The sequence below is a fragment of the Klebsiella sp. GG_Kp146 genome (assembly GCF_040061975.1).
Classification (GTDB): Bacteria; Pseudomonadota; Gammaproteobacteria; order Enterobacterales; family Enterobacteriaceae; genus Klebsiella; species Klebsiella quasipneumoniae.
This window is the reverse complement of the sequence record NZ_JBEAHA010000018.1, coordinates 1-56552: the sequence shown is the minus strand read 5'-3', so window position 1 is coordinate 56552 and position 56552 is coordinate 1. Positions and strand designations below refer to the sequence as shown.

At 59.7% G+C, this 56552-nt stretch carries 52 protein-coding genes and 2 pseudogenes (1 of these 54 running past the window's edge); 29 read left to right on the top strand and 25 right to left on the bottom strand.

What is annotated here, in order from left to right; genetic code table 11:
- From mqo to ABLU95_RS19145, 3 genes are all read right to left on the bottom strand, one after another.
- Positions 1-1232, bottom strand: partial view of a malate dehydrogenase (quinone) gene (mqo, locus tag ABLU95_RS19155; protein WP_236947715.1) — the 5' portion only. It extends 379 nt beyond the left edge of the window; only the first 1232 of its 1611 coding nucleotides appear in the window; the start codon lies at positions 1230-1232; its stop codon lies beyond the left edge, outside the window.
- Positions 1233-1538: 306 nt separating this feature from the next.
- A complete protein-coding gene (locus ABLU95_RS19150) occupies positions 1539-2459 on the bottom strand; it encodes an N-acetylmuramic acid 6-phosphate etherase (protein WP_218810113.1) in 921 nt (306 codons plus the stop codon).
- Between the two features lie 199 nt (positions 2460-2658).
- Positions 2659-2979 carry a hypothetical protein gene (locus ABLU95_RS19145; RefSeq protein WP_218810114.1) on the bottom strand — a complete coding sequence of 107 codons (321 nt, stop codon included), beginning with the start codon at positions 2977-2979 and terminating at the stop codon, positions 2659-2661.
- 155 nt (positions 2980-3134) lie between these two features.
- Here ABLU95_RS19145 and ABLU95_RS19140 point away from each other — a divergent pair, with 155 nt between their 5' ends.
- Entirely contained in the window at positions 3135-4751 is a 1617-nt protein-coding gene (locus ABLU95_RS19140; protein ID WP_243805652.1) for a sensor histidine kinase, read from the top strand.
- Positions 4748-5467 carry a two-component system response regulator DcuR gene (gene dcuR / locus ABLU95_RS19135; RefSeq protein WP_023289524.1) on the top strand — a complete coding sequence of 240 codons (720 nt, stop codon included), beginning with the start codon at positions 4748-4750 and terminating at the stop codon, positions 5465-5467. Before ABLU95_RS19140 ends, dcuR begins: the two co-directional genes overlap by 4 nt.
- Here dcuR and ABLU95_RS19130 read toward each other — a convergent pair.
- Both ABLU95_RS19130 and ABLU95_RS19125 read right to left on the bottom strand, forming a co-directional pair.
- Positions 5448-6398 (bottom strand): FAD:protein FMN transferase, encoded by a 951-nt coding sequence (locus tag ABLU95_RS19130; RefSeq protein WP_023289523.1) that lies wholly within the window; start codon positions 6396-6398, stop codon positions 5448-5450. The two genes, dcuR and ABLU95_RS19130, sit on opposite strands and share 20 nt — an antisense overlap.
- Before the next feature lie 65 nt (positions 6399-6463).
- A complete protein-coding gene (locus tag ABLU95_RS19125; RefSeq protein WP_218810115.1) occupies positions 6464-9241 on the bottom strand; it encodes a flavocytochrome c in 2778 nt (925 codons plus the stop codon).
- Positions 9242-9882: 641 nt separating this feature from the next.
- Between ABLU95_RS19125 and ABLU95_RS19120 the strand changes: the two genes are divergently transcribed.
- Together ABLU95_RS19120 and fumA (ABLU95_RS19115) are read left to right on the top strand one after the other, a co-directional pair.
- Positions 9883-11394: an anion permease gene (locus ABLU95_RS19120; RefSeq protein WP_049092623.1), complete on the top strand. Its 1512-nt coding sequence runs from the start codon at positions 9883-9885 to the stop codon at positions 11392-11394.
- A gap of 53 nt (positions 11395-11447) precedes the next feature.
- A complete protein-coding gene (fumA, locus tag ABLU95_RS19115; RefSeq protein ID WP_023289520.1) occupies positions 11448-13100 on the top strand; it encodes a class I fumarate hydratase FumA in 1653 nt (550 codons plus the stop codon).
- Between the two features lie 313 nt (positions 13101-13413).
- On the opposite strand, the gene pcaC is transcribed toward fumA (ABLU95_RS19115), so the two are convergent.
- From pcaC to ABLU95_RS19085, 6 genes are read right to left on the bottom strand one after another with little or no spacing between them, the layout of a single operon-like run.
- Positions 13414-13803 carry a 4-carboxymuconolactone decarboxylase gene (gene pcaC / locus ABLU95_RS19110; protein WP_023289519.1) on the bottom strand — a complete coding sequence of 130 codons (390 nt, stop codon included), beginning with the start codon at positions 13801-13803 and terminating at the stop codon, positions 13414-13416.
- Positions 13793-14560, bottom strand: coding sequence for a 3-oxoadipate enol-lactonase (pcaD, locus tag ABLU95_RS19105; RefSeq protein ID WP_080901503.1), 768 nt, complete (start codon positions 14558-14560; stop codon positions 13793-13795). The genes pcaC and pcaD overlap by 11 nt, the downstream gene beginning before the upstream one ends.
- Positions 14550-15902, bottom strand: coding sequence for a 3-carboxy-cis,cis-muconate cycloisomerase (locus ABLU95_RS19100; protein WP_065882276.1), 1353 nt, complete (start codon positions 15900-15902; stop codon positions 14550-14552). Before ABLU95_RS19100 ends, pcaD begins: the two co-directional genes overlap by 11 nt.
- Positions 15903-15911: 9 nt before the next feature.
- Positions 15912-17114, bottom strand: a complete 1203-nt coding sequence (gene pcaF, locus ABLU95_RS19095) for a 3-oxoadipyl-CoA thiolase (RefSeq protein ID WP_348880205.1) — start codon at positions 17112-17114, stop codon at positions 15912-15914.
- A gap of 10 nt (positions 17115-17124) precedes the next feature.
- Positions 17125-17781 (bottom strand): 3-oxoacid CoA-transferase subunit B, encoded by a 657-nt coding sequence (locus ABLU95_RS19090; protein WP_023289515.1) that lies wholly within the window; start codon positions 17779-17781, stop codon positions 17125-17127.
- Positions 17782-17791: 10 nt separating this feature from the next.
- On the bottom strand, positions 17792-18478 hold the full coding sequence (locus tag ABLU95_RS19085) for a 3-oxoacid CoA-transferase subunit A (RefSeq protein ID WP_023289514.1): 687 nt from the start codon (positions 18476-18478) through the stop codon (positions 17792-17794).
- 169 nt (positions 18479-18647) lie between these two features.
- Here ABLU95_RS19085 and ABLU95_RS19080 point away from each other — a divergent pair, with 169 nt between their 5' ends.
- Positions 18648-19454, top strand: a complete 807-nt coding sequence (locus ABLU95_RS19080) for an IclR family transcriptional regulator C-terminal domain-containing protein (RefSeq protein WP_023289513.1) — start codon at positions 18648-18650, stop codon at positions 19452-19454.
- Here ABLU95_RS19080 and smrA read toward each other — a convergent pair.
- Positions 19451-20014, bottom strand: a complete 564-nt coding sequence (gene smrA, locus ABLU95_RS19075; RefSeq protein ID WP_032452707.1) for a DNA endonuclease SmrA — start codon at positions 20012-20014, stop codon at positions 19451-19453. The genes ABLU95_RS19080 and smrA overlap by 4 nt on opposite strands.
- Positions 20015-20115: 101 nt before the next feature.
- Positions 20116-21024 (bottom strand): LysR family transcriptional regulator, encoded by a 909-nt coding sequence (locus ABLU95_RS19070; RefSeq protein WP_044522727.1) that lies wholly within the window; start codon positions 21022-21024, stop codon positions 20116-20118.
- A 166-nt stretch (positions 21025-21190) separates the two neighbouring features.
- Here ABLU95_RS19070 and ABLU95_RS19065 point away from each other — a divergent pair, with 166 nt between their 5' ends.
- The 3 genes from ABLU95_RS19065 to abgT all read left to right on the top strand — a co-directional run bounded on the left by ABLU95_RS19065 (position 21191) and on the right by abgT (position 25596).
- Complete coding sequence (locus tag ABLU95_RS19065) at positions 21191-22501, top strand: M20 family metallo-hydrolase (RefSeq protein ID WP_348880195.1); 1311 nt, start codon at positions 21191-21193, stop codon at positions 22499-22501.
- Positions 22501-23946, top strand: coding sequence for a M20 family metallopeptidase (locus ABLU95_RS19060; protein WP_087849873.1), 1446 nt, complete (start codon positions 22501-22503; stop codon positions 23944-23946). Before ABLU95_RS19065 ends, ABLU95_RS19060 begins: the two co-directional genes overlap by 1 nt.
- A gap of 123 nt (positions 23947-24069) precedes the next feature.
- Positions 24070-25596 (top strand): p-aminobenzoyl-glutamate transporter, encoded by a 1527-nt coding sequence (abgT, locus tag ABLU95_RS19055; protein ID WP_049013443.1) that lies wholly within the window; start codon positions 24070-24072, stop codon positions 25594-25596.
- A gap of 32 nt (positions 25597-25628) precedes the next feature.
- On the opposite strand, the gene ABLU95_RS19050 is transcribed toward abgT, so the two are convergent.
- Entirely contained in the window at positions 25629-25787 is a 159-nt protein-coding gene (locus ABLU95_RS19050; protein WP_023289507.1) for a hypothetical protein, read from the bottom strand.
- Between the two features lie 262 nt (positions 25788-26049).
- On the opposite strand from ABLU95_RS19050, the gene ogt reads away from it, so the two are divergent.
- From ogt to uspE, 3 genes are all read left to right on the top strand, one after another.
- On the top strand, positions 26050-26565 hold the full coding sequence (ogt, locus tag ABLU95_RS19045) for a methylated-DNA--[protein]-cysteine S-methyltransferase (protein WP_023289506.1): 516 nt from the start codon (positions 26050-26052) through the stop codon (positions 26563-26565).
- Between the two features lie 193 nt (positions 26566-26758).
- The gene (gene fnr, locus ABLU95_RS19040) at positions 26759-27511 is read left to right on the top strand and encodes a fumarate/nitrate reduction transcriptional regulator Fnr (protein ID WP_004887031.1); all 753 of its coding nucleotides are present in this window, start codon (positions 26759-26761) and stop codon (positions 27509-27511) included.
- 138 nt (positions 27512-27649) lie between these two features.
- Positions 27650-28600, top strand: a complete 951-nt coding sequence (uspE, locus tag ABLU95_RS19035; RefSeq protein ID WP_348880193.1) for a universal stress protein UspE — start codon at positions 27650-27652, stop codon at positions 28598-28600.
- A 119-nt stretch (positions 28601-28719) separates the two neighbouring features.
- On the opposite strand, the gene ABLU95_RS19030 is transcribed toward uspE, so the two are convergent.
- The 3 genes from ABLU95_RS19030 to pntA all read right to left on the bottom strand — a co-directional run bounded on the left by ABLU95_RS19030 (position 28720) and on the right by pntA (position 31985).
- A complete protein-coding gene (locus ABLU95_RS19030; protein WP_004887037.1) occupies positions 28720-28908 on the bottom strand; it encodes a YdiH family protein in 189 nt (62 codons plus the stop codon).
- 148 nt (positions 28909-29056) lie between these two features.
- Positions 29057-30445 (bottom strand): Re/Si-specific NAD(P)(+) transhydrogenase subunit beta, encoded by a 1389-nt coding sequence (gene pntB, locus ABLU95_RS19025; RefSeq protein ID WP_023289505.1) that lies wholly within the window; start codon positions 30443-30445, stop codon positions 29057-29059.
- 10 nt (positions 30446-30455) lie between these two features.
- Entirely contained in the window at positions 30456-31985 is a 1530-nt protein-coding gene (pntA, locus tag ABLU95_RS19020) for a Re/Si-specific NAD(P)(+) transhydrogenase subunit alpha (protein WP_048297428.1), read from the bottom strand.
- Positions 31986-32506: 521 nt separating this feature from the next.
- On the opposite strand from pntA, the gene ydgH reads away from it, so the two are divergent.
- The 3 genes from ydgH (at position 32507) to folM (ending at position 35776) form a co-directional block, all read left to right on the top strand.
- Positions 32507-33457: a DUF1471 family protein YdgH gene (gene ydgH, locus ABLU95_RS19015; RefSeq protein WP_004887044.1), complete on the top strand. Its 951-nt coding sequence runs from the start codon at positions 32507-32509 to the stop codon at positions 33455-33457.
- Between the two features lie 177 nt (positions 33458-33634).
- Entirely contained in the window at positions 33635-35017 is a 1383-nt protein-coding gene (locus ABLU95_RS19010) for an amino acid permease (RefSeq protein WP_065882261.1), read from the top strand.
- A gap of 36 nt (positions 35018-35053) precedes the next feature.
- On the top strand, positions 35054-35776 hold the full coding sequence (gene folM, locus ABLU95_RS19005; RefSeq protein ID WP_032452696.1) for a dihydromonapterin reductase: 723 nt from the start codon (positions 35054-35056) through the stop codon (positions 35774-35776).
- Here folM and ABLU95_RS19000 read toward each other — a convergent pair.
- Positions 35773-36108: a GlpM family protein gene (locus tag ABLU95_RS19000; RefSeq protein ID WP_023289501.1), complete on the bottom strand. Its 336-nt coding sequence runs from the start codon at positions 36106-36108 to the stop codon at positions 35773-35775. The two genes, folM and ABLU95_RS19000, sit on opposite strands and share 4 nt — an antisense overlap.
- A gap of 128 nt (positions 36109-36236) precedes the next feature.
- On the opposite strand from ABLU95_RS19000, the gene rstA reads away from it, so the two are divergent.
- The 4 genes from rstA (at position 36237) to tus (ending at position 40120) form a co-directional block, all read left to right on the top strand.
- Positions 36237-36953, top strand: coding sequence for a two-component system response regulator RstA (rstA, locus tag ABLU95_RS18995; protein ID WP_023289500.1), 717 nt, complete (start codon positions 36237-36239; stop codon positions 36951-36953).
- Between the two features lie 230 nt (positions 36954-37183).
- Positions 37184-37546 (top strand): hypothetical protein, encoded by a 363-nt coding sequence (locus ABLU95_RS18990; RefSeq protein WP_023289499.1) that lies wholly within the window; start codon positions 37184-37186, stop codon positions 37544-37546.
- A 264-nt stretch (positions 37547-37810) separates the two neighbouring features.
- The gene (gene rstB, locus ABLU95_RS18985; protein ID WP_065882260.1) at positions 37811-39112 is read left to right on the top strand and encodes a two-component system sensor histidine kinase RstB; all 1302 of its coding nucleotides are present in this window, start codon (positions 37811-37813) and stop codon (positions 39110-39112) included.
- A 75-nt stretch (positions 39113-39187) separates the two neighbouring features.
- Positions 39188-40120, top strand: a complete 933-nt coding sequence (gene tus, locus ABLU95_RS18980) for a DNA replication terminus site-binding protein (RefSeq protein ID WP_065812462.1) — start codon at positions 39188-39190, stop codon at positions 40118-40120.
- Here tus and fumC read toward each other — a convergent pair.
- Together fumC and fumA (ABLU95_RS18970) are read right to left on the bottom strand one after the other, a co-directional pair.
- Positions 40110-41510, bottom strand: a complete 1401-nt coding sequence (gene fumC, locus ABLU95_RS18975; RefSeq protein WP_023289496.1) for a class II fumarate hydratase — start codon at positions 41508-41510, stop codon at positions 40110-40112. The genes tus and fumC overlap by 11 nt on opposite strands.
- A 337-nt stretch (positions 41511-41847) precedes the next feature.
- Complete coding sequence (gene fumA / locus ABLU95_RS18970) at positions 41848-43494, bottom strand: class I fumarate hydratase FumA (protein ID WP_348880188.1); 1647 nt, start codon at positions 43492-43494, stop codon at positions 41848-41850.
- 201 nt (positions 43495-43695) lie between these two features.
- Between fumA (ABLU95_RS18970) and manA the strand changes: the two genes are divergently transcribed.
- Positions 43696-44874 (top strand): mannose-6-phosphate isomerase, encoded by a 1179-nt coding sequence (gene manA / locus ABLU95_RS18965; protein ID WP_348880186.1) that lies wholly within the window; start codon positions 43696-43698, stop codon positions 44872-44874.
- Between the two features lie 86 nt (positions 44875-44960).
- Positions 44961-46520, top strand: a complete 1560-nt coding sequence (locus tag ABLU95_RS18960; protein ID WP_348880184.1) for a YdgA family protein — start codon at positions 44961-44963, stop codon at positions 46518-46520.
- 39 nt (positions 46521-46559) lie between these two features.
- On the opposite strand, the pseudogene ABLU95_RS18955 reads toward ABLU95_RS18960, so the two are convergent.
- Positions 46560-46826: pseudogene (locus tag ABLU95_RS18955) on the bottom strand (substrate-binding domain-containing protein); the annotation flags it as partial.
- Between ABLU95_RS18955 and ABLU95_RS18950 the strand changes: the two are divergent.
- Positions 46816-46968: pseudogene (locus tag ABLU95_RS18950) on the top strand (transcriptional regulator); the annotation flags it as partial. The pseudogenes ABLU95_RS18955 and ABLU95_RS18950 overlap by 11 nt on opposite strands.
- A 244-nt stretch (positions 46969-47212) precedes the next feature.
- Positions 47213-47416, top strand: a complete 204-nt coding sequence (gene ydfZ / locus ABLU95_RS18945; protein WP_004151566.1) for a putative selenium delivery protein YdfZ — start codon at positions 47213-47215, stop codon at positions 47414-47416.
- A 70-nt stretch (positions 47417-47486) separates the two neighbouring features.
- Here ydfZ and ABLU95_RS18940 read toward each other — a convergent pair whose 3' ends face one another.
- Positions 47487-47966, bottom strand: coding sequence for a hypothetical protein (locus tag ABLU95_RS18940; protein ID WP_162823501.1), 480 nt, complete (start codon positions 47964-47966; stop codon positions 47487-47489).
- 239 nt (positions 47967-48205) lie between these two features.
- Here ABLU95_RS18940 and ABLU95_RS18935 point away from each other — a divergent pair, with 239 nt between their 5' ends.
- The 4 genes from ABLU95_RS18935 to ABLU95_RS18920 all read left to right on the top strand — a co-directional run bounded on the left by ABLU95_RS18935 (position 48206) and on the right by ABLU95_RS18920 (position 50749).
- On the top strand, positions 48206-48559 hold the full coding sequence (locus ABLU95_RS18935; protein ID WP_048297423.1) for a DUF1304 domain-containing protein: 354 nt from the start codon (positions 48206-48208) through the stop codon (positions 48557-48559).
- 103 nt (positions 48560-48662) lie between these two features.
- Entirely contained in the window at positions 48663-49874 is a 1212-nt protein-coding gene (yedE, locus tag ABLU95_RS18930; RefSeq protein WP_348880182.1) for a selenium metabolism membrane protein YedE/FdhT, read from the top strand.
- Positions 49871-50104 carry a sulfurtransferase-like selenium metabolism protein YedF gene (yedF, locus tag ABLU95_RS18925; protein WP_004204092.1) on the top strand — a complete coding sequence of 78 codons (234 nt, stop codon included), beginning with the start codon at positions 49871-49873 and terminating at the stop codon, positions 50102-50104. Before yedE ends, yedF begins: the two co-directional genes overlap by 4 nt.
- Positions 50105-50356: 252 nt before the next feature.
- On the top strand, positions 50357-50749 hold the full coding sequence (locus ABLU95_RS18920) for a DUF1398 domain-containing protein (RefSeq protein ID WP_023289488.1): 393 nt from the start codon (positions 50357-50359) through the stop codon (positions 50747-50749).
- Positions 50750-50788: 39 nt separating this feature from the next.
- On the opposite strand, the gene ABLU95_RS18915 is transcribed toward ABLU95_RS18920, so the two are convergent.
- Positions 50789-50947: a YqaE/Pmp3 family membrane protein gene (locus tag ABLU95_RS18915; protein ID WP_002903230.1), complete on the bottom strand. Its 159-nt coding sequence runs from the start codon at positions 50945-50947 to the stop codon at positions 50789-50791.
- 282 nt (positions 50948-51229) lie between these two features.
- Between ABLU95_RS18915 and gap the strand changes: the two genes are divergently transcribed.
- A complete protein-coding gene (gene gap / locus ABLU95_RS18910) occupies positions 51230-52228 on the top strand; it encodes a type I glyceraldehyde-3-phosphate dehydrogenase (protein ID WP_016160929.1) in 999 nt (332 codons plus the stop codon).
- A gap of 48 nt (positions 52229-52276) precedes the next feature.
- Here the strand turns inward: gap and aldA are convergent, their stop codons facing one another.
- Positions 52277-53716, bottom strand: a complete 1440-nt coding sequence (gene aldA / locus ABLU95_RS18905; protein WP_087827642.1) for an aldehyde dehydrogenase — start codon at positions 53714-53716, stop codon at positions 52277-52279.
- On the opposite strand from aldA, the gene ABLU95_RS18900 reads away from it, so the two are divergent.
- On the top strand, positions 53715-53852 hold the full coding sequence (locus ABLU95_RS18900; protein ID WP_180264989.1) for a hypothetical protein: 138 nt from the start codon (positions 53715-53717) through the stop codon (positions 53850-53852). The two genes, aldA and ABLU95_RS18900, sit on opposite strands and share 2 nt — an antisense overlap.
- A 61-nt stretch (positions 53853-53913) precedes the next feature.
- Here the strand turns inward: ABLU95_RS18900 and ABLU95_RS18895 are convergent, their stop codons facing one another.
- Positions 53914-54714 carry a YdcF family protein gene (locus ABLU95_RS18895; RefSeq protein ID WP_348880178.1) on the bottom strand — a complete coding sequence of 267 codons (801 nt, stop codon included), beginning with the start codon at positions 54712-54714 and terminating at the stop codon, positions 53914-53916.
- 381 nt (positions 54715-55095) lie between these two features.
- Here ABLU95_RS18895 and ABLU95_RS18890 point away from each other — a divergent pair, with 381 nt between their 5' ends.
- Positions 55096-56421 (top strand): MFS transporter, encoded by a 1326-nt coding sequence (locus ABLU95_RS18890; RefSeq protein WP_023289485.1) that lies wholly within the window; start codon positions 55096-55098, stop codon positions 56419-56421.
- Positions 56422-56552: the final 131 nt, after the last annotated feature.

Genomic DNA, 56552 nt, shown 5'->3' with positions numbered 1-56552 from the left:
TTCTTAATGATCTGCACGCGCTGGCCGGCCTGGATCAGCTTCCAGTCCTCTTTACGCGCGTCCGGGTAGTACTCTTTCAGCGCGGCGAAGCGGTCATCATCGCTGAGCATCACCTGGCTGACGAGATATTTCACCAGGTCGAAGTTATCGAGTCCGACGTGGGTCATCGGCAGCACGTTGTCAGTGGTGGTGGTGCTCAACAGGTCGAAGAAGGAACCGTTTTTCAGGAACTTGGTCGAGAAGGTGGCGAACGGCCCAAACAGCACCACGCGCTTGCCATCCAGGTAGCGGGCGTCAAGGTGCGGTACCGACATCGGCGGCGCGCCGACCGAAGCCTGGCCATACACTTTCTCGAGGTGCTGCGCGGTGACCGCCGGGTTCTCGGTCATCAGGAACGAACCGCCCACCGGGAAGCCAGCATAGTTGTCCGCTTCCGGAATACCGGTTTTCTGCAGCAGCTTCAGCGCGCCGCCGCCGGCGCCGATAAAGACGTATTTCGCGTCAATAGTCTGCGCTTCCCCGCTCTGCACGTTCTTAATGGTCACGTGCCAGGAGTTATCGGCATTGCGTTTGAAATCGGTGACCTCAGAGGAGGTTTGCAGGGTGAAATGGCTGTTTTTCTTCAGGCTGCCGATCAGCTGCCGGGTAATTTCGCCGTAGTTCACGTCGGTACCGACCGGCGTCCAGGTGGCAGCCACTTTTTGCTGCGGATCGCGGCCTTCCATCACCAACGGCGCCCACTGTTTAATTTGCGCGTGATCGGTGGAGAATTTCATTCCCTGGAATAAGGTGGTCTGCTGCAGCGCGTTATAACGCTTTTGCAGATAATCAACATTATCGCCCCAGACGAAACTCATATGCGGCGTGGAATTAATAAAGGAGTGCGGATCGTGCAAAATACCGCGCTTCACCTGTGCCGACCAGAACTGACGGGAGATCATAAACTGTTCGTTAATATCCAGCGCTTTGCTGACGTCAATCGATCCGTCGGCCCGCTCCGGCGTATAGTTCAGCTCCATATTCGCCGAGTGGCCGGTACCGGCGTTATTCCAGCCGTTGGAAGATTCCAGGGCCACGCCGTCCAGTTTCTCCACCATCGTCAGGTCCCAGTCCGGCTGCAGCGCCTGCAGCCAGGTGCCAAGCGAGGCGCTCATGATCCCGCCGCCAATCAGCAGGAAGTCAGTTTTTTTAGAGGTATCCGCTTCAGCATGCGTCGCCGCGCTGACGAACATCGCTAATGCGGTAAAGGAAATAATCGTTTTTTTCATTGCAGGCATAATAGAATTATCACGTAGCACACGGTAATAAGAGGCAGCATATTAACGCACTTTTACTTTATTTTAAAATATCATTTACACTCTCGCATTTTTAATCAAATAATTATTTAACTTAAAAAATCAGAACGACGCAAAAATAAAAGTCGCCGTAAAATTATCGCTGAAAATTCAGCGCGATTGCCGGGGAAAATAGAAAAGAGGGGTTTCTTTAGTTAATAAAGTCCAGACGCGCACACCGTTGGTGCGCGCCTGGCGACAGGCTTAATGGGCGGGAGTGACAGCGCTGCGCTGGGCTTCGCGCAGGGCAAGACGCAGATGATCGTGATGTTTGGTCAGCAGCTCCCGCGCGTGCCAGGCGTCCAGCCCGCTAAGCAGCATCAGGATCGCGGTGCGGCATTGGTGGTGGCAGCTGGTCAGCGCGGCTTTTGCTTCGCTGCGCGTGCAGTCGGTGGCCGCCATGACAATCGCCACCTGCCGCTCCGCCCAGTGCGGAGTGTCAGCCTGCAGATCCACCCGCAGGTTGCTGTACACCCGGCCGTCACGGATAGCGAGGCCCGTCGACACCATGTTAAGGATCTGCCGCTGGGCCAGCCGGGCCTTCGGATTGGTCAAGCCCGCCACCGCTTCCGGCCCGGTCTGCGGAGCAATAACAATATCCGCCAGCTGCGCCGCCTCGCTGGCCGCCTGCTGGGTCACCACCGCGATCGGGGCCCCCAGCGACCAGGCGTGGCGCATCGCCCCCCAGACCCACGGGGTCTTGCCGCTAACGGTCAGCGCCAGCAGCATATCGTGGCTGGAAAAGTCCAGCGACTGCAGCTCGAAGGCGCCAAGATCGTAATTATTCGCTGCCGTCTCCCGCTCGGCCATCGCCGCCGTCTGGCCACCGGCAATCAGCCCCACCAGCGCGTGTTTGCCTTCCGGAGAGTAGTCGCTGACCGCCTGGACTGCCGTGCGGCCTGATTCCCCGGCGCCGATAATGACCAGACGCCCTCCCCGGCTCATTGTCGCGGTGGCGATATCAATCAACCGGGCGATATCCGGCAGACAGGCGCCGACCGCCTCCGATATCTGCTTATCATCCTGATGCAGCATCGCCAGCATGTCGGCGGTGGCGAGGCGATCGATGTGGGTGGTATCCGGGTGACGACGTGCCTGCATTGACGCGGTTAGCGAACTGCTCATAACAACCTCCATTTACGACAGAAAAAGCGCATCTCGGCGAAATCAGCGGCCTGATGCATATCCTTATATTCATCAGGACTATTTAACCTCTGTCGCCACTATAAGGGGAATCTTCCGCGCTTTACCGCCGTCGGGGTCACAGTTTACCGTCCCGATCGCCCGTTCACGGACAATTGCCGATTATCTGAGCAATCCTGTCTCAGGTCTTATCTTCGCCTTCCGCCTGCATGGCCAGCCAGAAGGATTGCTGACAGAGGTTATAAAATTGTTTGCGCATTGGCTTCACCTCCAGGCCGGCGCTGTCGATAACCTGCCAGTCGATCCAGCACTCCGGGCAGGAGGCGGCATCCTGTTGCGGAAGCTCGAGCTCGTAGCGGTGCTGGATCACCACCCCGCTGCGATGCCGCCAGCGCGCGATCTCCCACTCTGCTTCCGCTTCACGGTCCTGTTGACGATGCTGCGCCAGTCGTTCAACGTGCTGTTGCCGGAGGATATCCCGGACCAGAGATGCCAGTTCCATCATGTCTGCCTTAAGCCTGTGGCGAAAAGCGACAGTTTATCGTGGACGGGCCGAGGCTACCGTAGCAAAAGCGGCCTTTTGCTTTGATTACACGGCTTTATGAATGCCGCGCTATCAGCGATAATAATCGTTCACTGAATCTATCCGGGATCGTCATGAAGGCATCAGAGCACCCGCCTCGCGTTCGTCAACGCGCCTTACCGCTAAAGCTGAGCACCGCCGTCTCCTTGATGATTGGCAGCGTGATCGGCGCCGTGCTGCTGCTGGTCTATGCCCTGTGGTATATGCAGATCAGCAATGCCACCCGCGACGGCCTGAAAGAGACCGCGCTGGCGGTGGCGCGTACCATGGCTGATATGCCGCAGGTGAAGCGCGGACTGGCGGCGCCGCCGCAGCAGCAGATTATTCAGCCGCTGGCGCAGGCCATCACCCGGCGCAACGACCTGCTGTACGCTATCGTCACCGATATGCACGGTATTCGCTATTCGCATCCGGACAGCTCAATTATTGGCAAACCCTTCATCGGCCACGATATCCAGCCGACGCTGCAGGGAAAAGAGAACGTGGCCATTAACCACGGGGTGCTGGCCCCGGCGCTGCGGGTGTTTACCCCGGTGTTCAACGACCAGCATCAGCAGATTGGCGTGGTGGTGGTCGGCATTTCGCTGAGTAAAGTGGACGAGCAGATCGCCAACAGCCGCTGGGACGTGCTGCTGACCATCCTGTTCAGCGCGCTGGTCTGCGCCATCGGCACCTGGAGCCTGGTGCGCGGCCTGAAGCGCGTCCTGCTGGGGCTGGAGCCGCACGAAATCTCCACTCAGTTTCAGCAACGTCAGGCCATGCTTCACGCCCTCAAGGAGGGTGTGGTGGCCGTCGATGCCCATGGTGAGGTTAACCTGATCAACCCGGCGGCGCGCGAGATACTCTTTTCCGGGCCGGACAAGACCCTCGCGCATACCCCGCTGCTCGCCGACCTGCAGACGGTTTTGCACAGCGGCGAGCCGATGTACGACCGCGAGCTGGGGTGCAATGGCCTGTTGCTCATCAGCAACACGGTGCCTATCCGCAGCCAGGAGGCGGTGGTCGGCGCCATCTGTACCTTCCGCGATAAGACCGAAGTCAGCCAGCTGCTGCAGCGGCTGGACGGCATGATGAGCTATGTGGATGCCCTGCGCACCACCTCTCATGAGTTCATGAACAAACTGCACGTGATCCTCGGCCTGCTGAATATGAAAAGCTATGGCAAACTCGAGGAGTACGTGCTGCAGACCGCCCACCGCTACCAGGGGGACATCGGCGATATTCAGCACCGCATAAAATCCCCGGTGGTGGCCGGCTTTCTGATAAGTAAAATGCAGCGCGCCACCGAGTGCGGCTTTACCCTTAAGCTGGCGGAAGAGAGCCTGGTGCCGGATTGCCCGAATGAAAAGCAGGTCACCGTGCTGGTGACGGTGCTGGGCAACCTTATCGAGAACGCGCTGGACGCCATGAGCGGTCAGGCGGAGGGCGAAATCGGCCTGCTGCTGCACTATCAGGACGGCTGGCTAAGCGGTGAAGTGAGCGACGACGGGCCGGGGATCCCGGAAAACAACATCGACGCTATCTTTAACAAAGGCTTCTCCACCAAAGGCGAGAATCGCGGCGTCGGGCTGTTTCTCGCCAACCAGCAATTACGCGAGCTGGGCGGCACCCTCGCCGTCGAGTCGGAACCCGGCGTATTTACCCAATTTTTTGTTCATCTCCCCTGGGATAGTAAAAGGAAACGTGCGTGATAAATGTGTTGATTGTTGACGATGATGCCATGGTGGCCGAACTGAATCGCCTGTACGTGGCAAGGGTTCCCGGCTTTCGTTGCAGCGGGAGCGCCTCGACGCTCAGTCAAGCCCGGGAGATGATTAACGATCCGCAGCTGGAGATCGATCTGGTGCTGCTGGATGTCTATATGCAGCAGGACAGCGGGCTCGATCTGCTGCCGACTATCCGTAAATCGGGGCGCGCCATCGATGTCATCATGATCACCTCGGCGGCGGATGCCGCCACGGTGCAGACCGCCATGCATTACGGAGTGGTCGATTACCTGATTAAACCTTTCCAGTTTCCCCGTTTTGAAGAGGCGCTCACCACCTGGCGGGAGAAGCGCAAGCTGATAACCGGTCAACCCTATTACGAGCAGGCCGACGTTGACCGCCTGCTGCACGGCGGCGCGCCGGAGGCCAGCGACGCGCGCAAGCTGCCCAAGGGGCTTACCGCGCAAACCCTGCGCACCCTGTGCCAGTGGATTGACGCCCACCCGGACGTTGAATTCTCTACCGATGAGCTGGCGGCGGCGGTGAATATCTCCCGCGTTTCCTGCCGTAAGTATCTGATCTGGCTGGCGCAGATCAATATTCTCTATACCACTATCCACTACGGCGCCACCGGGCGGCCGGTCTATCGCTACCGCCTGGTGGCCGAACAGTACAGTTTGCTTAAGCAGTACAGTCAGTAACGCGGTAGCCGCTGTCCAGCGACGCAAAGCGCAAGCGCTGCGGCGATGACAGTATAATGTCGCGATTTTTGGTGACGAAAATCGCGTCGATATCCTGCCGTTGACGCAGCGCTGCGCAGCCTTTCTCGACGCCGAGGCCGAACAGCAGCGTGGTCCAGATATCGCCGTCTAAAGAATCGCTGGAAATCACCGTGACGCTGTCGAGTTCGTTGTCCAGCGGGTAACCGCTGCGCGGGTCGAGAATATGGTGCCAGCGCTTGCCGTCCTGCTCGAAATAACGTTCGTAGGTGCCCGAGGTGACTACCGACTGTCCGTTGACCGTCAGGGAGCCGATCAGCGCCTGCGCATCGGCAAACGGTTTTTTCAGGCCAATAGCCCATTCGCCGAGGGTATGCACATTGCCGCCGAGGTTGATCAGCGCCCTTTCCACCTGCTGCTGACGCAGATAATCACGCACCCGGTCAGCGATATAGCCTTTGGCGATCGCCCCAAGATCCAGCTCCATCCCCGGCTGCTGAAGAAACACGCTGCAGGTTGCCTCATCAAGGATCACCTCCTGCGGGCGGGTCAGCGCCAGCCGGGCCCTGATTTCGCCGGCGTCAGGCACGCTGTGTCCCTGAAAGCCAATCCGCCACAGCTTCACCAGCGGCCCAATCGCGAGGTTAAAGGCGCTGTCGCGCACCATGCTGGCGGCTTTGGCGCACTGAATGAGCTGAAAGACCGGGCGGCTGACGGTCACCGGGTGACGTCCGGCGGCGTGGTTGATATCCATCACCTGGGACTCGGCGCGGTTAACGGTAAGCAGATCTTCGTAGCGCTTGATTAACTGAAATACGCGGGAGGCCAGCGCCTCATCATGGGAGCAGAGTTTGAGCAGGATGGGAGAACCCATCAGAACGGCGGAGTAGCTATAGACGCGGTTATCAGACATCGGGCTCTCCTTAGTAGGGGTAAGCCGGGCGGCGACAGCGCCGGCCCGGCATCAACAATGGCGTGTTATCCTCTGGCGCGTTTCGCCGCCTGGTGGCCCGCGAGGGTGCCGAAGATGATGATATCCGCCACCGCGTTACCCCCGATACGGTTGCCGCCGTGGATCCCGCCAACCACCTCACCGGCGGCGTAGGCGCCGCGGATCGGCTGCCGGGCAACGTTCAGCACTTCGCCATCGGTGTTAATGGTCACGCCGCCCATGGTGTGGTGCACCCCCGGGGCGATACGAATGGCGTGGAACGGACCTTCGTTAATCGGCGCGCGCAGCGCGGTGGTCCGGCCAAACTGTTCATCATGCTGTTTTTCCACCGCCCCGTTGTAGCACTCGAGGGTGGCGAGGAAGGCATGGTAATCCATCCCCAGTTTCTCCGCCAGTTCACGCGGCGAGCTGGCGCTGGTGACGAAGCCTTTGGCGATGTACTCATCGGCGGCTTTGTTTTTCGCCCGTACATGTTCGTCAAAGACGATGTACGCATAGTGTTCCGGCAGGGCGATAATCGCCGCGGAGACTTTATCGCGGGTCTCCATTTCGTTGAAGAAGCGGTTACCCTGCTGGTTGACGAGGATCGCCCCACCGCCGCGAATCGACTCGGAAATCAGATAGGAGGTCTGCTGTTCAACGGTCGGGTGAATTTGAATTTCGCCCATATCCACCGTGTCGGCGCCGATACGCTCCAGCAGCGCGATACCGCTCCCGGTGGCCCCTTTGTGGTTGGTGGTGACGAAGCCTTCGAGGTCAGGACGATACTTCACCACCATCGCGCTGTTGGCGCTGAAGCCGCCGGTGGCCACCACAATGCTTTTGCTCTGGACTTCAATGATCTCGTTTTCGTCGTTGATCAGACGCACGCCGCTGACTTCATCGCCGCTCATCAGGATCTCTTCCACCGAGGTATCCAGCAGGACGTCGATGCCGCGTTTGGTGATGTTGCGCACCAGGCCGCTAATCAGATAGCCGCCGACCGCTGACCCGTCGCGCGGACGGTGGGTGCGGTCAATGCTCATCCCGCCGGTGGTGGTGATATCGTTGAGCATAATGCCGCGGTCAGCCAGCCATTCAATGGCTTGCGGGGCATTCTCCACGAAGCGGCGCAGCAGCTGCGGGTTGTTTTTATTGTGCCCGCCTTTCAGGGTTTCCTGATAGAACAGCTCTTTGCTGTCCTGAATGCCTTTCACGCGCTGGAAGCGGGTCTCCGCGGCGTTCATCCCGGCGGAAGCCTTGATGGTATTCCCGCCAATGGTCGGCATTTTCTCGACGATCAGCACGCTGGCGCCTTCGTCGTGAGCCTGAATGGCGGCCGCCAGACCGGCGCCGCCGCTGCCGACCACCACCACATCATAGCTTTTCGGCGCGGCGTCATTGCCGCCCTCTTCCGCCGCCAGCGCTTTGCTCGATTTCAGCATCGCTTTGGCGACCGCTTTTTTCACCGCCTCGCTCTGGCTGGTGGCCCCGGAAATAGCGTCCACGTGCGGGGTATTGGCGGTCAGAATACGTTCGCGGATCTCTTCGAAGCTGGTGGTGAACTCCACGGTCTGCACCGGGCTCGCCGCCAGTTCGATATCGGCGATATGGTCATTTTCGAGGCTGACGTTGATCACCAGCTCATTGGCGTCATCCTGAACGGTTTCAACAAACATCCCCGGCTTAAATTTGGCGTCGCCCATGCTCATGTCGCGGATCATCGCTTCCACCAGCGAGAAGCGCCACAGCGGTTCCGGAATATGCAGCACCTCGCGCTGGGTGCTGTCGATAAACAGCTCCAGCTCTTCACCCGCGGCGATACGAGCCGCCCAGTCCGGATAGGCGATGCAGGCGCGGCCCACGGCGATCAGGTCATAGCCATGATCGAGGCCCAGCTCGGCATCGGCGACGTTAACCACCCCGCCGACGCCCATCACCGGCACCTGAGCCAGAGTGTCAGAGCGCATGGCGCAGTATTTCTCAATCAGCGGCGTTGGGTCGCAGGTATCAACGATAGAGGGACGCAGAGTCGCGCCCACCGAGAAGTGCAGATAATCGACGCCGCGAGCGGCCAGTTTTTCCAGCAGATACATGGTGTCGTCGAAGCGGATCCCCGGGACCTCCATCTCTTCCGGCGAGAAGCGGTAACCGATGATAAAGGCATCGTCAGCGTACTGGCGGGCCATTTTATGGGTGATGTCGAGCACCGCCAGCGGGAAACGAGCGCGATTGTCGCGGCTACCGCCCCACTCGTCGTCGCGCTGGTTGGAGTTCGGCGAATAGAACTGCTGAATGAGATAGGTGTTAGCCCCGTGAATTTCGACCCCGTCGAAACCGGCGAGGATAGCGCGACGGACCCCATCGCCAAACTTGGCGATCATGGCTTCCACTTCGTCTCCGCTCAGCGCCCGCGGCATCGCGGCGCCCTCACGCGGGGCGGCGATAGCGCTCGGCGCCACCGGCTGGCGACCGCCGATCAGCTGCGGGTCGACCATGCGGCCGCCGTGATAGATCTGCAGAATCGCTTTCGAACCTTCCGCTTTAATCGCTTCGGCGATTTTCGCCAGGCCGGCGATTTTTTCATCGTTATCGATACCGATAGCACCCGGGAAGGCCAGGCCGTAGTCATCAATAAAGCAGCACTCGACAATAATGGTGCCGATGCTGCCGGCGCGAGCGCGATAGTATTCCACCAGCTCGCTGGTGACAGTCCCATCGAAATAACCGGTGCAGGTGGTCATCGGCGCCATGAGCAAACGGTTTTTCAGCTCCGTACCATTTGGTAAAGTAAATGGCTGCAGAATTCGTTCGTTACTGGTCATAAGTTACGCTCCAGATTTTAAAATATTAAAAATTCAGAATGGGGTGACGGAATCATTAATGGTTGTGGTTTTTTAATTCCTGTTGTCATGCCAATAATATAACGGGTTTTTTAGTTACTAAATCAATTACGTTAGTTATAAAACTATTTAACCCCAGCAATAACATCGCTACCTCTATTGTATTATTAAAATAATAAATAGCATTTACATAATACAAATGAACGATAACATTTCAGATACTTGCGTTAACATTCACAGAGACCAAACCCGCGCACATTACAGTTATTACTCAGTAACTTATGAAACACATGAAAAAAATTAGCATTAATTGCTTATTTTTGTTTTAACATTTACCGATATTTTCGCCAAAATAACACCTCATCACATAGGGTTATACTGATAATAAAAAAATAGTGAAATCACCTGCTTTTCTTGATCTTGATCAATTGCAACGGCCATTGAAAGCGCAATATATAAATAACCAATAAATTTAATTTAACGCCCATCAAATCGCGTTAAATAATCGCCACGACGATACTCAGAGACGCAAAATAAAAACTAAAGAAACTTTTGTAATTAAAGAAACCACTGAGCACATCGCTGGCGTAAACGTTATTTTCAACAACTTGCAGATACTCATTATGAAAGAGAAAAAGACAACCATACCGCCTGCCGGTGCAGTCAATCCAACGACTGCGAATAAAAAACGTCTCCTGATGATGGCGCTGCCAATTATCGTTGCCGTGCTGTTACTCTTCGTCCCGGTCCCGGACGGCCTACCGCCGTACGCCTGGCACTACTTCGCTATCTTCGTCGGGGTGATCGTCGGGTTGATTTTTGAACCACTGCCTGGCGCCGTTATCGGCATCACCGGCGTGGTGGTCATCGCCCTGTGCAGTCAGTGGCTGCTGTTCAGCCCTGAACAGATGGCCGCACCCGGCTTCAAAATGGCCGGCGCCTCCTTTAAGTGGGCGGTGAGCGGCTTCGGCAACTCCACCGTGTGGCTTATCTTCGGCGCCTTTATGTTCGCCGCCGGCTACGATAAAACCCAGTTCGGCCGCCGCCTGGCGCTGATTCTGGTGAAATATCTCGGCCGTCGCAGCCTGACGCTGGGCTACGCCATCACCTTCGCGGATCTGCTGCTGGCGCCGTTTACGCCGTCGAATACCGCGCGCAGCGGGGGCACCATCTACCCGATTATCGCCAACCTGCCGCCGCTGTACGGTTCAAAACCGAACGATCCGAGCGCGCGTAAAATCGGTTCCTATCTGATGTGGGTAGCGATCACCGCCGCCTGTATCACCAGCTCGATGTTCCTGTCGGCACTGGCGCCGAACCTGCTCGCGCTGGCGCTGGTAAAAAGCATCGTCGGTATCAACATCTCCTGGGGCACGTGGTTCATCGCCTTCCTGCCGCTTGGCGTACTGCTGATCCTGACCATGCCGCTGCTGGCCTACTGGTTCTACCCGCCGGAAGTGAAAGTCAATAACGAAGTGCCGCTGTGGGCCGCTCGTGAACTGGAAAAACTGGGCAAACTGTCGCGCAATGAGATCCTGCTGCTGGTGTTCGTCTGCTTCGCGCTGATGATGTGGATCTTCGCCGCCGACTGGATTGAACCGGCTCTGGCCGCCCTGCTGGTTATCGTGCTGATGCTGTGGACCGGCGTGCTCTCCTGGAGCGATATCACCAACAACAAAGCGGCGTGGAACACCTTTGTCTGGTTCGCCACCCTGGTGGCGCTGGCCGACGGCCTCTCCTCTACCGGCTTTATCGCCTGGCTGGGTAAAGAGGGCGGCGCGCTGATGAGCGGTATCTCTCCGGGAATGGCGACCATCGTCCTGCTGCTGGCGTTCTACCTGCTGCACTATCTGTTTGCCAGCACCACCGCGCACACTACCGCGCTGCTGCCGGCCATGCTGACCATCGCCGCCACCATTCCGGGGATGAATATGGAAGTGTTCGTTCTGCTGATGGTCACCTCGCTGGGCGTGATGGGGATCATCACCCCGTACGGTACCGGCCCAAGCCCGATCTACTACGGCAGCGGCTATCTGCCGACCAAAGATTACTGGCGCCTCGGCACCATCTTTGGCGCCATCTTCCTGGCCGCCCTGTTGCTGATTGGCTATCCGTGGATGTCCATGATGTTCTGATTCATAACCGCCGGGACCACCCCGGCGGTTTTATCTTTATGGAGTAAGTGATTATGTCGACTAAACCGTTTGTTTATCAGGATCCGTTCCCGCTGGCGCACGACGATACCGAATACTATCTGCTCAGCAAAGCGCACGTCTCCGTCGCCGAATTTGACGGCCAGGAAGTGCTGAAGGTGGAACCGCAGGCGCTGACCCTGCTGGCGCAGCAGGCCTTCCACGACGCCGCCTTTATGCTGCGCGTCTCCCATCAGCAGCAGGTCGCGTCGATTCTGCTCGACCCGGAGGCCAGCGATAACGATAAATATGTCGCCCTGCAGTTCCTGCGCAACTCGGAAATCGCCGCCAAAGGCGTCCTGCCCACCTGTCAGGACACCGGCACCGCCATCATCATGGGTAAAAAAGGCCAGCGCGTCTGGACCGGCGGCGGCGACGAAGCCGCCCTGGCGCAGGGCGTGTACAACACCTATACCGAAGATAACCTGCGTTACTCGCAGAACGCCCCGCTGGATATGTATAAAGAGGTCAACACCGGCACCAACCTGCCGGCGCAGATCGATCTCTACAGCGTCGACGGCGACGAATATAAATTCCTGTGTATGGCGAAAGGCGGCGGTTCCGCTAATAAAACCTATCTCTATCAGGAAACCAAAGCGCTGATCACCCCGGCGAAGCTGAAAAACTATCTGGTCGAGAAGATGCGTACCCTCGGTACCGCGGCCTGCCCGCCGTACCATATCGCCTTTGTCATCGGCGGTACCTCGGCGGAAGCGACGCTGAAAACCGTCAAGCTGGCCTCCACCCGTTACTACGACGGTCTGCCAACCGAAGGCAACGAGCACGGTCAGGCGTTCCGCGATGTGCAGCTTGAGCAGGAACTGCTGCAGGAAGCGCAAAACCTCGGCCTCGGCGCGCAGTTCGGCGGCAAATACTTCGCCCACGATATCCGGGTGATCCGCCTGCCGCGCCACGGCGCCTCCTGTCCGATCGGCATGGGCGTCTCCTGCTCCGCCGACCGCAACATCAAAGCCAAAATCAACCGCGACGGTATCTGGATTGAGAAACTGGAGAGCAATCCAGGAAAATATATCCCTGAACATCTGCGTCAGCAGGGCGAAGGCAAGGTGGTCAGCATCAACCTTAATCAGCCGATGAGCGAGATCCTGGCGCAACTGTCCGCCCATCCGGTTTCCACCCGCCTGAGTCTCAACGGTACTATTATCGTCGCTCGCGATATCGCCCACGCCAAGCTGAAAGAGCTTATCGATAATGGCGAGGAACTGCCGCAGTACGTGAAAGATCATCCGATCTACTACGCCGGCCCGGCCAAAACGCCTGCCGGTTACGCCTCCGGCTCCCTCGGCCCGACCACCGCTGGCCGCATGGACTCTTACGTCGATCTGCTGCAGTCCCATGGCGCGAGCATGGTGATGCTGGCGAAAGGCAACCGCAGCCAGCAGGTCACCGACGCCTGCCACAAACACGGCGGCTTTTACCTCGGCAGCATCGGCGGCCCGGCGGCGGTGCTGGCGCAACAGAGCATCAAGAGCCTTGAGTGCGTGGCGTATCCGGAACTGGGGATGGAGGCGATCTGGAAAATCGAAGTGGAAGATTTCCCGGCGTTTATTCTCGTCGATGATAAAGGCAACGATTTCTTCCAGCAGATCCAGAACAAGCAGTGCGCCGGCTGTAAACAGCACGGCTAACGCCCCCCTCTGGCGCTAACAGCAGGCCGTCGCCGTACAGGTGACGGCTTGTTTTATGTCCGCGCCGCGCCAGCTTGAATTCACTTCCTGCCCGGCTATGCTCAACGACAAGTCGTCCCTTGATTGCTGAAAAATAACAATAATTCCCTTTCCCGGGTTGATGCTGACCCTCGGGACGACCGGGACGATGCCCCAGCCGTCGCGCCGCAGGAGGGTAAGAAATAATGGATAACGTAGCGGCATTTCCGCCGGGTGGCGTCTGTTCCTTACCCGGCCGACAACGACTGCCGGGCAATCCGACCTGGACGACGACTCAACCCTGCGCGGCGTCAATGTCGTCAAACACCTGCTGCGCCAGATGCATCGTGGCATTGGCCGCCGGCAGTCCGCAGTACAGCGCAGAGTGCATGATCAACTCTTTCAGCTCATCACGGGTCACCCCGTTGTTAAACGACGCGCGCAGATGCATCTTCAGCTCCGCCTCGCGATTGAGAGCAATCAGCATGGCAATGGTGATCATACTGCGGGTGTGGTGGTCGAGCCCCGGACGGGTCCAGGTCTCACCCCAGGCGTAGCGGGTGATAAAGTCCTGAAACTCTTCGTTCAACGGCGTCAGATGCTGCAGCGTACGGTCGACGTGGGCGTCGCCCAGTACTTTGCGCCGCACCGCCAACCCGTCCTGATAGCGCTGTTTATCCTCCATGGCGTTCTCCCTGGAAAAAGCTCAGCAGCGCTGAAGTAAAGCTTTTCGCCGCCTCAATGTTTGACAGATGCGATGCCGGCAGAACTACCACCTGGGAGGCGGGGATCTGCTGCTGCAGGAAATTAGCGTCACCGACCGTGGTGACAGGGTCACTTTCCCCGGCAATGATTAACGTCGGCAGCGGGATCTGCCCTACTTCGCCCCGCAGGTCGGCGGCGGCCAGCGCCTCACAGCAGGCGGCATAGCCTTCGGCGTCGGTATGGGTCAGCTGGTGACACAGGGCCTCCACCACCTCCGGCGCCTTCTGGCGAAACGCGTGGGTGAACCAGCGATCTGCCGCCCCGGCGGCCACCACCGCCATTCCCTCCTGGCGTACCGCCCGCGCCCGCGACAGCCAGCTGGCCTGATCGCCGATGCGCGCCGCGGTGTTCGCGACGGCCAGACCATAAAAACGCTCTGGCGCAAAGCGGCCCAGCCACAGACCGGTCAGACCGCCCATCGAGATCCCGCAGAACCAGGCGCGGTCGATATTCAGATGATCGAGCAGCGCAATCACATCTTCCCCCAGCTGGGCGAGGGTCACTTTGCCATTTTTCGTCGTTTTACCGTGGCCGTGGGTGTCGTAGCGCAGCACCCGGAAATGGGCGGTTAACGCCTCTATCTGCGGCTGCCACATCGCCCGGGTGGTACCCAGCGAGTTGGAGAGAACGATAACCGGCGCACCTTCCGGTCCGTCGAGTTGATAATCAAGATTCATCATGTTGCTCCTGATAACGCGCCAGCACCTGGCGCACAAAGCGTTCGGCGCTGCCGGTCGCCGTTGCCGGGTCCAGCAGCGTGGTTAAGCGTTCGCGGGAGAGATACTGACTAACCTGCGGGTCTGCCGCGAGCAGATCGACCAGCGGGCGGTGGCGGTCCAGCGCCTGACGGCACAGCACCTCAATATGATGGTGCGCCTCAGCTTTGCCGATGCATTCCGCCAGCGCCAGGGTCACCGCCTCAGCCATGATCAGCCCGTGGGTGATATCGAGGTCGGCGCGCATCTTTTGCGGGAAGACCTGCATGTCGCGCACCAGCGCCTCGCTTTGCGCCAGCGCCCCGCCCACCAGGGTAATCAGCTCCGGCAGGGTCTCCCACTCCGCCTGCCAGCCGCCCAGCGCCCGCTCGTGCTGCTGAATCTGGCAGGCGTAGAGGGTGGCCATCAGACCCGGGGTGCGCTGGGCGGCGGTCAGGATCGCCGCGCAAGCCACCGGATTGCGCTTATGCGGCATCGTCGACGAGCCGCCGCGCCCTTCCGCTACCGGCTCGCCCACCTCCGCCACTTCGGTCTGCATCAGCAGGGAGAAGTCATTAGCGAATTTCCCCAGGGTGCCGCAGACGCCAGCGAACCAGGCGCCTGCCTCCAGCAGCCGATCGCGCTGGCTGTGCCACGGGGTATCCGGCAGCGACAGACCGAGGTTCTGCGCCAGCGCCTGGCCAACCGCCGGTCCTTGCGCTTTCAGCGCGTCCAGGGTCCCCGCGGCGCCGCCGAACTGCAGCACCAGCAGACGCGGACGCATCTCCCGCAGCCGCTGCTGCCAGCGCAGCAGCGCGTCGAGAGTGCCCGCCAGCTTCAGACCAAAGGTCACCGGCAGCGCATGCTGCATCCAGGTCCGGCCCGGCATCACGCTGTGGCAATGACGGTCGGCCTGCCCGGCGAGGGCCGCCAACAGTCGCTCAAGCAGTTGCTCGGCGGCATCCAGCGCCCCGCGCAGCTGGAGCACCAGCCCGGTGTCGATAGCATCCTGACTGGTGGCGCCCCAGTGAACGTAGCGCGCGGCGTTTGGATCCCGCGCTTTTACCTGGGCCGTCAGCTGTTTCACCAGCGGGATCGCCAGATTACCCGCCCCCACAGCCGCCTCGCCCAGGGCGGTAAAATCGATCGCCTCGTGGCGGCAGGCCGCGACAATCGGCCCGACCGCCGCCGCCGGCACCATCCCGCAGGCGGCCTGCGCCTGGGCCAGCGCCGCTTCAAAATCCAGCATGCCCTGCACCCGCTGCGCGTCGCTGAACCAGTCGGTGAGCGGACTGCTGCGCAGCATCGGGGTCAACAAACTCATTCTGGCTCCTTAAACACGTTCAATAATCAGGGCGATCCCCTGCCCGACGCCGATGCACATGGTGCACAGCGCGTAGCGGCCGCCGGTCCGTTTCAGCTGGTAAGCTGCGGTCATCGCCAGGCGGCCGCCGGAGGCGCCGAGCGGATGCCCCAGGGCGATCGCCCCGCCGTTGGGGTTCACATGGACGGCATCGTCCGGTAAGCCCAAATCGCGGGTCACCGCCAGCGCCTGGGCGGCGAAGGCTTCATTCAGCTCGATCACATCCATCTGGGCTAACGTCAGACCGGTCTGCGCCAGCACCTTCCGCACCGCCGGCGCCGGGCCAAAGCCCATAATGCGCGGCGCCACCCCCGCCGTCGCCACGCCGACCACCCGGGCCAGCGGCTGAAGATCGTTGGCCGCCAGCGCGGTTTCGCTGGCCAGCAGCAGCGCGCAGGCGCCATCGTTAACGCCTGAGGCGTTGCCGGCGGTGACACTGCCGTCGGCGCGCACCACGCCGCGCAGTTTCGCCAGCGCCTCCAGCGAGGTGCTGCGCGGGTGTTCATCGCGGCTAAACCGCAGCGGCTCGCCTTTACGCTGCGGCACCTGGACGGCGATCAGCTCATCGGCAAAACGCCCAGCCTCCTGGGCCGCGGCGGTGCGCAGTTGACTGCGTAAGGCGAACGCATCCTGATCGGCGCGGGAAATGGCAAACTCATCGGCGACATTTTCCGCCGTCTCCGGCATGGAATGCACGCCGTACAGGGCTTTCATCTGCGGGTTAATAAAGCGCCAGCCGATGGTGGTATCCTCCATCTGCATGCTGCGGCTAAAGGCGCTCTCCGCTTTACCCATCACAAACGGCGCCCGGGACATACTCTCCACGCCGCCGGCGATCATCAGCTGCGTCTCCCCGCTTTTAATCGCCCGCGCCGCGACGCCGATCGCATCGAGGCTGGAGCCGCACAGGCGGTTGATGGTGCTGCCGGGCACGCTCTCCGGCAACCCGGCCAACAGCAGCGCCATCCGCGCCACGTTGCGGTTGTCTTCCCCGGCCTGGTTGGCGCAGCCAAAGATCACATCGTCAATGCGCGAAGGATCCAGTCCCGGGTTACGCTCCAGCAGCGCTTTCAGCGGCAGCGCCGCCAGGTCGTCAGCGCGCATCGTCGCCAGGGTACCACCAAAACGGCCAAAGGGTGTACGCACCGCATCACAGATAAATGCCTGATTCATCATAGGTTCCTTACGCGCTTTCCGCCAGTTGTTCAAAGGTCAGCGTCACCGGAGTGATGCGCTGCAGCTCTTCAAAAGAGAGACCGTTAAAGATTTCCCGCACCACCGGGCCGCGGTCGGTAATGTCGATCACCGCCAGGTCGGTATAGATCCGGCTCACGCAGCCGACGCCGGTCAGCGGGTAGCTGCACTGTTCCACCAGCTTGCACTCGCCGTCGCGGGTTAGATGGTCCATCATCACAAACACCTGGCGAGCGCCGATGGCCAGATCCATCGCCCCGCCGACCGCCGGGATGGCGTCCGGCGCGCCGGTGCTCCAGTTGGCGAGATCGCCGCTGGCGGAGACCTGATAGGCCCCCAGCACGCAGATATCGAGATGGCCGCCGCGCATCATGGCGAAGGAGTCGCCATGGTGGAAATAGCAGCCGCCCTGCAGGAGGGTAACGTACTCTTTACCGGCATTGATCAGCTCGGGATCTTCTTCTCCGGGCTGCGGCTTCGGCCCCATGCCCAGCAGGCCGTTCTCGCTGTGCAGGAACACCTCTTTGTCGGCAGGCAGGTAGTTGGCAATCCGGGTCGGCAGGCCAATGCCGAGGTTAACGTAAGCGCCTTCGGGGATATCGCGGGCCACGCGCTGGGCCATTTCGTCACGGGTCAGTTTTTGCATCTCGGGCTCCTCAGGCGCGTTGTGCGGCAGTCAGGTTTTCCAGCGAGAACACGCGCTGGACGAAAATGCCGGGGGTGATGATGTGTTCCGGGTCGAGGTCGCCCAGCGACACCAGCTGCGAGACTTCAACGATGGTGGTTTTCGCCGCCGTCGCCATAATCGGGCCAAAGTTGCGCGCTGCCTTGCGATACACCAGGTTGCCCCAGCGGTCGCCCTGGTGGGCTTTAATCAGCGCGAAATCGGCTTTGATCGGATACTCCAGCACATAGTGGCGGCCGTCGATTTCCCGTGTCTCCTTGCCTTCCGCCAGCGGCGTGCCGTAGCCGGTGGGGGTAAACACCGCGCCCAGCCCGGCGCCGGCGGCCTGGATCCGCGCCGCGAGGTTGCCCTGCGGCACCAGCTCCAGCTCCACTTTGCCGCGGCGATAGAGGTCATCGAAAATCTGGGAATCGACCTGGCGCGGGAAGGAGCAGATCATTTTGCGCACCCGGCCAGCCTTAAGCAGCGCCGCGAGCCCCACTTCGCCGTTGCCGGCGTTGTTGTTAATGATGGTCAGGTCGCGGGCGCCCTGGTCAATCAGGGCGTCAATCAGAAAGGTCGGCTGGCCGGCGGGACCAAAGCCGCCGATCATAATAGTCGCCCCGTCGTGGATCCCGGCGATGGCCTCGCTCAGCGTCGATACGCTTTTATCAATCATCAGGTCGCTCCATTGATGTGCGGTAATCGCACTTTTATTCGTTGTTCGCACAAAATGTGACCCGCTTAACGATGTCGGTCAAGGGCGATAATCGAAATATGGTGCGATAATCGAACATCGGTTATCTTTAGCGAAAGAATGTGATCGATGGCAAATATGGGGAACAGAAATGGACAAGCATCCAGACGATTTACTGACCGGCGACGGCGATCCGTTTAAGGGCGATCCTAACTTCATGGCCTCGCTGGCGCGCGGCCTGGAGGTGATTCAGGCATTCACGCCGCAGCGGCCCCTGCTGTCTATCTCACAGATCAGTCAAAAGACCGGCATTCCGCGCGCAGCGGTGCGCCGCTGCCTGTATACCCTGAGCAAGCTGGGGTTCGTTTATGCCGAAGACGGTAAGCATTTTCAGCTGCGGCCGCGGATCCTGGCCCTGGGGCACGCCTGGCTGGCCTCAACGCCGCTGGCGCGTTCGGCGCAGCCGGTGCTGCGGCATCTGAGCGAAATGCTCAATGAATCCTGCTCCATCGCCACCCTCGACGGGGACGATATCCTGTATATCGCCCGCGCTTCCAGCTCGCGGATCATGACCATCGACCTCGATATCGGCAGCCGCCTTCCGGCGTGGGCGACCTCGATGGGTCGGGTGCTGCTCAGCCATCAGCCGGAGGAGAAGCTCAACGACATGCTGGCCCGGGTAACCATGATCCGCTATACCCCGCAGACGGTGGATTCGGTGGCGAAGCTGCGCGCCGAGCTGAAACGGGTGCATCAGCAGGGGTATGCCCTCAATGATCAGGAGCTGGAGATGGGCCTGCGCTCCCTCGCGGTACCGCTGTTTAACGCCCAGGGGCAGGCGCAGGCGGCGCTGAACGTCGGGGTGCATGCGGGCCAGATGTCGGCCCGCGAGATGATCGACCGCGTGCTGCCGGAGCTGCAAAAAGCCGCTCGCGAGCTGACGCTGCTGCTGCGCTAGCGGCTGCGCTTGGCGTGCCGCTCCCAGGTCTCCTGCTTCGCTTCGGCCGATTTACGCAGCGCGACATAGCAGGCGCCGCTACCGCCATGATGTGGTAGCGCGGCGCAGAAGGCCTGCACCTCCGGCAGCTCTTCCAGCCAGCGCGCCAGATAGCTGCGGATGATATTGGCATGGGACTGGTCGTCGCGGCCTTTGCCGTGAACGATCAGCACATTGCGTAACCCCTCTTTCTGCGCCTGCACCATAAAGGCGAAGAGCATCTGCCGGCACTGTTCCACCGGCTGGCGCAGCAGGGAGAGGCTCGCCTGCTGGCTGTATTTCCCCCGCCGTAGCTTATCCAGCACACCGCTCTGCAGCCCTTCGCGCTTAAACTCCAGCGGCGTGGCGAGCGGTACGATATCGAGATAGCCGGTAGTGAGAAAATTATCCAGTTGCAGGGTGTCGACGCGCTGCGGGGCGCGACTGTTCCGCCCGGGATGCCAGTGCACGTCATTGTTACGTTTCAGGGGCTGGACATCTTCCATGGCGTCAAGAAACAGGGATTTGTCATCAAGGTTCATGGGCTCTCCTCCAGCGGCTGTCGCCAGCTACTATAGCCGCCTCGCGCTCCCCCCTCAACGCGTTTAGCCCCGTCTGCTGGCAAAGTGAGCGCGACGGGCGGTTAAGGAAACAATTGTCGACTCTGGCGGCGAAACAGGGTGATTAATGACGCCGTTAGCGGCGTCTGCCGGGTGTCGCGCCGCTGGATCAGAAAATAGGCCGCCGTCGGCAACGCTTCGCGGACGGGGATCATCATCAGCTTGTCCGCCATCATCGGATCGTTGCCGAGCTCCACCGGCAGGATACTGAGAAAATCGCTTTTCACCACCAGGCTGATGCACGACGAGAAGGTCTCGCACACAATATCCACCTTTGGCGCCAGTCCGGCCTGATTAAACCGGTCCTGCAGCTGTTTAAAGTAGCTGCCGCGCGGCGTCGGCATGGTCCAGTGGTGATCCATCAGCTCCACCAGCGAGGTGGCCTGCGCCGCCGGATGCCCCGCGCGGGCGAAGACCGCGAACGGTTTCTCAAACAGTTTTTCAAAGCTGAACTCATGGTCGTACGGCCCGGGATAGTAGGTGTTGATGGTGAAATCCAGCTCCCCCTGGCGCAGCTCATTGATCATCGCCAGCAGCTGGCCCTCCATGATCCGCACCTTCACCTGCGGATGCTGCTGATGAAAGCGGCAGATCACCGACGGCATCAGCGACCGGGCGACGCTGGCGCCAAGGCCAATATTGATCTGCCCGGCCTGCTCTCCCTGGCGCTGCAGCAGTTCATCCTGCGCCGCCCGCAGCTCCTCGAGGATCAGGCTCGCATGTTGATAAAAACTTTCGCCATCGTCAGTCAGCGCCACCCCCTGGCGGCGGCGGACGAACAGCTGAGCGGAAAGCCCCTCCTCCAGCTCTTTAATCGCTTTGGTCAGGGCCGGCTGCGAGACCGCCAGCGAGCGGCTGGCGCCGCGAATACTCCCTTCCCGGGCCACCTCGACGAAGGCGCGAATTTGATGAAATTTAATCTGAAATGCCATGCTTTTGGTGATAACCGTTGTTTATCAGACGGAAGAAAATGACATCTACTGTAATCCATCAGGCTGTGGCAGGTTAAGAGCGTTAAGGCCTGTAGCGCGTCAGTGATAAACAAAAGCTATCACATCGTGAACGCCGTCACATTTTTTACTTATGACAGGATAAGCTATGCCGCAACTTGATGAATACCTGCGCCAGCTGGCGCCAGCCATGACCCAATGGCGCCGCGATTTTCACCTGCACGCTGAATCCGGCTGGCTGGAGTTTCGCACCGCCAGCAAGGTGGCGGAGATCCTCGACGGGCTCGGCTACCAGCTGGCGCTGGGGCGTGACGTCATCGATGCCGACAGCCGGATGGGGCTGCCGGATGAGGAGACCCTGACCCAGGCTTTCGAGCGCGCCCGCGAGCAAGGGGCGCCGGAACGCTGGTTGCCGGTGTTTGAAGGCGGGTTCGCCGGCGTGGTGGCGACGCTCGACACCGGACGTCCCGGCCCAACCCTGGCCTTTCGCGTCGACATGGACGCCCTCGACCTCAATGAGCAGCACGATGACAGCCACCGCCCCCATCGCGACCATTTCGCCTCCTGCAACGCCGGCATGATGCACGCCTGCGGCCACGATGGACATACCGCCATCGGGCTGGGTCTGGCGCATGTGCTCAAGCATTATGCCGCCCAGCTCAACGGGGTCATTAAACTGATTTTCCAGCCTGCTGAAGAGGGTACCCGCGGCGCCCGCGCGATGGTGGCCGCCGGCGTGGTGGACGAGGTGGACTATTTCACCGCCATCCATATCGGCACCGGCGTTCCGGTCGGCACCGTGGTGTGCGGGGGGGACAACTTTATGGCCACCACCAAATTCGATGTGCAGTTTAGCGGCGTGGCCGCCCATGCCGGCGGTAAGCCTGAAGATGGGCGCAACGCGCTGCTCGCCGCCGCCCAGGCCGCCCTTGCTCTGCACGCCATCCCACCGCACAGCGCCGGCGCGTCGCGGGTCAACGTTGGGGTGATGCAGGCTGGCACCGGACGCAACGTGGTGCCCTCTTCGGCCCTGTTAAAAGTGGAAACCCGCGGCGAAAGCGAAGCCATCAATCAGTATGTTTTTGACCGGGCGCAGCACGTCATCGCCGGGGCCGCGGCGATGCATCAAGCCGGGTACGAGTTACGCATGATGGGCGCGGCCACCGCCAGCGCCCCGTCGCCGGCGTGGGTGGCGTACCTGCGCGAACAGGCCGCCCTTGTGCCCGGCGTGCAGCAGGCGGTGGATCGCATCGCCGCCCCGGCGGGATCGGAAGACGCCACCCTGATGATGGCCCGGGTCCAGGCGCGCGGCGGCCTCGCCTCGTACATGATATTCGGCACCGAACTGAGCGCCGGTCACCACAACGAGAAGTTTGACTTCGACGAGAGCATAATGACGGTCGCGGTCGACACCCTGGCGCGCGTCGCGCTTAACTTTCCCTGGCAGCGGGGGGTGTGATGGAACCCATCTTTCAGTTTGTGGACGAGGTGATTGAGGCAAGCCGCGAGAGGTATTGCGCTATCGCCGATGATATCTGGGATCACCCGGAGACGCGCTTTGAGGAGTTCTGGTCCGCCCGCCGGCTGGCGGACGCCCTGGAAGCGGAAGGTTTTCAGCTTACCCGGGATGCCGGCGGGATCCCCAATGCTTTTATCGCCAGCGTTGGCGAGGGCCAACCGGTTATTGCCCTGCTGGGCGAGTTTGACGCCCTGGCGGGTCTTAGCCAGCAGGCCCACTGCGCGGAGCCGACATCGTCGACGCCGGGGGGCAACGGTCACGGCTGCGGGCACAATCTGCTCGGGACGGCGGCTTTCGCCGCGGCGGTCGCCGCTAAAAAATGGCTGCAGCAGCACGGCGGCGCAGGCACCCTGCGCTTCTACGGTTGCCCGGGGGAAGAAGGCGGCTCGGGCAAAACCTTTATGGTGCGCGAAGGGCTGTTTGATGACGTCGATGCGGCCCTCACCTGGCATCCAGAGGCCTGGGCCGGGATGTTCAGCACCCGCACCCTCGCCAACATTCAGGCGGCGTGGCGCTTTACCGGCACCGCCGCCCACGCCGCCAATTCGCCGCACCTGGGGCGAAGCGCCCTGGACGCGGTCACCCTGATGACCACCGGCAGCAACTTCCTGAATGAACATATTATCGAGAAGGCGCGGGTTCATTACGCCATTACCGATACCGGCGGCGTCTCGCCCAACGTCGTCCAGGCCCAGGCGGAAGTGCTGTATCTGATCCGCGCGCCGGAGATGGCCGACGTGGAACAGATTTTCGCCCGCATTGAGAAGATTGCCCAGGGGGCCGCGCTGATGACCGAGACCCACGTCAGCTGCCGCTTTGAAAAAGCCTGCTCGGGCTATCTGCCCAACCGCACGCTCGAAGCGGCGATGTACCAGGCGGTATGCCATTACGGCACGCCGGCATGGAGCGACGACGAGCGCGCCTTTGCCGCAGCGATCCGCGCCACGCTCAGCGACAACGATATCAACAACAGCCTGAACAATATCGCCGGCACCGGCGGCGAGGCGGGGAAAACCTTCGCTCGTCGCCACCGCGACACGCTGCTGATTGATGAGGTGGCGCCGTGGGCGGCTACGGATACGCTCCTCGCCGGCTCCACCGACGTCGGCGACGTCAGCTGGAAAGCGCCGGTGGCCCAGTGCTTCAGCCCCTGCTTCGCGGTGGGTACCCCGCTGCACAGCTGGCAGCTGGTGAGCCAGGGACGCACCGCCATCGCCCATAAAGGGATGCTGCTGGCGGGGAAAGTCCTCGCGGCGACGGCGATCCGCTTATTCAGCGACCGCGCGCTGCTGGAGGCCAGCCAGCGAGAGCTCAGGCAAGCGCTGGCCGAACATCCCTACCGCTGCCCGATCCCGGCGGAGGTGAGACCGTCGGTTTTACGCTAACCATACAGACCAGACCGCTCCTGACAGACGCTGACCGGCATCGCGGCACGCACCGACCATAATAACCGCCGGCAGTACGGGAGCAGGCCTGCCTAACACAACAACGACAACAGAGGAACGCCCATGAGTATGTCATCCATACCGTCGCCTTCCCCCGCCGGAAAGCGCTATGGCTGGGTAGAGAAGATCGGTAATAAGGTCCCACACCCGTTTTTGCTGTTTATCTATCTTATCGTGGCGCTGATCGCCGCCACGGCGATACTCTCCGCCTTCAACGTCGGGGTCCAAAATCCTGCGGACGGGTCGCGGGTGGTGGTCAAAAACCTGCTCAGCGTGGAAGGGTTGCACTGGTTTCTACCGAACGTGATTAAAAACTTCAGCGGATTCGCGCCGCTGGGGGCGATCCTCGCCCTGGTGCTGGGCGCCGGCTTTGCCGAGCGGGTGGGCCTGTTGCCCGCGCTGATGGTGAAGATGGCCTCCCACGTTAGCGCCCGTTATGCCAGCTATATGGTGCTGTTTATCGCCTTTTTCAGCCATATCTCTTCCGACGCCGCGCTGGTGATCATGCCGCCGCTGGGGGCGCTGATGTTTCTCGCCGTCGGTCGGCATCCGGTCGCCGGCCTGCTGGCGGCCATTGCCGGCGTGGGCTGCGGATTTACCGCCAATTTACTGATCGTCACCACCGACGTGCTGCTCTCCGGGATCAGCACCGAGGCGGCCAAATCCATCGATGCCTCTCTGCACGTCAGCGTGATCGACAACTGGTACTTTATGGCGACCTCGGTGATCCTCCTGACCCTCGTCGGCGGTTTGATCACTGACAAGCTGGTGGAGCCGCGGCTGGGCCAATGGCAAGGCAGTCGTGATGACAAGCTGCAGACGCTGACCGCCGAGGAGCGTTTCGGCCTGCGCATCGCCGGCGTGGCGACGCTGGCGTTCGTGGCGGTCATCGCCCTGATGGTGGTTCCCGAAAACGGTATTCTTCGCGACCCGGTTCAACACACGGTCATGCCCTCGCCGTTTATCAAAGGCATCGTGCCGCTGATCATCTTTTTCTTCTTTGTCGTGTCGCTGGCTTACGGCATCGCCACCGGCAAAATTCGCCGCCAGGCCGATCTGCCGCAGCTGATGATTGAGCCGATGAAAGAGATGGCCGGATTTATCGTGATGGTCTTCCCGCTGGCGCAGTTCGTGGCGATGTTCAACTGGAGCAATATGGGTAGGTTTATGGCCGTTGGCCTGACGGACCTGCTGGAGAGCGCCGGCATGAACGGCGTCCCGGCGTTTGTCGGTCTGGCGCTGCTGTCGGCTTTTCTGTGTATGTTTATCGCCAGCGGCTCGGCCATCTGGTCGATTCTGGCGCCGATCTTCGTGCCGATGTTTATGCTGCTGGGCTTCCACCCGGCGTTTGCGCAGATCCTGTTTCGCATCGCCGATTCATCGGTGCTGCCGCTGGCGCCGGTTTCACCGTTTGTGCCGCTGTTTCTCGGTTTTTTACAGCGCTACCGACCGGACGCCCGCCTCGGGACATACTATTCGCTGGTGCTCCCTTACCCGCTGATTTTTCTCGCCGTCTGGCTGCTGTTGCTGGTGGGCTGGTATCTGGCAGGACTGCCCATCGGCCCTGGCATCTATCCGCGGCTTCCTTAAGCCGTTGAAGCGCCAGGGACGGCGGCTTACGCTTAACGCGGCACCTTCACTTTGACCTTGCGGGGGAGATCCGCGGCTCCGGCGAAGATGCCGAAAAGCGCGCGATACCCGCGTTCGAGCAACAGCGTGAGGCCATGGATAACCAGGCCGCTGAAGATCAATACGATTACGCCAGTCAGTATATATTGCATAGCCCCACCTCTGAGTTATTAACCGCGCCGCGCCGACGGCACCTTCCCGGGCGCGCAAAGCTGCGCGGAGGACCGGCGTCGTCAGCTTAAAAGTAGCAAAAACCATGCCCGATAACCCGCCAGGATCGATCCAAAAATAAATCAACGTAACGGCCGCTGGCTGCCGGTCGATGATGCGGGTTTATCTTTTGGGAGTATAGTTGACCGCCGCCGGCGCGTGGTATCGTGTGGCCCTCGTGTACGATGGTGGATGACCGAAACGATGTTGACCTTGCTGCAGGATAAAATGGATACCCCGCTGGGGGCGCTGTGGGTGCTCTGCGACGAACAGTTTAATTTGCGCGCCGTCGAGTGGGACGAGCACCGCGATCGGATGGAAACCCTGCTCGATGTACACTATCGCCGGGAAGGCTATCAGCGCGTCGACTGCCGCAATCCAGGCGGTCTCAGCAGTAAGCTGAACGACTATTTTGCCGGCGATCTGGCCGTCATCGAGACCCTGCCTACCGCCACCGCCGGCACCCCTTTCCAGCGCCAGGTCTGGCGGGCGTTACGCGAGATCCCCTGCGGCCAGGTGATGCACTACGGTCAGCTGGCCGAGGCGCTCGGTCGTCCCGGCGCGGCGCGCGCCGTGGGGGCCGCCAATGGCGCCAACCCGGTGAGTATTGTGGTGCCCTGCCATCGGGTCATCGGGCGTAACGGCACGATGACCGGCTATGCCGGCGGCGTGCAGCGTAAAGAGTGGCTTCTGCGCCACGAGGGCTATCTGTTGCTTTAACTGAAAATGCGTTTTCGGAATTTTCAGGTAATTTTACAATCCAATGTGGCTGAATAATCTTTTTTTAATCAAGCAGATATCAGCCTGTGTTGATTTACCCTGCTGATATTACGTGTTTCAGAGCCTGAAGACTTACCTGCTCATCAAAAAGATGTTAAAATTGACCAATATCAATTAAGGCCTGAGCAGACATATGATCCCTGAGAAGCGAATTATTCGACGCATTCAGTCTGGCGGTTGTGCTATCCATTGTCAGGATTGCAGTATCAGCCAGCTCTGCATCCCCTTTACTCTGAACGAGCATGAGCTTGATCAGCTGGATAATATTATCGAGCGGAAAAAGCCCATCCAGAAAGGTCAAACCTTGTTCAAAGCGGGCGATGAGCTGAAATCGTTGTACGCCATTCGCTCCGGGACCATCAAAAGCTACACCATCACCGAGCAAGGCGATGAGCAGATTACCGGCTTCCATCTGGCGGGCGATCTGGTGGGCTTCGACGCCATCGGCACCGGCCTGCACCCGAGCTTCGCCCAGGCGCTGGAAACCTCGATGGTGTGCGAGATCCCCTTTGAAACCCTCGACGATCTTTCCGGAAAAATGCCGAATCTGCGTCAGCAGATGATGCGCCTGATGAGCGGTGAGATCAAAGGCGACCAGGATATGATCCTGCTGCTTTCCAAAAAGAACGCCGAAGAGCGCCTGGCCGCGTTTATCTATAACCTGTCACGCCGTTTCGCGCAGCGCGGTTTCTCTCCCCGCGAGTTCCGACTGACCATGACCCGCGGCGACATTGGCAACTATCTCGGCCTCACCGTCGAAACCATCAGCCGTCTGCTGGGGCGTTTCCAGAAGAGCGGCATGCTGGCGGTGAAAGGCAAATACATCACCATTGAAAACGGCGACCTGCTGGCCCAGCTGGCCGGTCAAGCGCGCAACGTCGCTTAATCTCCGCGCTACACCTGGTCAGGATCGGCATTTTTTTCAGATTTGTTGATCTGACCAGGCTCCTCCCCTGTTTCAATTCATCCATATAGGTTATCTTTTTAATAACTGACGGTAGCTGCAGTTGTAAGGAGACCCTGTATGGCGAAGTATCAGAGCATGCTGGTAGTAATAGATCCTAACCAGGACGACCAGCCGGCGCTAAGGCGAGCGGTGTACCTGCACCAACGGATTGGTGGACGCATCAAAGCCTTTTTGCCGATCTATGATTTTTCTTATGAAATGACCACCCTGCTGTCGCCGGACGAACGGACGGCGATGCGTCAGGGCGTCATTGCCCAACGAACGGCCTGGATCCGCGAGCAGGCGAAATTCTATCTTGAATCCGGTGTGCCGATTGACGTGAAAGTGGTGTGGCACAACCGCCCCTTCGAAGCCATTATTCAGGAAGTGATCAGTGAGAAACACGACCTGCTGCTGAAGATGGCCCACCAGCACGACAAGCTGGAAGCGGTGATCTTCACCCCGACCGACTGGCATCTGCTGCGTAAGTGCCCCTGCCCGGTCTGGATGGTGAAAGATCAGCCGTGGCCGGAAGGCGGTAAAGCGCTGGTCGCCGTCAATCTGGCCAGTGAAGAGAATTATCACAACACCCTCAACGAGAAGCTGGTTCGCGAGACGCTGTCGCTGGCGGATGAAGTCAACCACACAGAAGTACACCTTATCGGCGCCTATCCGGTCACCCCGATCAATATCGCGATTGAGCTGCCGGATTTCGATCCCAGCGTCTACAACGACGCCATTCGCGGTCAGCATCTGCTGGCGATGAAAGCGCTGCGGCAAAAGTTTGGCATTGACGAGAAATTCACCCATGTGGAAAAAGGGTTGCCTGAGGAGGTGATCCCGGATCTCGCCGAGCATCTGCAGGCGGGGATCGTGGTGCTGGGTACGGTCGGACGCACCGGCCTCTCCGCGGCGTTCCTTGGCAATACCGCGGAGCAGGTCGTCGACCACCTGCGCTGCGATCTGCTGGTGCTTAAACCAGAGGCCTATCAGACGCCGGTGGAACTGGACGACGACGACGACGATTAACCTTCCCTCCCGGAACGTTCACCTTCCCCCGCCTCGCGGGGGATTTTTTTGCCCGCGTTCCCTCAGGCACAAAAAAGGGCCGCTTGCGGCCCCGTCATTGCATGGCGATCATGAACGACTCAGTGGATACCCAGACGCCAGGCCAGATCGATCTCTTCTTTCAGCTCCAGCGAGGAGAGCGCCATCAGGTCAGCAAATTCCAGCTCCAGCAGTTTAAGTTTTTTCAGATACTGCGCTGGGGTCATGACGGTAGTGTCGCGGCGTAAGAATTCGATGGCCATCTGCGTTGGGGTTAACTCGGTATCCATAATATCCTCTGTCTGATGTAAGAACCGGAACATTATATCACCTCTCGCCGCTTATTTTATGAACAATTCCTGGCATCCTTCTACATATAAAAAAGCCGTCTCACAGGAGACGGCTTATAAACAAACGTTGTAAAACAATAATGTTACATTACAGCGCTTTCAGGATCGCATCGACGCTGGCTTTGGCATCACCAAACAGCATATGGGTGTTCTCTTTAAAGAACAGCGGGTTCTGTACGCCGGCGTAACCGGTGTTCATCGAACGCTTAAAGACCACCACGTTCTGCGCTTTCCACACCTCAAGCACCGGCATACCAGCAATCGGGCTCTTCGGATCGTCCTGCGCCGCCGGGTTGACGGTATCGTTAGCGCCAATGACCAGCACGGTGTCGGTGTCGCTGAAATCATCGTTGATCTCATCCATCTCCAGCACGATGTCGTAAGGCACCTTGGCCTCCGCCAGCAGGACGTTCATATGCCCCGGCAGACGGCCGGCGACCGGGTGAATGCCAAAGCGCACCTTAATGCCGCGCGCCCGCAGCTTCTCGGTGATCTCGGCTACCGGATACTGCGCCTGCGCCACCGCCATACCATAGCCCGGGGTGATGATGACCGAGTGCGAATTTTTCAGCATCTCCGCCGTCTCTTCGGCGCTAATTTCGCGGTGCTCGCCCACTTCTTCATCGCCGCCGCTGGAGGAACCATCGGTGCCGAAGCCGCCGGCGATCACGCTGATAAAGGAGCGGTTCATCGCCTTACACATTATGTAAGAGAGGATGGCGCCGGAAGAGCCCACCAGCGCGCCGGTGACGATCAGCAGGTCATTGCTCAGCATAAAGCCCGCCGCCGCCGCCGCCCAGCCCGAGTAGGAGTTGAGCATAGAGACCACCACCGGCATGTCCGCGCCGCCGATAGAGGCCACCAGGTGCCAGCCGAAGGCCAGCGCGATCGCGGTCATCACCAGCAGGCACAGGACCTGGGTGCCGGTGCTGTCGGAGCGCACGAAAATTACCATCAGTACGAAGGAGACCACCAGCGCCGCCAGGTTCAGCTTATGGCGATTAGGCAGCATCAGCGGTTTGGAGGAGATCTTGCCGCGCAGTTTACCAAACGCCACCACCGAACCGGTGAAGGTCACCGCGCCGATGAAGATGCCGAGGAACACTTCGGTCAAATGGATATTGACCAGAATCTGCTCCATACCGGTTTCATGCTGCAGGTAGCTGTTAAACCCTACCAGCACCGCCGCCAGGCCCACGAAGCTGTGCAGGATGGCCACCAGCTCCGGCATCTCGGTCATTTCGACCTTCTTCGCCAGACGAATACCGATTGCCCCGCCGATCACCATCGCGAGGATAATCCAGCCGACGTTGCCGGCGTCCGGCCCCAGAATGGTGGCGATCAGAGCGATGGCCATCCCGGCGATGCCGAAATAGTTGCCCTGCTGCGAGGTTTCGTGTTTCGACAGACCCGCCAGGCTGAAAATAAACAGGATTGCAGCAACAATGTATGCAGCTGTAACTAATCCACCAGACATGTGCTACCCCTTATCCTTTGCGAAACATTTTCAGCATGCGCTGAGTCACGGTAAAACCACCGAAAATATTAATGCTGGCGATCAGTACCGCGATAAAGCTCAGGAAGCTGACCCAGCCGCCGTGGCCTATCTGCAACAATGCGCCAACCACGATAATGCCCGAAATGGCGTTCGTCACCGACATCAGCGGCGTATGCAGGGCATGGGAGACATTCCATACCACGTAGTAACCCACCACGCAGGCCAGCGCGAAGACGGTGAAATGGCCGAGGAACTCTTTTGGTGCCACGTTGGCCAGCCAGCCGAAGAGGATAATCGCCAGCGCAATCAGCGCATATTTGCGCCACGGCGACGCCGGTTTGACCTCTTCTTTCGGTGCTTCCACTTTTTTCGCCGCGGCCTGCGGCTGAGCGGAGACCTGAATCGGCGGCGCCGGCCAGGTGATTTCGCCTTCGCGCACCACGGTAACGCCGCGCACCACCACGTCATCGAAATCGATAACGATATTGCCGTCTTTCTCTTTGCACAGCAGCTTCAGCAGGTTCACCAGGTTAGTGCCGTAGAGCTGGGAGGACTGGGTCGGCAGACGGCCTGGGAGGTCGGTATAACCGATAATTTTCACGCCGTTGGCGGTGGTCACCACTTCGCCCGGCACGGTGTACTCGCAGTTGCCGCCGTTTTGCGAGGCGAGATCGACCACCACGCTGCCCGACTTCATTGAGTCAACCATTTCCCGGGTGATCAGCTTCGGCGCCGGTTTGCCCGGTATTAACGCCGTGGTGACGATAATATCGACCTCTTTCGCCTGGGCGGCGAACAGCGCCATTTCGGCTTTGATAAAGGCCTCGGACATCACCTTGGCATAGCCGTCGCCGCTGCCCGCTTCCTCTTTAAAATCCAGCTCGAGGAACTCGGCGCCCATACTCTGCACCTGCTCCTTCACTTCCGGGCGGGTATCGAAGGCGCGGACAATCGCGCCCAGGCTGTTGGCGGCGCCAATCGCCGCCAGTCCAGCTACCCCGGCGCCGATAACCATCACCTTGGCAGGCGGAACTTTGCCTGCCGCCGTGATCTGCCCGGTAAAGAAACGACCGAATTCATGGGCCGCTTCAACGATAGCGCGGTACCCGGCGATATTGGCCATTGAGCTGAGCGCATCCAGCGACTGGGCGCGTGAGATACGCGGCACCGAATCCATCGCCATCACGTTGATATTACGGGCCGCCAGTTTTTCCATCAGCTGCGGGTTTTGCGCCGGCCAGATAAAGCTAATCAGCGTGGTTCCTGGGTTTAACAGGGCAATTTCATCGTCATTCGGGGCATTGACCTTGAGGATGACATCAGACTGCCACACCTCGTCGCCGGTCACGATTTCAGCCCCTGCCTGGGCAAAGGCCTCATCGTCAAAGCTGGCCAGCTTCCCGGCGCCGCTTTCTACCGCGACGCTAAAGCCGAGTTTGAGCAACTGCTCAACGGTCTTCGGCGTGGCGGCGGCCCGGGTCTCCTGGGCTAGCCTTTCTTGTGGTACACCAATACGCATAGTTTTCCCTTCCATCGGTTTTTGATGATGGTTTACTTTTCTGACCAACAGCGACAGGACGGCAAAATCATCCTCGCCATCTTTCGCTGTCTGCAAAATGAAACAGTAACAAACTTTTTATAACCTACTGAAAATAGCGATTGTGATCTACAGCGATAAAACAGAAATTTTGATTTTATTGCTTATTGTCAGCACAGATGGTTCCGGGCAGCAATATTTACCTGAATTTGCCTCTCAGGCCTGATAATCCGCTTATCCAGTGGTATAAAACGCCATTTATCGCCATTGAGATCATTGTATTAACATTACATTAACTAATAAAAGTGGTATCGATTATCGTTTTTGCTGGTCAAGCGGCTGTTTTTTCAACATATCGAAAAATGTTATCTTTCCGTAGTATACGATTCGGGCGGCACGCAAAAAATGACGCAGACAGTCACGGCGATTAAATGCAATAATCAAACGTTTTCAGTCAACAACAACACCAGTATATGGTTTGCGCAAGGCAAAGGATTATTTTTATGAAGCTTAAAAACACCCTCCTGGCGTCTGCTCTCCTGACAACCGCCACGTTGTCTGCCCACGCAGCGACCGAGTTGACCCCGGAGCAGGCGGCTGCGCTGAAGCCCTACGATCGCGTTGTCGTCACCGGCCGCTTTAATGCCATTGGCGACGCGGTGCAAGCGGTATCGCGCAAAGCTGACAAAGACGGCGCGGCCTCATTCTATGTTGTCGACACGTCGGATTACGGCAATGGCGGCAACTGGCGCGTCACGGCTGACCTCTATAAAGACGACGCGCCGAAAGCGGATGCGCCGAAAAATCGCATCATCAATGGCGTGATGGAGCTGCCGAAAGATCAGGCCGTTGAGCTGATGCCTTACGACACCGTCACCGTCCAGGGCTTCTATCGCAGCCAGCCGGAAGTGAACGACGCCATCACCAAAGCGGCGAAAGCGAAAGGCGCCTATGCGTTCTTCATCGTCCGCCAGGTGGACGCCAACCAGGGCGGCAACCAGCGCATTACCGCCTATATCTACAAAAAAGATGCGGAAAAACGCGTTCTGCAGAGCCCGGACGCTATCCCGGCTGATTCTGAAGCCGGCCGCGCGGCGCTGGCCAAAGGCGGCGAAGCGGCGAAAAACGTCGAAATCCCGGGCGTCGCCACCACCGCGGCGGTTGGCTCCGGCACCGGCGTAGGTCGTTTCTTCGAGACCCAGTCGTCAAAAGGCGGACGTTACACTGTCACGCTGCCGGACGGCACTAAAGTTGAAGAAGTGAACAAAGTGACTGCGGCGCAAATGGTGCCGTTCGATAACATCAAGTTCACCGGCAACTACGGCAACATGACCGAGATCTCCTATCAGACGGCAAAACGCGCGGCGAAGAAAGGGGCGAAGTACTATCACATTACCCGCCAGTGGCAGGAACGCGGCGGCAACATCACCATCAGCGCCGATTTGTACAAATAATCGCTGCTGACTGGCTAAAAAGGCGGCGCATTGCCGCCTTTTCATTTTTTTTCATCCCCCGCCATTGCATGGCCCCCGGACACTCCGTAAAATCCCGCGCCTTAGCGCAATCCTCCATTTTTATGCGATTTCGCAAAATAAATATTCTGGAACAGCCATTTTCACCTCGGGAATGCAATGGAAAAGAAACTAGGCCTGAGCGCCCTGACCGCCCTGGTCCTCAGCTCAATGCTCGGCGCTGGCGTATTCAGTTTGCCGCAAAATATGGCGGCCGTGGCCAGCCCTTCCGCTCTGCTCATCGGCTGGGCGATTACCGGCGTCGGGATCCTGTTCCTCGCCTTCGCGATGCTGCTGTTGACCCGTATTCGTCCCGACCTCGACGGCGGGATCTTCACCTACGCCCGCGAAGGGTTCGGCGAGCTGATCGGCTTCTGTTCCGCCTGGGGCTACTGGCTGTGCGCGGTGATCGCCAATGTCTCCTATCTGGTGATCGTCTTTTCGGCGCTCAGTTTCTTCACCGATACCCCTGAGCTGCGCCTGTTTGGCGATGGCAACACCTGGCAGTCTATCGTTGGCGCTTCAGTTCTGCTGTGGGTGGTCCACTTCCTGGTCCTGCGTGGCGTGCAGACGGCGGCGGGGATTAACCTGGTCGCCACCCTCGCCAAGCTGTTGCCGCTGGGGGCGTTTGTCGCCCTCGCCGCCCTGGCCTTTCAGCTGGATACGTTCCGCCTCGATTTCAGCGGCCTGGCGCTGGGCGTACCGGTGTGGGAGCAGGTTAAAAACACGATGCTGATCACTCTGTGGGTGTTTATCGGCGTCGAGGGCGCGGTGGTGGTCTCCGCCCGCGCGCGACACAAGCGGGACGTTGGCCGCGCGACGCTGCTGGCGGTGCTTTCGGCCCTCGCGGTGTATCTGCTGGTCACCCTGCTGTCGCTGGGCGTGGTGCCGCGTAGCGAACTGGCCGAAATGCGCAACCCGTCGATGGCGGGACTGATGGTCAGACTGATGGGCTCGTGGGGTGAAATTGTGATTGCCGCCGGGCTTATCGTGTCGGTGTGTGGCGCTTATCTCAGCTGGACGATCATGGCCGCCGAAGTGCCTTACCTCGCCGCCACTCACAAAGCCTTCCCGCGCCTGTTCGCCCGCCAGAACCGCAACAACGCCCCCTCCGCTTCGCTGTGGCTGACCAATATCAGCGTTCAGGCGTCGCTGGTCCTCATCTGGCTGACCGGTTCGGACTACGGCACCCTGCTGACCATCGCCTCAGAGATGATCCTCGTGCCCTATCTGCTGGTCGGCGCCTTTTTGCTCAAAATCGCCACCCATCCGCTGCATAAAGCGGTGGGTATCGGCGCTTGCATTTATGGCTTATGGTTATTATACGCGTCGGGACCTGTGCATTTGCTGTTGTCGGTGGTACTTTACGCTCCGGGTCTTCTGGTCTTTTTGTACGCCCGACGTACGCACCAGCACGATCGTTCGCTCAAACGCCGCGAATTGGCGCTAATTGGTTTATTGCTGGTTGCCGCTGTGCCGGCAACGTGGATGCTGGTGGGGTAAGCGGTCGCCCTGCCGAAGAAATCAAAGGAGATACCCATGGCTGAACAACAGCCCCGCCCGGTTCTGATCACAGGAGGAGGCCGCCGCATCGGCCTCGCGCTGGCGCACCATTTTCTGCAGCAACACCAGCCGGTGATCGTCAGCTATCGCACGCCCTATCCGGCGATCGAAGACCTGCGCGAAGCGGGCGCCCTCTGTCTGCAGGCCGACTTCAGCAGCGATGACGGCATTCTGACCTTTGCCGAAGCGGTTAAATCGCATACCAGCGGCCTGCGGGCCATCATCCACAACGCCAGTGACTGGATGGCGGAGAAGCCGGGCGTACCGCTCAGCACGGTGATCAACCGCATGATGCAGATCCACGTCCATGCCCCCTATCTGCTCAACCACGCGCTGGAGGAGCTCCTGCGCGGCCACGGCCATGCCGCCAGCGACATTATCCATATCACCGATTACGTGGTGGAGCGCGGGAGCGATAAACATATCGCCTACGCCGCCAGCAAGGCCGCGCTGGACAACATGACCCGCTCCTTTGCCCGCAAGCTGGCCCCGGAGATCAAAGTCAACGCCATTGCGCCGTCGCTGATCATGTTCAATGAAGGTGACGACGAGGCTTATCGTCAGCAGGCGCTGGATAAGTCGCTGATGAAAATCGCCCCGGGCGAGAAAGAGATCAGCGACCTTATCGACTATCTGTTTACCAGCCGCTACGTGACCGGCCGGTCATTCGCCGTCGACGGCGGTCGCCCTCTGCGTTAGTGGAAGCGGCTCCAGCCAACAATCAACAGCCACGCGCACAGCCCCCAGCACCCCACTGCGCCTGCCAGCGCCAACGGCAGGCGCATGATCCCGGTGAAGTACCACAGCGACAGCAGATAGATAAAATAGGGAACGATCGACCACATGCCGAACACGATAGTGGTGCGCAGGGCTTCAATACCGCGCTCGCTGGCGACAATATAGTGGGCGATGAGCGCAAAGGTGGGAAACAGCGGAACAAGTCCGGCGATGGCGTAGTTTTTGGTTTTCGCCAGCACGCCAATCAGCACCACCACCAGCGCGCCCAGCAGCCCTTTGATTAACAGCCCCATGTCCTTATGCCTTAACAATGAATCAACAAGTTAGCGCAGCATAGCGGAATTAGCGCTGTTTATAAAAGAGGAATGGCGGGTAAAATAGGCGCGGTGTATGTTACTTCTTTTACTGATGTGCAATAGACATGAATAAAATCGTTTTTGTTGAGGATGACCCTGAGGTAGGGGCGCTGATCGCCGCCTATCTCGGCAAGCATGATATGGATGTGGTGGTCGAGCCTCGCGGCGACCGCGCAGAGGAAGTGATCGCGCGGGAGAAACCGGACCTCGTGCTCCTGGACATTATGCTGCCCGGCAAGGACGGAATGACGCTCTGTCGCGATCTGCGTGGGCAATGGCAAGGGCCGATTGTCCTGCTGACCTCGCTCGACAGCGATATGAACCATATCCTCTCCCTGGAGATGGGCGCCAGCGATTATATCCTGAAAACCACCCCGCCGGCGGTGCTGCTGGCGCGACTGCGTCTGCATTTGCGCCAGCATATCGCCCCGGCGGGAGCAGGCGCGCCTGCGACGCTCACCCCGCACAAGACCATCTCCTTTGGCTCACTGACCATTGACCCGGTCAACCGCCAGGTACTGCTCGGCGGAGAAAGCGTCGCCCTGTCTACCGCCGATTTCGACCTGCTGTGGGAGCTGGCTACCCACGCCGGGCAGATTATGGACCGCGACGCCCTGCTGAAAAATTTACGCGGCGTCACCTACGACGGGATGGATCGCAGCGTCGACGTCGCCATCTCGCGCCTGCGCAAAAAACTGCTCGATAACGCCACAGAACCCTACCGGATTAAGACGGTACGCAATAAAGGCTACCTCTTCGCCCCCCACGCCTGGGACAACTGAGCGTTCCTTCTGCGGCCCTGAAAGGGGCCCGTTTACCGCCTGTTCCCCGGCGGCATGCGCATCGCATTTTCCGCCGCCTTCGCGCTGGCGGGCCGCCGCCAGTTTGTCATATTGAATAAATCAATATGTTTCGCCGTACAGAAGCCCATCACATAACCCCTCAATATGATTGTGCTCAAGGACTTACCGTTATCAGAGTGGCATAAAGCCTGAAAACACAGGACTTTTGCATGATGAAATACGTTGTACTTTTGGCACTTACCCTCTTCACGTCACTCTCTGGCTGGGCTTTTTCCCTCGACAACGCCGATATCCGGCTCCTCTGTCCACAGCGCGGGCAAATTAAGGTGCTCCTCCACCGCTATCAACATACCCAGCAATCCTGGGGAGATCACCATTTCGAAACCGGCGGCGGATACGTGCGCCAGGGGCCGCTGCTGGTGATCCCGTTTGCTAACCTTGATCAGATGATTTACCACCAGACCACCGGCGAATTTGCTTACTGGTATGCCGAAGCAAAACAGCTGGTGCGCTGTCGACTGCTGAGCCTGGCCACCCTCTATCCGGTGGATATCCCCTACTATCGCGAGTAGCGCCCAGCGGCGCGCAGATGACACTGGACATAATCCTTGCCTAATGCAGAGGTAAGCTCGCAATAAGTGACACTGTCACATTTTCAACGACGTCGCTCCCCCCGGCTGGCTATTGTCAGGGGGCATAAACCCTGCTTTGATAGCGTATCGGTTACTCCCGCGCGGGCCTCGGCTCGCCCCGGTAAACCCGAGACGTTTCCGCCTCGCCGGGCAGATGGTCCCGAGGCGCCGGCAGGTTTCTCTTTTTGACTATGCGGTAATGTAATGAAAAAGCTGTTCGTGCAGTTCTACCTTCTGCTCTTCGTCTGCTTTCTGGTGATGACCATGCTGGTGGGCCTGGTCTATAAATTTACCGCTGAACGCGCCGGCCGGCAGTCGCTTGACGATCTGATGAAAAGCTCACTGTATCTGATGCGCAGCGAGCTGCGGGAAATTCCGCCTCGCGACTGGAGCAAAACGCTGAAAGAACTGGACCTAAATCTGTCGTTCGACCTGCACATCGAACCGATGAGCAAATTCAAATTGTCGGAAAGCTCGATGCAGCACCTGCGCGCCGGGGATATCGTCGCGCTCGACGACCAGTACACCTTTATCCAGCGCATCCCCCGCAGCCACTATGTGTTATCCGTGGGCCCGGTGCCCTATCTCTATTTTCTGCATGAAATGCGTCTCCTGGACGTAGCGCTGATGGCGTTTATCGCTATCTCGCTGGCCTTCCCGGTGTTTATCTGGATGCGTCCGCACTGGCAGGACATGCTGCGCATTGAGACCGCCGCCCAGCGCTTTGGCGAAGGCCACCTCAGCGAGCGTATTCATTTTGACAGCATGTCCAGCTTTGAGCGGCTCGGGGTGGCCTTCAACCAGATGGCCGACAACATTAACGCCCTCATTGCCAGTAAAAAGCAGCTGATTGACGGCATCGCCCATGAGCTCAGGACGCCGCTGGTGCGCCTGCGCTACCGTCTGGAGATGAGCGAAAACCTCACCGAGGCGGAATCGCAGGCGCTGAACCGCGATATCGGCCAGCTGGAGGCGCTCATAGAAGAGCTCCTGACCTACGCCCGTCTCGACCGCCCGCAGACGGAGCTCAGCCTGACCACCCCCGATTTCCCCGCCTGGATCCGCGACCACGTCGAGGATATCCAGATGGTCAACCCGCAGCGCGAAGTCGGCCTGGCAACGCTGACCCGCGGCAACTATGGCGCGCTGGATATGCGGTTGATGGAGCGGGTGCTGGATAATCTGGTGAACAACGCCCTGCGCTACAGCGGTCAGCGGGTAGCGGTCAGCCTGACCCTGCAGGGTTCCCGCGCGTCGTTGCAGGTCGACGATGACGGCCCGGGCATTGCCCCCGAGGAGCGCGAGCGGGTGTTCGAACCTTTTGTTCGTCTTGACCCCAGCCGCGATCGGGCGACCGGAGGCTGCGGCCTCGGCCTGGCCATTGTCCACAGTATCGCCCAGGCGATGGGGGGCGACGTTCGCTGCGAGGCCAGTCCACTCGGCGGCGCCCGCTTCTGCTTTAGCTGGCCGGTCTATCATCAGTTGCCCGATTTTACCTCTGCCTGAATAAAACTTGCGCAGAGGCCGCGGGCTGGGTATGCTGCAAAAATCAAATAGTATGTTGTAACTAAGGTGAAAGCGATGGCCAGCTACGACCTCGTTGAACGTCTGAATGATACCTTTCGCCAGATCGAGCTGGAGCTGCAGGCGCTGCGCCAGGCGTTAGCCACCTGCCGGCTGCTGGCGGGCCGGGTGTTTGAGCTGCCGGCGATCAGTAAGGATGCCGAGCACGACCCGCTGGCGAACATTACGGTCGTCCAGCACACCGGCGAGGCGGCGCTGGATCTCGCCCTGCGCCACTACGGCCATCTGTTTATCCAGCAGCAGTCGGAAACCCGCAGCAGCAAAGCCGCCGTCCGCCTGCCGGGCGCTATCTGTCTCCAGGTCACCGCCGCGGAACAGCAGGCGCTGCTGGCGCGCATTCAGCAGATTAACGCCCTGAAGGCCACCTTCGAGAAAATCGTCACTGTTGACGCTGGCCTGCCCCCCACCGCCCGCTTTGAGTGGGTGCATCGCCATCTGCCTGGGTTAATCACCCTCAGCGCCTATCGCACGCTAACGCCCCTCCTCGACCCGAGCACTATCCGCTTCGGCTGGGCCAATAAGCACGTGATCAAAAATCTGACCCGCGACCAGGTGTTGATGATGCTGGAAAAAAGCCTGCAATCGCCGCGGGCGGTGCCGCCCTGGACCCGCGAGCAGTGGCAGAGCAAACTGGAAAGGGAGTATCAGGATATCGCCGCCCTGCCGCAGCGGGCGCGGCTAAAAATCAAACGGCCAGTGAAAGTGCAGCCGATTGCCCGCGTCTGGTATGCCAGCGAGCAGAAACAGGTGCAGTACGCCTGCCCCAGCCCGCTGATCGCCCTGATGTCCGGCAGCCAGGGGGTCAGCGTGCCGGATATTGGCGAATTGCTCAACTACGATGCCGACAATGTGCAATACCGCTACAAACCGGAGGCGCAGGCGCTGAGATTACTGATCCCTCGTCTGCACCTCTGGCTGGCTAGCGAGTAGCCAGGCTGCCGACCATCTGTTCCGGGCGCACCCAGCTATCGAATTCGGCTTCCGTCAGGTAGCCCAGCGCCAGCGCCGAAGCCTTCAGGGTCAGCCCCTCATGGTGCGCTTTTTTGGCGATCTCCGCCGCTTTATCATAGCCGATATGGGTATTCAGCGCGGTCACCAGCATCAGCGACTCGTTGAGCAGCTGGGTGATCCGCTCACGATTCGGCTCAATCCCCACCGCACAGTGCTCGTTAAAGCTCGCCATGCCGTCCGCCAGCAGACGCACCGACTGCAGGAAGTTGTGAATAACCATCGGCCGATAGACGTTGAGCTCAAAGTTACCCGAGGCGCCGCCGATATTCACCGCCACGTCGTTACCCATCACCTGGCAGCAGACCATGGTCAGGGCCTCGCACTGCGTCGGGTTGACCTTACCGGGCATAATCGATGACCCTGGCTCGTTTTCCGGGATGGCGATTTCGCCAATCCCGCAGCGCGGCCCGGAGGCCAGCCAGCGGACATCGTTAGCGATTTTCATCAGCGAGGCCGCCAGACCTTTAAGCGCGCCGTGGGCATGGACCAGGGCATCGACAGTGGCCAGCGCTTCGAATTTATTCGGCGCGGTGACAAACGGCTGTCCGCTGAGCGAGGCCAGCTCGGCCGCCACCCGCACGGCATATTCCGGATGCGTATTCAGCCCGGTCCCCACCGCCGTCCCGCCCAGCGCCAGCTCGGCAAGGTGCGGCTGGCTGGCTTCAAGATGCTTCAGGCTATGGTCCAGCATCGCCACCCAGCCGGAGATTTCCTGGCCTAAGGTGAGCGGCGTGGCGTCCTGCAGATGGGTGCGACCGATCTTCACGATATCCCTGAAGGCCACCGCTTTTTCGTTGAGCGTGGCCCGCAGCGCCTGCAGCGACGGGAGCAATTTTTCCCGCAGGGCGACCAGCGCCGCAACGTGCATGGCGGTGGGGAACACATCGTTCGAGCTCTGGCTTTTATTGACATCGTCATTGGGGTGGATTTTTCGCGCCATCCCCCGCTCCCCGCCGAGTAGTTCACTGGCGCGGTTAGCCAGCACCTCGTTCATATTCATATTGCTCTGGGTGCCGGAACCGGTCTGCCAGATAGCCAGCGGGAACTCCTGGGGATGTTTTCCGGCCAGCACTTCGTCAGCGGCGGCGACGATCGCCCCGGCTTTCTCCGCCGTCAGCAGGCCAAGATCCTGATTGACCTTCGCCGCCGCCCGCTTGGTCAGCGCGAGGGCATATATCAGTTCCCCGGGCATTTTTTCGGTCGAGATGCGGAAATGCTCCAGCGAACGCTGGGTCTGGGCGCCCCAGAGTTTATCGGCCGGGACGTCGATGGCGCCCATCGAGTCTTTTTCACTGCGATGCGTTGTCATTACTTTCTCCTTGGATGAAAAGTGCGTCATAGCGACAAAGCTCACCTGCTTAAAAGAGTAAGTATTGGCCAGATTGATAAGTTGTTTTGGTGGTTCGTGCCGCAAAGCGGCATAAAAAAGCCGCCCCGAAGGGCGGCCCGGACGGCTGACAACGTGCCATCTTCAGGAATTGCCCGGCGGCGCTGCGGTTGCGCGGGCCGACAGGGAATGGCATACCCGGTTGATATTGCTGTTTTCGTAGGCCGGGTAAGGCGAAAGCCGCCACCCGGCAGAAGGCGCGCACGATAACGAAAACAGGTTTGTCATCGGCCAGAGCCGCCCCGAAGGGCGGCCAGGTTTATTTCACGCAGCGGGCGCACTGCGACGTCTGGATCTGCTGGAAGAAGTCGTTGCCTTTATCATCGACGAGGATAAACGCCGGGAAGTCTTCCACTTCGATTTTCCAGATCGCCTCCATCCCCAGCTCCGGATACGCCACGCACTCCAGGCTGCGGATGCTCTGCTGAGCCAGTACCGCCGCCGGGCCGCCGATGCTGCCGAGGTAGAAACCGCCGTGCTTGTGGCAGGCGTCGGTGACCTGCTGGCTGCGGTTGCCTTTCGCCAGCATGATCTTACTCGCGCCGTGAGACTGCAGCAGATCGACGTAAGAGTCCATGCGGCCTGCGGTGGTCGGGCCGAGGGAGCCGGAGGCGTAACCGTCCGGCGTCTTGGCCGGGCCGGCGTAGTAGATCGGGTGATCTTTCACGTACTGCGGCAGTTCCTCGCCATTATCGATAAGCTCTTTCAGCTTGGCGTGGGCGATGTCGCGGGCGACGATAATGGTGCCGCTCAGCGACAGACGGGTGGAGACCGGGTACTGCGACAGCAGCGCCAGGATCTCGCTCATCGGCTGGTTAAGGTTCACCTTCACCGCTTCGCCTTCGCCGGCCTGGCGCAAATGCTCAGGGATATATTTCCCCGGATTGCTCTCCAGCTTCTCGAGCCAGATGCCGTCGCGGTTGATTTTGGCTTTGATGTTGCGGTCGGCGGAACAGGAAACCCCCATCCCTACCGGACAGGAGGCGCCGTGACGCGGCAGGCGGATCACCCGGATATCGTGGGCGAAGTATTTGCCGCCGAACTGCGCGCCGAGGCCGAGGTTTTGCGCCTCCACCAGCAGCTCCTGCTCCAGCTGAATGTCGCGGAACGCCTGGCCATGCTCATTACCTTCGGTCGGCAGACCGTCGTAGTATTTGGTGGACGCCAGCTTGACGGTTTTCAGCGTCGCTTCCGCCGAGGTGCCGCCGATGACAAAGGCGATGTGGTACGGCGGGCAGGCCGCCGTGCCGAGGGTACGCATCTTCTCCACCAGATAGTTTTTCAGCTTCGCCGGGGTGATCAGCGCTTTGGTTTCCTGATAGAGATAGGTTTTATTGGCGGAACCGCCGCCTTTCGCCATGCACAGGAATTTATATTCGTCGCCGTCGACGCTGTAGAGATCGATCTGCGCCGGCAGGTTGGTGCCGGTGTTGACCTCTTTATACATATCCAGCGGGGCGTTCTGCGAATAACGCAGGTTGTCCTGGATGTAGGTGTTGTATACCCCCTGCGCCAGCGCGGCTTCGTCGCCGCCGCCGGTCCAGACGCGCTGGCCTTTTTTACCCATGATGATGGCGGTGCCGGTATCCTGGCAGGTAGGCAAAATGCCTTTGGCGGCGATATCGGAGTTGCGCAGGAACTGCAGGGCGACATATTTGTCGTTTTCGCTGGCTTCCGGGTCGTTAAGGATATCCGCTACCTGCTGCTGATGGGCCGGGCGAAGCATAAAGGAGGCGTCGTGGAAGGCATGTTGCGCCAGAAGGGTCAGCGCCTGAGGGTCAACTTTTAGCACTTCCTGGCCGGCAAATTCGGCGACGGAGACGTAATCACTGCTGAGGAGATAATACTCGGTGTCATCCTTTTTGAGGGGAAAAGGATCCTGGTAAACAAACGGTTTATTCGACATTGTACTCTCACTTACTGCTTTGGCTGATTATGTTTCAGGCAGGGACTCCATGTGCCTGTAGAAAAGCGAGTCGATCAATTTTACACAATTTTTTAACAAAAACTGAGACAGGGACGACTTTTTCTTTCAGCAGTTGCTTCTCCAGCGTTTGCTGGTTTAATAGGGCGATAAATTTTACTTTGATTGAAACAGGGATTGAGAATGCAAAAGCTGATTAACGCCGTGCAGAACTATGCATGGGGAAGCCACACCGCCTTAACTGAACTGTATGGCATCGCCAACCCGGACAACCTGCCGATGGCAGAGCTGTGGATGGGGGCGCATCCGAAGAGCAGCTCGCAGATCCTGGCGGCAGACGGCCAGCCGCGTTCGCTTCGCGAAGTGATTGATGCGGACAAAGCCGCCCTGCTCGGCGACAAAGTGGCGCAGCGCTTCGGTGAACTGCCGTTCCTGTTTAAAGTGCTGTGCGCCGCGCAGCCCCTCTCCATTCAGGTCCATCCTAACAAGCAGGCCTCCGAAGAGGGTTTCGCCCGCGAGAACGCCGCCGGCATCCCCCTCTCCGCCGCCGAACGTAACTACAAAGATCCGAACCACAAGCCGGAGCTGGTCTTCGCCCTGACCCCGTTCCTGGCGATGAACGCGTTTCGCGAGTTCAGCGAGATTGTCAGCCTGCTGCAGCCGGTGGCTAACGCGCACCCGGCGATCGGCGCCTTCCTGCAGCAGCCGGACGCGGCTCGCCTGAGCCAGCTGTTTGCCAGTCTGCTGAATATGCAGGGCGAGGAAAAAGCGCAGGCGCTGCAGGCGCTGCGCGAGGTGCTGGACCGCGAACAGGGCGAACCGTGGCAGACCATCCGCCTGATCGCCGAATTTTATCCCGACGACAGCGGACTTTTCTCCCCGCTGCTGCTGAACGTGGTGAAGCTGAATCCGGGCGAAGCGATGTTCCTGTTTGCCGAAACGCCGCACGCGTATCTGCAGGGGGTGGCGCTGGAGGTGATGGCCAACTCGGATAACGTGCTGCGCGCCGGCCTGACGCCGAAGTACATTGATATCCCTGAGCTGGTGGCCAACGTCAAGTTCGAGGCCAAACCGGCGGGTGAGCTGCTGACCCAGCCGCAGCGGCACGGCGCGGAGCTGGACTTCCCGATCCCGGTGGAAGATTTTGCCTTCTCGCTGCACGATCTCTCCGCCGAAGCCAGCGATCTGGCCCAGGCGAGCGCGGCGATCGTTTTCTGCGTCGACGGCGAAGCCCTGCTGCGCAAAGGCGACCAGAGCCTGCCCCTCAAACCGGGCGAATCGGCCTTTGTGGCCGCCAATGAGTCGCCGGTGCAGGTCAGCGGCCATGGCCGCGTGGCGCGCGTGTTCAATAAGCTCCAGTAAACGACAGACCTTTCAGGTCGCGCTTACTGATTATGACAACTCAGCCAGGCGGTCTCTCCGCCTGGCTTCATTTATGGACAAATGCTATGAAAAAATCGCTGGTCGCAGCAGGAATCATCGTGGCGCTGGGCGTGGTATGGACAGGCGGCGCCTGGTACACCGGCAAACAGCTGGAAGGCCGGATTGCCGATATGGTGCAGCAGGCTAACGCGCAGTTACGCAGCAGCGCGCCGGAGTCAGGTCTGGAGCTGAGCTATCAGGACTACCAGCGCGGGCTGTTCAGCAGCCATCTGCAGCTGGTGGTGAAGCCGATCGCCGGTCAGGCTAACGGCTGGCTGGCCGCCGGGCAGAGCGTGGTGCTTGACGAGGTGGTCGATCACGGCCCCTTCCCGCTGGCCTCGTTAAAAACCTTTAATCTGGCCCCGGCGATGGCCTCGGTCCACACCACGCTGGTGAAAAACGACGCCAGCCAGGCGCTGTTCGAAATAGCCAAAGGCAATACCCCCTTTACCGTCGATACGCGCATCGCCTACAGCGGCGACAGCCAGTCGGCGATCGTCCTCAATGCCCTCGACTACGCCAAAGGGGATGAGAAAGTCACCTTCAGCGGCGGCGAGTTCCAGCTCGACGCCGACCGCGACGGCAAAAACATCAGCCTGAAGGGCCAGGCCGGCAGCGGCCAGATCGATGCTCTCAACGAATATAACCAGAAGGTGCAGCTGCGCTTCGTCAACCTGAACACCGACGGCGCCACTGAGCTGGCCAGCTTCAACGAGCGTATCGGCCAGCAAAAAATGACCCTCGATAAACTGGCCATCAGCGTCGAAGGCAAAGAGCTGGCGCTGGTTGAAGGCATGGCGCTGGACGGCGGCTCCACGCTGACCAAGGACGGCAAAGGCGTGAACAGCCAGGCGAACTACACCGTCAACAGCCTGAAGCTGCAGGGTCAGGATATGGGTAGCGGCAAACTGACGCTGAAAGTGGATAACGTCGACGGTCAGGCGTGGCACCAGTTCAGCCAGCAGTACAGCGCGCAGTCTCAGGCGCTGCTGGCGAAACCAGAGCTGGCGCAGAACCCGGAGCTGTATCAGCAGGCGCTTACCGAAACCCTGTTCAATGCGCTGCCGATCCTGCTTAAGGGCAATCCGTCGGTGACTATCTCACCGCTGAGCTGGCGCAATGCCAAAGGCGAAAGCAGCCTCAACCTCTCGGTGCTGCTGAAAGATCCGGCCCAGGTGACCGCCCCGCCGCAGACCCTGGCGGACAGCCTGGATCGCGTGGTGCAGTCCCTTGACGGCAAAGTGGTGATCCCGGTGGATATGGCGACGGAGTTTATGACTAAGATCGCCGGCCTGGAAGGCTACCAGCCAGCCGACGCCGCCAAACTCGCCGATCAGCAGGTCAAAGGCCTGGCGGCGATGGGCCAGATGTTCCGCATCACCACCATGGAAGATAACGCCATCAGCAGCAGCCTGCAGTACGCGAACGGCCAGGTGACGCTGAACGGCCAGAAAATGCCGCTGGAGGATTTTGCCGCGATGTTTGGTCTCGAAGCGCCTTCGTTACCGGACAGCGCGCCGCAGGAGGGCCAGCCGCAGCAGGATGACGCCGCGCCTCAGCAGGACGACGCCGCCCCGCAGCCGTAACTTATCGGCTCAGGAGACGGCCACCGCGCGCCGTCTCCGTCATTTTCTCGTCACCAGCCGCGGGGGCATGATCTGATTTCGCGTCTCGCCCGCACCCTCCTCCAGCCGCCGCAGCATCGACTCCGCCAGCGTTTTTCCCATCTCGCGCGCCGGGGTGGTGACCCAGGTGAGCGGCAGGTCGTCAAGCGCGGCCTCAGGCACATCGGCGAACGCCGCCAGCGCCACCCGCTGCTCGAAGTAGCTGTCGACGCCATCTTCCCCGCTCTGCCTTCCGGCGCGCAGCAGACCGAACCACGCGCCGGTCGCCGGGCAGAAGGTGGCGATTATGCCGGGGTATACCTATGGTCCTGAAGGCAATGGCTTTCTGCGCCTCAATGTCGGCTGTCCACGCGAGAAGCTGGAGCGCGGTGTCGCAGGGCTGATAGCCGCCCTGCGCAGCCTTATCTGATGCGCCGGCAAAGTGAATTATCTGGTTGTCAAACCCTATCCTGCCTGCCAGATGGCTGGCAGGATGATCGAGGCTTTTCCCCTGGCGCAGGCAAACCCTGTAGCGGCCATGAATGACTCTCGCGCCCGGCTGATGTCGGCATTATTAAAATAATTTTGATATTCCTCAAAACTTTTTTAGACAGGAAGCGGTATTAATTTGGCCGCTTAATCATTGCTTACACTGGTTTATTGAGGAGGAGAGCATGAAAACCTATGACCGTAATCGTAACGCTATTGCCACCGGCAGTATGGTCATGATCGCCGGTAACGGTACGACGGGCGTGATTAAAGCGATCCATGGCGAGGGGAAAACCGCCGAGCAGCTGCGTCGGGCGGACTGCGTGGAAATCGACGGCTGCGAGGGCCGCTTCTGTCCGTTAGATCTGATCCGTCTCGGTTTCCATTAATCCCTGCCGCCAGGGCAACATGAGCAGGCCACCCAGGGTGGCCTCTCCTTTACCGGCCTGTTACAGGCGCTTAGCGAAAGCTCCACTGAATACTCATCACAAAGATCGCCGGGAGAATAATCCCGCCCTCGACGCCGAAATAATCGGTAAAGTTATACTGCAGACCATGATAGATATAGGGCGAAAAACCGACGCCGGTGATTTTTTTGGCGGTGCGGTAGGTGCCTGAGTCGCCGCAATGGCTGAAAGCGTCAAAGAAAAATTCTCCGGTATAGGCATACACCCCTTTCAGCAGCCAGCCGGTGTCGTTTTTCAGCCAGTCGCGGCGCACGCCGAGGGTCAGACAGCGATCGTCGAAGCTGTTTTTCATGGTGCCGACCAGCGCGCTGTATTTTGAATCCGCTGAAAACTTGCGCTCCACCGAGAAAAAGTTGTTGTTGAAATGCTCGTTATATTGTCCGTGGTTGCCGGTCATGTGATAAACATAGGAGCCGGTATTCATCGAATAGAGATTTAATTCCCCGGCCTGCGCCGACGGCATGGCAACCAACAGCAGCCCGGATAACACAACCCATAATTTATTCAACATTCAGTAACCTACGCCACACCCGTAAAAAAAGAACCCGGCATACTATCACCGCTAAGCTAAACCAAAGGGCAATCAGATAAACCGGCGCTCGTCGCGGCAGGCAAACATGACGCTATATGCACTATAGCAGTCGCCCTCTCGCCTGGTGAGCGCCAGCGGCTATACTGCAGACACATTCATCTCATCGATTAAGGACTGCTGTGTTAGCCACTCTCCTCGTTGCGCTGGTCGCTATTATTCATCTCGCCATCCTGGTGCTGGAGATGTTTTTCTGGGAAGCGCCCGCCGGGCGCCGGGCCTTTAACCTCAGCGCCGATTTCGCCCGGGAAACCCGGGTGCTGGCGGCCAACCAGGGGTTGTATAACGGTTTCCTGGCCGCCGGCCTGGCGTGGGGGCTGTGGCTGGGGGAGTCCGGCGAGCCGGTGGTGATCTTTTTCCTCGCCTGCGTGCTGGCCGCCGGGATATTCGGCGCGCTGACCGCCAGCCGCAAAATTCTCTATATTCAGGCGCTGCCCGCGCTGTTGGCGCTGCTGGCGGTGCTGACGCAGGGGTAGGGCCTTGATCTAAAACAGAGAAAGCTGGCGGTAAGGCGGATACTATGTGCCCCCTTCGGTCGGTCATCGACCTTTAATACCTTCTGAGTTCAGAGGCATTTTTATGACATGGCAATCCTTCAAACAGGCCTGGCTTATCCGGTTCTGGTCCCCCGTCCCGGCGGTCATCGCTGCGGGCATTCTCTCAACCTACTATTTTGGCATCACCGGCACCTTCTGGGCGGTGACCGGCGAATTTACCCGCTGGGGTGGCCAGCTTCTGCAGCTGCTGGGGGTCCACAGCGAACAGTGGGGCTATTATCAGCTGATCCATCTCCACGGGACGCCGCTTACCCGCATCGACGGCAGGATGATCATCGGCATGTTCGGCGGCTGCCTGGCGGCGGCGCTGTGGGCCAATAACGTCAAATTGCGCTTGCCACGCAGCCGGATCCGCATTGTGCAGGCCGTAGCCGGGGGTATCATCGCCGGGTTCGGCGCGCGGCTGGCGATGGGCTGCAACCTGGCGGCCTTTTTCACCGGCATTCCGCAGTTCTCCCTGCACGCCTGGCTGTTTGCCATCGCCACCGCCATCGGCTCCTGGTTTGGCGCTCGCTTCACCCTGCTGCCTCTTTTTCGCATACCGGTAAAAATGCAAAAGGTATCCGCTGCTTCGCCGTTAACCCAAAAACCGCAGCAGGCGCGCCGCCGTTTCCGCCTGGGCATGGTGATCTTTTTCGCCATGATCGGCTGGGGCCTGCTCACCGCCGCTGACCACCCTGCGCTCGGCCTGGCGATGCTGTTCGGCATCGGCTTCGGTCTGCTTATCGAGCGCGCGCAGATCTGCTTCACCTCCGCCTTTCGCGATATGTGGATCACCGGCCGGACGGTGATGGCGAAGGCGATAATCTTCGGCATGGCGGCGAGCGCCATCGGCATCTTCAGCTATGTGCAACTGGGGATGGCGCCGAAAATCATGTGGGCCGGTCCCAACGCGGCGATTGGCGGGCTGCTGTTTGGCTTTGGCATCGTGCTGGCCGGCGGCTGTGAAACCGGCTGGATGTACCGGGCGGTGGAAGGCCAGGTTCACTACTGGTGGGTGGGGCTGGGCAACGTTATCGGCTCCACGCTGCTCGCCTGGTGCTGGGACGATATCGCCGCCCCGCTCGCCACCCACTGGCAAAAGGTCAACCTGCTGAACGCTTTTGGTCCCTTCGGCGGACTGCTGGCGACCTATCTGCTGCTGCTGATCGCCCTGCTGCTGGTGATCGCCTGGGAGAGACATTTTTTCCGCCGCCAGTCGGCAGCGGTCCGGACCGTGAAGGAGAGCGCATGAAGAACATCATCCCTGATTATCGCCTGGACATGGTCGGCGAGCCCTGCCCCTATCCGGCGGTCGCCACCCTGGAGGCGATGCCCTCCCTGCAAAAAGGCGAGATCCTCGAAGTGATTAGCGACTGTCCGCAGTCGATCAATAACATTCCGCTTGATGCCAGGAACCATGGCTATACGGTGCTGGATATTCAGCAGGATGGCCCGACCATTCGCTATCTGATCCAGAAGTAACCCCGTTTCCCCGCCGGCGACCTTCATCGCCGGCATGGGTTTCCCCGTCTCCCGTCACGCCATTTCCTCACCACCAGAGGGGCCGTGCAGGCAAACGATTGCAATACATTGTAACACTTGAAACGATGTTCCAGTTATCCAATAACCCTTAATATAACGCGCCTATATTATTAAAATACGAATAAGTGACTTCGTGAATGGTTTCTGCCGCTACCGGCCAAAGCCGCACACCGCAACACAATAAGGATAGAAATGGAACTGCTGGCCAGGCTGGGTCATTTTTTTGAGCAAGTGCGTTCAGATGCCGATTTTGCCACCTTCGCCAGTGAACTGCGTCGGCATCAGGTCTCGTGTTATATCTACTTTGTCTCTACCGGCAATATGAATTTTGTGATGGCCAACGACGAGGTGATCACGATAAAAAGCGCCCGCGGCCTGCTGCGCGTGCGCAGCGCCCCCAGCCATCGGCTGACCTCGGCCGCGGTCATCCGCCATTTTGCCGGCGCCATCAACTTTGAACAGTACTGCAGGGATCTCGCCAGCGCCGGGGTGTTTAAGTGGAGCGTCGACCTGGACGAGGAGACTCGCCACTACTGGTCGAAGGAAAACAGGCTGCTGTACAAAGAGAGCCTGATTCCCCCCTGAGCGGGTCCCAGGGGGAAGCCTGGCCTGAGGGGCCAGCCCTTAATCGCGGGTCTGCACCCAGAAGGCGTGGATCAGGCCTGGAATATAGCCCAGCAGGGTCAGAATAATGTTGAGAATAAACGCCCAGCCGAAACCTTTCCCCAGCAGTACTCCCAGCGGCGGCAGAATGATAGTAAAAACGATTCTCCAGAATCCCATAAGCTCTCCCTTTATCTAACGGCAATATTTTACTAAGTTATTCAATAGTTAAGCATAGACGCTTTTCACCGCTTCGCCAGCAGGCGGCCCCCTCATCTCCGGTAACAAAAATTATTCCCTGCCGTCACGGATAAAAAAGCCCGCCAAAACATCCACTTTTCTGGCTCATGCTGCGGGCCCGGCAGCGAACCGCACAGATTGTCAGTTGACCTGGCTGCGAGTCAGGACTAAGCCTGGAGGAGTTTTATCACATCGAGTCGTTTTACCAACCGGAGAATATCCATGAGTAAACTTGGGATTAATGGTTTTGGTCGTATCGGACGTCTGGTGTTACGCCGTTTATTAGAAGTCGACAGCAGCCTCGAGGTGGTGGCTATCAACGACCTCACCTCGCCAAAAGTACTGGCCTACCTGCTAAAGCATGATTCAAACTACGGCCCCTTCCCGTGGAGCGTCGACTTCACAGAAGATGCGCTGATCGTCAACGGTAAGACCATCACCGTGTATGCCGAAAAAGAGGCGCAGCATATTCCGTGGCAGGCGGCGGGCGCGGAAGTGATTGTGGAGTGTACCGGGTTCTACACCTCGGCAGAGAAATCGCAGGCCCATCTCCAGGCCGGCGCGCGGAAGGTGCTGATTTCCGCCCCCGCCGGCGAGATGAAAACTATCGTCTATAACGTCAACGATGACACCCTGACGCCGGATGACACCATTATCTCCGTCGCCTCCTGCACCACCAACTGCCTGGCGCCGATGGCCAAAGTCCTGCAGGATGCCTTCGGCATCACCGTAGGCACCATGACCACTATCCACGCCTATACCGGCACCCAGTCGCTGGTGGACGGGCCGCGCGGTAAAGATCTGCGCGCCTCCAGGGCGGCGGCGGAAAACGTCATCCCGCACACTACCGGCGCAGCCAAGGCTATCGGCCTGGTGATCCCCGCCCTGAGCGGGAAGCTGAAAGGCCATGCCCAGCGCGTACCGACCAAAACCGGCTCAGTAACGGAGCTGGTGTCGGTGCTGGAGAAAAAAGTGACTGCGGATGAGGTCAATCAGGCGATGAAGCAGGCGGCAGAGGGCAATGAATCCTTTGGCTACACCGAAGAAGAGATTGTCTCTTCCGATATCATCGGCAGCCATTTCGGTTCAATCTACGATGCCACCCAGCTGGAGATTGTGGAGGCCGGCGGCGTACAGCTGGTGAAAACCGTCGCCTGGTACGATAACGAATATGGCTTTGTCACCCAGCTGATCCGCGTACTGGAGAAATTTGCCCGCTAAGTGAACGGCGGACAGCCTGCGCTGCCCGCCGATTCTGCATTGAGCGCCTCAGGCCTGCAGATAGACCACCTGAGTCTGCAGGTACTCATTCAGGCCATGGCGGCCATCTGCGCCGCCGATCCCCGATTTACGCCAGCCGGCGTGGAATCCCTGCATCGCCTCAAAGTTCTCGCGGTTGATATAGGTTTCGCCGAATTTCAGCCCCTTAATCGCCTTCATCGCCACATTAAGATCGCGGGTATAGATCGAGGAGGTCAGGCCATAATCGCTGTCATTGGCCATCGCCAGCGCTTCATCGAGCGTCGAAAACGCCACCACCGGCAGCACCGGCCCGAAGGTTTCCTCATGGATAATATCCATCTCCTGACGCACATCCAGCAGCAGGGTCGGCGGATAAAAATAGCCTTTCCCCTCCTGCGGCTCACCGCCCAGCGCCACCCGCGCCCCCTGCGCCACCGCCTTTGCCACTTTGCGCGCCACCTGATCCCGCGCGGCGGCGTTAATCAGCGGCCCCATGGCGATGTCATCGCGTGCCGCCGGGTCGCCAAACTGCACGGCCTTCATCGCCTCGCCGAGGCGGTTGACGAAGCGGTCGTAAATCCCCTGCTGAACATAGACCCGCTCGACGCAGTTGCACACCTGCCCGGTGTTGATCACCCGCGAGTCCACCACCGCCTTCACCGCCAGCTCCAGATCCGCATCGTCCATGACGATGGCCGGCGCTTTGCCGCCGAGCTCGAGGCACACTTTGGTGATATTTTTCGCCGCGGCGGCCATGATTTTCTCCCCCGCCGCTACGCTGCCGGTCATGCTGACCATCGCCACCTTCGGATTGCCGGCCAGCTCCTGGCCGACGGTTTCCCCACGGCCGAGCACCAGGTTAAAGACCCCTTTCGGCAGCCCAACCTGGTGGACGATCTCGGCGAAAGCGATGGCGTTATTGGGCGTGAATTCGCTGGGCTTAATGACGATAGTGTTGCCGGTGATCAGCGCCGGCGCCAGCTTGCGGGCGATAAGAAAGAACGGGAAGTTCCACGGCAGGATCCCGGTGGTCACCCCCAGCGCGCGTTTGAAGACGAGGATATTCTCCCCGGGACGGTCGCTCTGCACGATCTCCCCTTCATAACGCCGCGCCCATTCGGCCATGTAGTCGAGATAGTCGGCGGTAAACGCAACCTCCACCGCCGCCAGCTGTTGGATCTTGCCCCCTTCAGCGACGATCAGCCCGGCGATGTCGTCGGCACGCTGACGAATGCCAGCGGCAATTTTGCGCAGCCAGCCCGCGCGCTCAATGGCCGGCAGCGCCTCCCAGTCCGGCTGGGCGCGCTCTGCGGCGTCAATCGCCAGCCGCGCCTCTTCCGCGGTCCCGTCCGGGATCCGCGACAGCAGCGCTTCAGTCGCCGGGTTAAGCACGTCGATCCAGCCGTCGCCGCGACCGGTAACGAACTGGCCATCAATATACATTTGGTGTTGAACGGGTGCTGTCATGGCTGCTCCTGTGGTGCATTTGTATTTAACAAGTGATTTTTTTGTTAAATATCGGGCAAATAAGCCGTGGCTTCGCAGCACGTTGGCGCATTTCTGTGAGCTGATTCATAAAACCGGGCCAAAAATGCCCGGTTGAGGTTACATTTCAATAACACAAATTGCCCGTTTGCGATAAATCTGCCACAAACGGGCATTTTTCAGCCGAGGAGGCGGGCCTGCAGCGCCCCGGCAAGCCGGTCATCCTCCCGCAGCTGTCGCCAGGCGTCGAGGATCGCCGGCGGGAAGGTCACGTGGCTGATAAAGTCTTTCCCCCGCGGACCGTACCCTTCAGGGGAATCCTGCAGGCGCGGCAGCTCGCCCAGCAGCAGCGCGAGGTAGCGGGTCACCGGCCACAGCCCCGCCCCGCCGCCCGCGAACCCCAGCTGGCCGTCGGTCTGCTCCAGCACCGGCGAGCAGCCGGGAAAGCTCAGCCACTGTGGCGGCGTCGTCTCCCCCTGCCAGACGCGGGCGAAGGTGGCCATCGTCCGCCGCTGCATGGTGGGGTCCTGAATGACGATCCCGCGACGATGGGGGATCCCCCGGCTCTCCAGCATTGTGCGGGTAAAGCGCGCGTTTTCCCCGCAGTTGGTCGACCGATCCTCCACCACCACCCGCGGGCGAGGAATGTGCCAGAAGTCATGCGCAATATCCGCCAGAATATGCGCTTCCGGGCGGCCCTCCACCGCGAGCGAACGGTAGCGGGGATCCTCGCGCACCGCCTCATACAGAAAACCGGTGGAGTGTCCTACGCCGCCGCTGATCAGCAGCGGAACCTCCTGCTCCGCCGCCAACCGGCAGGCGGCGTCGATGGTGGGGATCACGGCATTGCCAGCCAGCACCACCACATCCACTGCCGGCGGCGCGGTCAGCGTCGCCAGATCGTTCTGCGCCAGCCAACCGCCAGTCAGGTTAGCCGCCGCCAGCGTCGTCGCCGACAGCGGGGGAAATTGTTCTGCCATTCTGATCTCCTTAATCACCTCTCAGCCGCGCAGAGAGGATAGTCTGACCATCATAAACGCCGCCTGCCGGGGCGCAAAGCGACGTCGATTTGTAACCATTTTGAAATAACAAGAAACATCTAAAAACACGCGGGTTGCACCTGAATAAATGACCATGAAAATAACAAAAAACAGCAAAAACAGGTGGAAAATAAAAATTTACCTCGCGGTTACACCAGACAAAAGCGCGTTTTCTCGCCCGCGTTGCCGAGGGATAACTTGCCAATTGTAACCATCATCTCTAAGTTGCTTAACAATTACACAACCTTTTTCACATCAGGTTGCACCCTGCACGCACAGAGTGACACCTGACCTTTTACCGTGGCGGGAGAACGTTTCGTAATGAGCAATCCAGAAAGCAACACTGCATCCATTCTGCAGAAAAACAAGAAGGTCCTGATCGCGAGCCTGACCGGCAGCGCCATCGAATGGTTTGATTATTTTCTCTATGGCACCGCCGCCGCGCTGGTGTTTAACAAAATCTTCTTTCCGATGGTCGACCCGGTCATCGGCCTGATCCTCTCCTGGCTCTCCTTTTCGCTCACCTTTTTTATCCGCCCCATCGGCGGGGTCATTTTCGCCCACATCGGCGATCGCATCGGTCGCAAGAAGACGCTGGTGCTTACCCTGTCGCTGATGGGCAGCGCCACGGTGGCCATTGGCCTGCTGCCCACCTACGAGATGGTAGGCCTGTGGGCGCCCGCCCTGCTGATTACCCTGCGCATTATTCAGGGCATGGGTATCGGCGGCGAATGGGGCGGCGCGCTGCTGCTGGCCTACGAATACGCCCCGGAAAAGCGGAAAGGCTTTTTCGGCAGTATTCCTCAGGCCGGCGTGACCATCGGCATGCTGATGGCGACCTTTATCGTCTCGCTGATGACCCTGTTCGATGAGGCGCAGTTTCTTGCCTGGGGCTGGCGCATTCCGTTTCTGCTCAGCTCCGTCCTCGTTTTCCTCGGCCTGTGGATCCGCAAAGATATCGACGAAACGCCCGCCTTTAAGCAGGTGAAACAGTCTGGCCAGGTGGCGAAGGCTCCGCTGCGCGTGACGCTCAAACACCACTGGCGGGAGGTGCTGATCGCCGCGGGTCTGAAAGTGGTGGAGACCGCCCCCTTCTATATCTTCTCTACCTTTGTGGTCAGCTACGCCACTACCACCCTGAGCTATCAGAAGTCGCAGGCGCTGGAATCCGTCACCCTCGGCGCGCTGGTGGCCACCGTGATGATCCCGCTGATGGGGCTGCTGTCCGACAAGGTGGGCCGGCAAAAGATGTACACCCTGAGCGTGGTGCTGTTGGGGCTGTTTATCGTTCCGTGGTTCCTGCTGCTCGACACCGGCACCAGCTGGGGCATTATGCTGGCGACGATCGTTGCCTTCGGCATCCTGTGGGCGCCGGTGACCGCGGTGCTGGGTACCCTGTGCTCAGAGATTTTCAGCGCCAATGTGCGCTACACCGGGATCACCCTGGGTTACCAGCTGGGCGCCGCGCTGGCCGGGGGCACCGCGCCGCTTATCGCCACCGGTCTGCTGGCGAAATACGATGGTGACTGGCGACCGGTGGCCATCTACCTGGGCGTTACGGTGGCGATTTCGCTGCTGGCGATATTCTGCGCCAGCCGGATGAAATCCGTCCCTGGCGCGGCGCGCCCCCGGGCGGAAAGCGCCTAACCGCAGCCGGTCCGGGTCGACCATCCTGCCCGGCGGCGCTGCGCTTGCGCGGGCCTACAGGGAGATCGCGCCACGCGGGAAACCGCTCATCCCAGGCTCAGTAAGACAGTAGGCCCGGTAAGGCGCCAGCC

Bases quoted from the DNA above. Each gene is read 5' to 3' on its own strand.
- ABLU95_RS18895 (WP_348880178.1), bottom strand. From the start codon at position 54,714: ATGGCAGAACAATTTCCCCCGCTGTCGGCGACGACGCTGGCGGCGGCT.
- tus (WP_065812462.1), top strand. From the start codon at position 39,188: ATGGCCAGCTACGACCTCGTTGAACGTCTGAATGATACCTTTCGCCAG.
- aldA (WP_087827642.1), bottom strand. From the start codon at position 53,716: ATGACAGCACCCGTTCAACACCAAATGTATATTGATGGCCAGTTCGTT.
- ABLU95_RS18960 (WP_348880184.1), top strand. From the start codon at position 44,961: ATGAAAAAATCGCTGGTCGCAGCAGGAATCATCGTGGCGCTGGGCGTG.
- ABLU95_RS18900 (WP_180264989.1), top strand. From the start codon at position 53,715: ATGGCTGCTCCTGTGGTGCATTTGTATTTAACAAGTGATTTTTTTGTT.
- folM (WP_032452696.1), top strand. From the start codon at position 35,054: ATGGCTGAACAACAGCCCCGCCCGGTTCTGATCACAGGAGGAGGCCGC.
- rstA (WP_023289500.1), top strand. From the start codon at position 36,237: ATGAATAAAATCGTTTTTGTTGAGGATGACCCTGAGGTAGGGGCGCTG.
- smrA (WP_032452707.1), bottom strand. From the start codon at position 20,014: ATGAACCTTGATGACAAATCCCTGTTTCTTGACGCCATGGAAGATGTC.
- ABLU95_RS19145 (WP_218810114.1), bottom strand. From the start codon at position 2,979: ATGGAACTGGCATCTCTGGTCCGGGATATCCTCCGGCAACAGCACGTT.
- ydgH (WP_004887044.1), top strand. From the start codon at position 32,507: ATGAAGCTTAAAAACACCCTCCTGGCGTCTGCTCTCCTGACAACCGCC.
- pntB (WP_023289505.1), bottom strand. From the start codon at position 30,445: ATGTCTGGTGGATTAGTTACAGCTGCATACATTGTTGCTGCAATCCTG.
- abgT (WP_049013443.1), top strand. From the start codon at position 24,070: ATGAGTATGTCATCCATACCGTCGCCTTCCCCCGCCGGAAAGCGCTAT.
- ABLU95_RS19080 (WP_023289513.1), top strand. From the start codon at position 18,648: ATGGACAAGCATCCAGACGATTTACTGACCGGCGACGGCGATCCGTTT.
- ABLU95_RS19090 (WP_023289515.1), bottom strand. From the start codon at position 17,781: ATGCAAAAACTGACCCGTGACGAAATGGCCCAGCGCGTGGCCCGCGAT.
- ABLU95_RS18890 (WP_023289485.1), top strand. From the start codon at position 55,096: ATGAGCAATCCAGAAAGCAACACTGCATCCATTCTGCAGAAAAACAAG.
- fumA (WP_348880188.1), bottom strand. From the start codon at position 43,494: ATGTCGAATAAACCGTTTGTTTACCAGGATCCTTTTCCCCTCAAAAAG.
- uspE (WP_348880193.1), top strand. From the start codon at position 27,650: ATGGCGAAGTATCAGAGCATGCTGGTAGTAATAGATCCTAACCAGGAC.
- ABLU95_RS19030 (WP_004887037.1), bottom strand. From the start codon at position 28,908: ATGGATACCGAGTTAACCCCAACGCAGATGGCCATCGAATTCTTACGC.
- pcaC (WP_023289519.1), bottom strand. From the start codon at position 13,803: ATGGAGGATAAACAGCGCTATCAGGACGGGTTGGCGGTGCGGCGCAAA.
- ABLU95_RS19050 (WP_023289507.1), bottom strand. From the start codon at position 25,787: ATGCAATATATACTGACTGGCGTAATCGTATTGATCTTCAGCGGCCTG.
- ABLU95_RS18920 (WP_023289488.1), top strand. From the start codon at position 50,357: ATGGAACTGCTGGCCAGGCTGGGTCATTTTTTTGAGCAAGTGCGTTCA.
- ABLU95_RS19125 (WP_218810115.1), bottom strand. From the start codon at position 9,241: ATGACCAGTAACGAACGAATTCTGCAGCCATTTACTTTACCAAATGGT.
- ABLU95_RS19140 (WP_243805652.1), top strand. From the start codon at position 3,135: ATGAAGGCATCAGAGCACCCGCCTCGCGTTCGTCAACGCGCCTTACCG.
- ydfZ (WP_004151566.1), top strand. From the start codon at position 47,213: ATGAAAACCTATGACCGTAATCGTAACGCTATTGCCACCGGCAGTATG.
- ABLU95_RS19085 (WP_023289514.1), bottom strand. From the start codon at position 18,478: ATGATTGATAAAAGCGTATCGACGCTGAGCGAGGCCATCGCCGGGATC.
- ABLU95_RS18990 (WP_023289499.1), top strand. From the start codon at position 37,184: ATGATGAAATACGTTGTACTTTTGGCACTTACCCTCTTCACGTCACTC.
- pcaF (WP_348880205.1), bottom strand. From the start codon at position 17,114: ATGAATCAGGCATTTATCTGTGATGCGGTGCGTACACCCTTTGGCCGT.
- ABLU95_RS18915 (WP_002903230.1), bottom strand. From the start codon at position 50,947: ATGGGATTCTGGAGAATCGTTTTTACTATCATTCTGCCGCCGCTGGGA.
- ABLU95_RS19065 (WP_348880195.1), top strand. From the start codon at position 21,191: ATGCCGCAACTTGATGAATACCTGCGCCAGCTGGCGCCAGCCATGACC.
- pntA (WP_048297428.1), bottom strand. From the start codon at position 31,985: ATGCGTATTGGTGTACCACAAGAAAGGCTAGCCCAGGAGACCCGGGCC.
- gap (WP_016160929.1), top strand. From the start codon at position 51,230: ATGAGTAAACTTGGGATTAATGGTTTTGGTCGTATCGGACGTCTGGTG.
- ABLU95_RS19000 (WP_023289501.1), bottom strand. From the start codon at position 36,108: ATGGGGCTGTTAATCAAAGGGCTGCTGGGCGCGCTGGTGGTGGTGCTG.
- ABLU95_RS19100 (WP_065882276.1), bottom strand. From the start codon at position 15,902: ATGAGTTTGTTGACCCCGATGCTGCGCAGCAGTCCGCTCACCGACTGG.
- yedE (WP_348880182.1), top strand. From the start codon at position 48,663: ATGACATGGCAATCCTTCAAACAGGCCTGGCTTATCCGGTTCTGGTCC.
- ABLU95_RS19060 (WP_087849873.1), top strand. From the start codon at position 22,501: ATGGAACCCATCTTTCAGTTTGTGGACGAGGTGATTGAGGCAAGCCGC.
- ABLU95_RS19070 (WP_044522727.1), bottom strand. From the start codon at position 21,024: ATGGCATTTCAGATTAAATTTCATCAAATTCGCGCCTTCGTCGAGGTG.
- ogt (WP_023289506.1), top strand. From the start codon at position 26,050: ATGTTGACCTTGCTGCAGGATAAAATGGATACCCCGCTGGGGGCGCTG.
- fumC (WP_023289496.1), bottom strand. From the start codon at position 41,510: ATGACAACGCATCGCAGTGAAAAAGACTCGATGGGCGCCATCGACGTC.
- manA (WP_348880186.1), top strand. From the start codon at position 43,696: ATGCAAAAGCTGATTAACGCCGTGCAGAACTATGCATGGGGAAGCCAC.
- yedF (WP_004204092.1), top strand. From the start codon at position 49,871: ATGAAGAACATCATCCCTGATTATCGCCTGGACATGGTCGGCGAGCCC.
- fnr (WP_004887031.1), top strand. From the start codon at position 26,759: ATGATCCCTGAGAAGCGAATTATTCGACGCATTCAGTCTGGCGGTTGT.
- pcaD (WP_080901503.1), bottom strand. From the start codon at position 14,560: ATGAATCTTGATTATCAACTCGACGGACCGGAAGGTGCGCCGGTTATC.
- ABLU95_RS19150 (WP_218810113.1), bottom strand. From the start codon at position 2,459: ATGAGCAGTTCGCTAACCGCGTCAATGCAGGCACGTCGTCACCCGGAT.
- ABLU95_RS19010 (WP_065882261.1), top strand. From the start codon at position 33,635: ATGGAAAAGAAACTAGGCCTGAGCGCCCTGACCGCCCTGGTCCTCAGC.
- ABLU95_RS19120 (WP_049092623.1), top strand. From the start codon at position 9,883: ATGAAAGAGAAAAAGACAACCATACCGCCTGCCGGTGCAGTCAATCCA.
- ABLU95_RS19130 (WP_023289523.1), bottom strand. From the start codon at position 6,398: ATGTCTGATAACCGCGTCTATAGCTACTCCGCCGTTCTGATGGGTTCT.
- fumA (WP_023289520.1), top strand. From the start codon at position 11,448: ATGTCGACTAAACCGTTTGTTTATCAGGATCCGTTCCCGCTGGCGCAC.
- rstB (WP_065882260.1), top strand. From the start codon at position 37,811: ATGAAAAAGCTGTTCGTGCAGTTCTACCTTCTGCTCTTCGTCTGCTTT.